The organism is Pseudomonas sp. No.21 (assembly GCF_054558415.1).
The window spans coordinates 625,969-667,994 of record NZ_BAAJNO010000001.1 but is presented as its reverse complement, the minus strand read 5'-3'; the positions used below and the strand labels follow the sequence as shown (position 1 = coordinate 667,994).

Annotated in this window: 21 protein-coding genes; 8 read left to right on the top strand and 13 right to left on the bottom strand. The window is 69.0% G+C overall.

The annotated features are described in order from the left end of the window. Nucleotides 1-198: 198 nt before the first annotated feature. From ACYJSS_RS02775 to gspG, 9 genes are all read right to left on the bottom strand, one after another. Nucleotides 199-12,741, bottom strand: coding sequence for a filamentous haemagglutinin family protein (locus tag ACYJSS_RS02775; RefSeq protein WP_236206497.1), 12,543 nt, complete (start codon nt 12,739-12,741; stop codon nt 199-201). Nucleotides 12,742-12,950: 209 nt separating this feature from the next. Continuing rightward, on the bottom strand, nt 12,951-14,192 hold the full coding sequence (locus tag ACYJSS_RS02770; protein ID WP_111262664.1) for a substrate-binding domain-containing protein: 1,242 nt from the start codon (nt 14,190-14,192) through the stop codon (nt 12,951-12,953). A 1,008-nt stretch (nt 14,193-15,200) separates the two neighbouring features. Beyond that, complete coding sequence (gene gspF / locus ACYJSS_RS02765; RefSeq protein WP_236206496.1) at nt 15,201-16,409, bottom strand: type II secretion system inner membrane protein GspF; 1,209 nt, start codon at nt 16,407-16,409, stop codon at nt 15,201-15,203. Beyond that, nucleotides 16,409-17,827 carry a type II secretion system ATPase GspE gene (gene gspE, locus ACYJSS_RS02760; protein ID WP_111262661.1) on the bottom strand — a complete coding sequence of 473 codons (1,419 nt, stop codon included), beginning with the start codon at nt 17,825-17,827 and terminating at the stop codon, nt 16,409-16,411. Before gspE ends, gspF begins: the two co-directional genes overlap by 1 nt. Beyond that, nucleotides 17,824-20,223: a type II secretion system secretin GspD gene (gspD, locus tag ACYJSS_RS02755; RefSeq protein WP_236206495.1), complete on the bottom strand. Its 2,400-nt coding sequence runs from the start codon at nt 20,221-20,223 to the stop codon at nt 17,824-17,826. Before gspD ends, gspE begins: the two co-directional genes overlap by 4 nt. Beyond that, nucleotides 20,220-20,771, bottom strand: a complete 552-nt coding sequence (gene gspM / locus ACYJSS_RS02750; RefSeq protein ID WP_236206494.1) for a type II secretion system protein GspM — start codon at nt 20,769-20,771, stop codon at nt 20,220-20,222. The genes gspD and gspM overlap by 4 nt, the downstream gene beginning before the upstream one ends. Next, nucleotides 20,764-21,933: a type II secretion system protein GspL gene (gspL, locus tag ACYJSS_RS02745; protein ID WP_236206493.1), complete on the bottom strand. Its 1,170-nt coding sequence runs from the start codon at nt 21,931-21,933 to the stop codon at nt 20,764-20,766. The genes gspM and gspL overlap by 8 nt, the downstream gene beginning before the upstream one ends. After that, nucleotides 21,930-22,871: a type II secretion system minor pseudopilin GspK gene (gene gspK / locus ACYJSS_RS02740; RefSeq protein ID WP_236206499.1), complete on the bottom strand. Its 942-nt coding sequence runs from the start codon at nt 22,869-22,871 to the stop codon at nt 21,930-21,932. Before gspK ends, gspL begins: the two co-directional genes overlap by 4 nt. A 35-nt stretch (nt 22,872-22,906) precedes the next feature. Next, complete coding sequence (gene gspG / locus ACYJSS_RS02735) at nt 22,907-23,356, bottom strand: type II secretion system major pseudopilin GspG (protein ID WP_021217637.1); 450 nt, start codon at nt 23,354-23,356, stop codon at nt 22,907-22,909. Between the two features lie 262 nt (nt 23,357-23,618). On the opposite strand from gspG, the gene gspI reads away from it, so the two are divergent. Continuing rightward, entirely contained in the window at nt 23,619-24,014 is a 396-nt protein-coding gene (gene gspI, locus ACYJSS_RS02730; protein WP_236206492.1) for a type II secretion system minor pseudopilin GspI, read from the top strand. Between the two features lie 2 nt (nt 24,015-24,016). On the opposite strand, the gene ACYJSS_RS02725 is transcribed toward gspI, so the two are convergent. Beyond that, the gene (locus ACYJSS_RS02725) at nt 24,017-24,445 is read right to left on the bottom strand and encodes a type II secretion system protein N (protein ID WP_236206491.1); all 429 of its coding nucleotides are present in this window, start codon (nt 24,443-24,445) and stop codon (nt 24,017-24,019) included. 57 nt (nt 24,446-24,502) lie between these two features. On the opposite strand from ACYJSS_RS02725, the gene gspH reads away from it, so the two are divergent. After that, nucleotides 24,503-24,973 (top strand): type II secretion system minor pseudopilin GspH, encoded by a 471-nt coding sequence (gspH, locus tag ACYJSS_RS02720; protein ID WP_236206490.1) that lies wholly within the window; start codon nt 24,503-24,505, stop codon nt 24,971-24,973. Beyond that, nucleotides 24,973-25,590, top strand: a complete 618-nt coding sequence (locus ACYJSS_RS02715; RefSeq protein WP_236206489.1) for a PulJ/GspJ family protein — start codon at nt 24,973-24,975, stop codon at nt 25,588-25,590. The genes gspH and ACYJSS_RS02715 overlap by 1 nt, the downstream gene beginning before the upstream one ends. Before the next feature lie 421 nt (nt 25,591-26,011). Here ACYJSS_RS02715 and glgB read toward each other — a convergent pair whose 3' ends face one another. Genes glgB through ACYJSS_RS02700 form a run of 3 tightly spaced genes read right to left on the bottom strand, consistent with a single transcriptional unit; the run spans nt 26,012 to nt 33,544 of the window. Next, nucleotides 26,012-28,207: a 1,4-alpha-glucan branching protein GlgB gene (gene glgB, locus ACYJSS_RS02710; RefSeq protein WP_236206488.1), complete on the bottom strand. Its 2,196-nt coding sequence runs from the start codon at nt 28,205-28,207 to the stop codon at nt 26,012-26,014. Next, complete coding sequence (gene treS / locus ACYJSS_RS02705) at nt 28,204-31,524, bottom strand: maltose alpha-D-glucosyltransferase (RefSeq protein ID WP_236206487.1); 3,321 nt, start codon at nt 31,522-31,524, stop codon at nt 28,204-28,206. The genes glgB and treS overlap by 4 nt, the downstream gene beginning before the upstream one ends. A gap of 10 nt (nt 31,525-31,534) precedes the next feature. Then, nucleotides 31,535-33,544 (bottom strand): alpha-1,4-glucan--maltose-1-phosphate maltosyltransferase, encoded by a 2,010-nt coding sequence (locus ACYJSS_RS02700; protein ID WP_111262651.1) that lies wholly within the window; start codon nt 33,542-33,544, stop codon nt 31,535-31,537. A gap of 210 nt (nt 33,545-33,754) precedes the next feature. Between ACYJSS_RS02700 and ACYJSS_RS02695 the strand changes: the two genes are divergently transcribed. From ACYJSS_RS02695 to gcvT, 5 genes are all read left to right on the top strand, one after another. After that, on the top strand, nt 33,755-35,275 hold the full coding sequence (locus ACYJSS_RS02695) for a sigma-54-dependent transcriptional regulator (protein ID WP_111262650.1): 1,521 nt from the start codon (nt 33,755-33,757) through the stop codon (nt 35,273-35,275). A gap of 518 nt (nt 35,276-35,793) precedes the next feature. Continuing rightward, nucleotides 35,794-36,168 carry a glycine cleavage system protein GcvH gene (gene gcvH, locus ACYJSS_RS02690; protein ID WP_111262649.1) on the top strand — a complete coding sequence of 125 codons (375 nt, stop codon included), beginning with the start codon at nt 35,794-35,796 and terminating at the stop codon, nt 36,166-36,168. 11 nt (nt 36,169-36,179) lie between these two features. Continuing rightward, nucleotides 36,180-39,044, top strand: coding sequence for an aminomethyl-transferring glycine dehydrogenase (gene gcvP, locus ACYJSS_RS02685; protein WP_111262648.1), 2,865 nt, complete (start codon nt 36,180-36,182; stop codon nt 39,042-39,044). Nucleotides 39,045-39,226: 182 nt separating this feature from the next. Next, entirely contained in the window at nt 39,227-40,603 is a 1,377-nt protein-coding gene (locus ACYJSS_RS02680; RefSeq protein WP_111262647.1) for an L-serine ammonia-lyase, read from the top strand. A gap of 106 nt (nt 40,604-40,709) precedes the next feature. After that, the gene (gcvT, locus tag ACYJSS_RS02675; protein ID WP_111262646.1) at nt 40,710-41,825 is read left to right on the top strand and encodes a glycine cleavage system aminomethyltransferase GcvT; all 1,116 of its coding nucleotides are present in this window, start codon (nt 40,710-40,712) and stop codon (nt 41,823-41,825) included. Nucleotides 41,826-42,026: the final 201 nt, after the last annotated feature.

The window sequence follows — 42,026 nt, the reverse complement described above, 5'->3', positions numbered from 1 at the left end:
TCCGACCAAATGCGAACCGCTCGTCACTTCGGCCGGCCATGAAGGGCGGCAGATAATAGCCAACTACAAAACCGATGGAGGCCGAGCAGGGCCTACCCGCTCGCTGGGAAATTTCCGAATCGCAGGTAAAAAAAGAGCGGCAGTCGCCTGCCGCCCTCGGGAAAGGGGTGCCGCCCCGAGGGGCGGCCGGGGGTGGGGTCAGAGCGTCAGGTTGCGCTGTTCCTCCGTGGTCAGCTGGTTGCGTGCCTGGTCGTCCAGCTGGCCGGCGCCGAGCACCTGCACGCTGCTGCCGGAGTCGTAGGTCGGGGTGCGGCCGGCGCCTTCGCCGGAGGGCGCCACGCGCTCGTTGCCGAAGCCCAGCACCTGCACGGTGAAGATCGACGGCTGGCGCTGGCGCGAGGCGGCCTGCTGGTCGCGGGCCACGCCTTCGGCGGCGTCGCTGGCGGAGCTGGCCGCCGAGCTGGCCGAGGACAGCGCGCCGGTGTTCACCGCGGCCACCACCGGTATGCCGTTGGACTTGCCCTGCACCTGGATGTTGGCGGCGTTGACCACCTGCAGCGCTGCGATGTTGACGTTGCCGGAGACGCGGATGCCCGCCTCGCCCGCATCGATGGTGCCCAGGGGCGCCAGCAGGTCGATGTCGCCCGGCGGCACCTCGGCGATGGGGGCCAGGGTGGCGATACCGGCGCCGGTGCTGGGCACGGTGGGCGACAGGGTGACGTTGCCCCAGTTGTCGTAGACCCGGCGCGGCGGCGTGTACACCAGGGTGGTCTTGGAGCCACGCCCGGCGTTGATGTCGCCGGCCGCGGACCAGGCCAGGATGTCGCCGCCGAAGGTGGTCATGATGCGGCTCTGGCCCAGCAGCACGCTGCCATTGGCGAACAGCTGGATGTCGCCCGCGCCCTGGGTGATGACCCCGGCGGTGGACGGCGGCGCTTCGCCCTCGATGCCGAACACCTGCTGCCCGCCCGGGGTGAGCATCTGGATGCTGCCACCGAAGTTGGTGTGCACCCCGGCCCCGCCGTACATCGTGATGTCGCCCTGGTAGAGGATCGGGTTGCCGGCCACGTCGTGGGTGGGGAACAGCGCGGCGATGGCGTTGCGGCCCCGCAGGTAGCTGCCGAAGCGCGGGCTCTCCGCATCGTTGTATTCACGGCCACCGGCGCGCAGCTCGGCGAAGTAGATCTCCCGGGCGAAGACCCGCTGCTGCTCCGCCGGCAGCGCGGCGTAGTAGGCGCGTGCCTCTTCGCCGCTGCCACTGAAGCCGAAGCGCTCGGCGAGCCAGGCCGCCAGCTCCACCTCGTAGGTCTTGGCCACGCCGCCACCCGCCAGGCTGCCACCGACTTCGACACGGTTGGCTGGGTCCAGGTAGCGCTGAGCGAAGGCCAGGTAGTCCGGCCCGGCGCCGATGCCGGCCTGCATGACGATATCCGCCCCCGGCCGGTTGTCGCCCGGCACGATGGCGCCGAGGCTGGTCACCGCGGCCTTGTCTTCCATCAGGATGTTGCGCCCGGCGCTGATCTCCAGGGTGCCGGGGCCAGCGACGTTGAAGGTGCTGTAGAGGATGTCGCGGCCTGCCGAGACGATGGAGATGTCGGTGGGGTCGTCGTGGATGAAGAGGTTGCCGGTGCTGGTGGCCAGGCCTGCGAACTGCGGCAGCAAGGTGCCGGTCAGTTGGCCGCTGTTGACGATATCGCGGCCGGCCATGATGCGCGCCGGCCGAGACGCTTCGTACCAGGTCTCGCCCGCCCTCGGTGCACTGGCGAAGGTGATGAGCTCACCGGTACGCAACCCGATGATGTCGCCGTTGAGGGCATAGAAGCGTGCAGGCTCGTCGGCGCCGCGGTAGGCGCTGCTGGCCCCCGTGCCACCGAAGGCGAACAGGCTGCGCCCCAGGCTACCGACACCCGACAAGTCTCCTTGGTTGGCGCCTCTGGAATCGAGGTAGTAGAACGCCGGGTTGAAGGGTGTGGCCAGGCTGGAAACCGGTGCGTTGCTGGGCGTGACGGCATAACCACCGGCATAGATCGAGTCGCCTGCCAGGAATTCCAGCTGCGCTCGGCTGCCGGGTGCCAGCAACAACGAATAGTGGGTGGTGTTCAGGCTGTTGTCCGTCCACAGCGCCGATGGGCCGTAGTAAAGGCTGCCACCTGGAGCTGCTGCACGCAGGATCGATGGGTAGACGAATCGGCCATCGGTGGCGGAGAAGTCCAGGCCACCACGAACGCTGTCGCTGAAGCCGACTGAAAACTCACCGACCTGCGTCGAGGGGGTGAGGTTGCCGCCTGCGGAGAACAGGTCGATGGCCGTGTGGTCGGTCCACAGGCTGAACCATGAACGGCCAATGCTCTTGCCGCCATCGAGATCCACCGGCTGCCAGTTGCGTGCCTGGGTCCGCCCTGCATCGGACGCCGCGCCGAGCACCAGATCACCCCGGGCGTCCAGGCTGATGGTGGCGTCTCCCGGCACCAGTATCAGGCCGCCGGTGGCGCTGGCCATGGTGGCCTTGAAGGGATCGTAGGCACGGCTTTCGCGGGGGTCCTGCAACATCTGCATCGGCCCATTGACCTGCTCGATGCCGCCAAAGGAGCCCGCGCCGGCACGCACGGCGCCACGCAGGTTGGCCAGGCTGCCATTCAAGTCGTGGCGCTGTGCGATTGGACGGCCCCTGTCGTCCACCATCGCGCGCGCTTCCAGGGCCGGGTTAAGACCCCCACCTACCTTCAGATCGAGGTCACCACCCCCGGTGAGAACCAGCTCACCGCCCACCATGCGCCCCGTCGAGCCCACCGCCAGTACCAATCCCTGGCTGCGGGTGGCGATGGTGTTGTCCAGGGTGCCCCGGGCAGCCAGCATGCCGGCGTCACCGCCGACACGTACATCGAGGTTGCCGCCCCCCAGGGTTCCGAACCCGGTGAAACCGGTGAAGGCGACGTTGTCGTTGAAGGACATGTAGGTGCCGAAGTTGATCCACCAGGCGGTGGGCACCTCGCCATTGATTCCACCGCCCTGGCGCCACAGCCAACTGCTGACGCTGGAGCTTTCGGGCTGGTCGAGTCCGCCACTGCCCATCAGCTTGGAGCCGAGGATATCGCCCGTCAGGTCGCCGCCGACGGACAGCAGCAGGTTGCCGCCATGATCCGGGTACCAGGCCCGGTAGAGGCTGCTGGCGCCACCATCGACCAGGGACTCGTAGCTGCCGCCATTCTTGCCCAGCACTGTGGTGTCTAGCGTTGTACGACCGGATATCTGGCTGAGGCTTCGCGGTTGATTGAAAGCGGCTGACGCTGCCAGATCCAGAGAAGAGGTGCCGGCCGTATAGATGCCGTACAGGGACTGCATTTTGAAATCGCCAGCACTGATCAGGTCCAGATCGCCGGTACCGACCCGGAGCACACTGAAGCGACTGGTGCCCAACGCATAGTCGTACTCGATCGGACCTTCGTCGCCCCCCCCCTCACACAGACTTTCCCAGGCGCAGACACCCGCTTCGTCGGTTTGAAATTCCAGCGCGACTTCGGCGACAGGTTTCCCCGCGTGAGTTTCATCACCATAGAAAATCATGGAGCCTTCAGCGGTCAGCACCCGTCCGGTCGCCATGCACAGGCTTTCCCACGCGCAGACACCTGCCTCGTCGGTTTGAAACTCCAGCGCAACCTCACTGACAGGTTTTCCCGCGTGAGTCTCATCACCATAGAAAATCATTGAGCCTTCTACGGTTAGCACTCTGCCGCCGCCCGATGGCTGTCCAGGCTTAGGCGTCGCCAAAAAGCCATAGTGAGTATCAGCCACGCGAAGCTCCCCACGCTCTGCATAGGGGTCCACCATCCGGGTGTCCGCCGCCTGCAGGTCGGCGCCGGCCACGGCGCGCAGCGACCAGGACTGGGTACCCTCGGCCAGCATCTGTGCCACCGCCCAGTTGCGGCCTTTGCCATCGCCGCCGCGCAGGTTGATCTTCTCCACCCCTGCCGCCAGCTTCACATCGGTGCCCGCCGGGATCAGCGCCCCCAACGGCAATATCAAGGCACCCAACTGAGCAACGGTACTGGGGTTGGAAACAGTGATCGTGTTCGCTGGGCGGCTTGGCAACGCCACGCCCTTGGGCCATATCAGCCCGGTCAGGGCCGTGTCGCCAAGCAGCAGCGAGCCGCTGCCAAGAATCATGCCGGGGGCCAGGACGAGGTCGGCGCTCAGGCGGGTCCCGGCAGCATGTGCAACCGTGTGATCCGGGTTGAGGATGTCTCCCGCCAGTACCGTGCCGGCTGGCAGGGAGATCCCCGCTGTCAGCTCACCGGCTACCGGCAGGCGGGTGCCAGCAGCCAGGGTAACCGCCTGCAGAGGCAGGTCGAAATTGAGCGCCACGCCAGAGAGATAGGTAGTGCCATCCTGCAACTCGATACCCCCGCGCGGCACCACTACATCGCCGTTGAACAGCTGTTTGCCGGGCGTCAGCACCCAGCCATCATCGTCCGTCGTCTCCGGCGGCGGCATGAAGCCGTCGTTGACGCTGCCGAACACGGAGAGGTCGCCACCGGCGCGGATCACCAGGTTGCCCACCTCGCCCGAGCCGTAGACGCCATTCAGCTTCTGGGTATTGGGGTTGAGGCTTTCATAGCGATAGCCGGAAAGATCCAGGTCGCCCTGTACCACCAGGTCGCCATCGACGGTCTTGCTGACGATCTCGACGCCCGGGCGCAGGTGGAAGGCGTCGGCATAGGCGCCGTTGTTAAGGCCGGCCAGCTTGCCGTTGACCAGCGCGCCATTGGCCAGGGCGTTGTCGATGAAGGCCAGGCTGTCGGTGTGTTTCTGGTCCAGGTAGTTCTGGTCGATCTGCTGGTATTTGTGCCCGTTGACGGGGTCGGTGATTTCGATGGCGTCGTCGTAGCGCTGCACGCCGTTCACCGCGATCAGCTTGGCGCCCTGGATATCCAGGTTGCCGCTGGCGTCGATGGCGATATCGCCGGCGGTGGCGTCGCCCAGACGCGGGGCGTTCAGTTCCAGGGTGCCGCGGGCCTTGCCGTCATGCCCGCTGGTGGCGGCGGTGCCGTGGCGCAGGTCGATGCGCGCGCCATCGGCCAGGGTCAGCAGGCCGTCGCCGGAGCCCAGCTCAACCATGGCGCGGTTGGGTGAGTCGATGATCTTGCCGTAGCTGTCCACCCGCAGGCGGGTGCCGTGGGCGTCCAGCAACGCATGGCCGCCGATGGTCAGCCCCTGCTTGCCGGCCAGGCGGATGGAACCCACCCGCTCGCCGCTGGCGTCCACGGTGCCGTTGACGGTGAGCGTGCCACCGTCCACCGAGACGTCGATCTGCCCGGCCTTGAGGCCGTCGCCGATCACCAGGTCGCCCTGCTTGAGCTGGAAGCTGCGGGCCCCGAACACCTGGCCCTGGTTGAGCCGCTGGTTGAGGGTGGCGAAGTCGTCGCTGAGGCTGCCATCGCCCAGGTGCTGGGCACGGATATCGACGCTGCCGGCCTTGAACGGCACCAGGGTGCCGCCAGCGTCGTAATAGCCGCTGCTGCCACCGAGGATGCTGCCGCGCAGGTCGACGCTGCCGGCACCCGCTGCCAGGGCGGTGGCCTTGAGGCTGCCGGCCTGGTTGTTCGTGGCCGAGAGGTCGATCACCGAGCCGGCCGCCTGGCGGATGTCGCCGTTGCGGCTTTCCAGGATCAGGTCGCCGCCCCAGCTGTACTTGTTCACGTCGTTGAAGGTGACCTTGCGCCCGGCCAGGTCGATGCGCGCGGCATCGGTGAGGCTCAGTTGCGCCTCGGCCTTGAGGCTCAGCTTGCCGCTGGGCAGCACCACGGCCCCCTCCAGCAGCAGGTTGCGGCCGCTGAGGGACAGCTCGGCACCCAAACCGTCTCCGCCGATGCTGGGCACTGCACTGCCGTTCGGCGCACTGACGCGGATATCGCCGCCGGCGGTGATGCGGTTGACCGAGCCGGCGCCGCCGGTCATCACCGGGGTGCTGATGTTCAGGTTGCCGCCGCTGTACTGGAAGCCCTTGCCGGTGACGTAGCCGTCCTGGCGCTGGTACACCGACAGGCCGCCCTTGTGGTTGGCGGTGATGCGCTCGCTGGCGTTGAGGTTGACGTTGGCGAAGCCCACGGCCAGGCGATCGCGAATTGTCGCGGCGGTGGGTTGCGCGTCCGGCTGGTAGCCGAACTCGATGCGCTCGGCGTCGATCACCAGGTTGCCCGCACCCGTGCCGGCACCGCCGGTGATGATGGAACCGGCCTCGTTGTGGGCGCCGTTCCAGATCAGGTTGGAGGTGTGGATGCGCGCGGTCTCGCCCGCCTCGCCCTTGCCGTAGAGGGCCGGGGTGGTCAGCACCAGTTCCTTGAGCCGCGACTTGCCGTCGGCACCGTAGGTATCCAGGCTGGCGTTGCCGAAGAAGTTGAGCGAGTCGCGAGCGCCCAGCACCAGGGTCTCCAGGGCCGGCGCGCCGGTGCTGGTATCACCGCGCAGCAGGCGGTCGAGCACCTGCTGGTTGAGGGTCAGGCCGCTGGGCAGCAGGTTGCGGGCCGCGAGATCGGCCAGTGCCTCGGCGCTGCCGACATTGATGCCGCCCACTGCCAGGGTCAGGTTGCGGGTGCCGTAGTTGACCGCCTCGCCCAGTTCGAAGGCATTGTCGGTGGCCGTGCCGATGGTGCCCTCGGAGTAGAGCCCGGTGGTGCCGCTGCAGATGCCGTCGCACACACCGATGCGGATGCTGCCCGGGGCCTTCTGCGGCTCCTGCGGGTTGGCAGCGTCCGGGGCCAGCATGTTCAGGTAACCGTTGGAAACCGCCAGCACGCTGTTACGCCCCGGCTTGTAGATATAGCCATCGCGGGAGTCGCGAGGTGCATCGCCCTGGCCCAGGGTGTCGATGCTGGCGCCCTGCTCCACCGTGATGCCACCGGTGGGCCCGGCGGTAACCAGGAAGACCTCCGGGGCCTTGAGGATCGCGCCGCTGCGCAGTACCAGGTTGGCGGTGCGGGCCACACTCCCCCCCGAGCTACTGGCACCGTCGTCGAACTGGATGAAGTTGCCGCCCTGGCCGTAGAAGGAGCGCGCATAGGCGCCGATATTGAGGCTGCCGGCGCCGATGGCGTTGAGGGACTCATCGGTCAGGGTCACGCCGTTGAAACCGGCAGTGGGCCCTCGCCCGGCCTTGACGATCTCCAGGTTGCCCGTGGAGGTCTGGGTGATGCTGGAGGTGCTGCCACGCCCCCCCTCGCCGCGCGCCTTGAGCAGCTCGCCAGCGAAACTGAAGCTGGGCTGGTCGGTGGTGTTGTTCGCGAAGCTAAGGTTGAAGGCCTTGGCATCCCTGGGCATCAACGCGGCGGGAATGCCCAGGCGCGCGGCGTCGGCCAGGAGGAACTGGCTGAAGCTGGTTTCGTTGTACTGGGAGTAGCGGCGCAGCATATCGGCCGAAGTGATGATCACCTGGCTGGCCAGGCTGTCCCGCGCGCCGCTGGCCAGGCCCAGGGTGCCGGCAGTGGACCAGGAGCCATTGCGCATGGCCTGGGTGGTGATGGCACCGCCCTGCCCAGCCAGGCCGTTGACCTCCACGCGGAAGGCCCCCGGCAGCAACGCATAGGTGGATGGCAGCAGCGTATAGGTGCCCGCCGGCAGGCCCGGCACGCCGGCGCCGATGGTGATCTGCTGGCCCACCCTGGGGTCGACCGCGCCGCCCTTGCCCCCTTGGGGCGCGTAGCCGGCCTGCACGCCCGGCACGATGGCGTACACCGGGTTACTGCCAAGGGCCGGCAGCAGGAAGCCATCGGCACCGTACTGCATCAGGGGGCTGAAACGCGCGTCGGTGGAGCCACCACGGCCGGAGACGAAGCCGGCACCCACCAACTCACCGCCGCCGGAAACATCCACGACCGCACCCTGCTCGACATTGATGACCTGCCCAACGAGGTCGACCTTGCCCGGCATCAGGCTCTGCCCTTCCTTGAGCAGGTCGTTGGACAGGGAGACACCGTCGTAGAGCCAGGTCTTGCCGTCCACCGTGCCGCCGTAGGGAATCACCAATCCGGCGCCACTGACCGAAGTCAGGCTGCCCGGTAGCAGGTTGACGGTGCTGGCCGGAGTGGTGGGCGTGCCCGAGTAACCCAGGATCAGGTTACCGAGCGGTGCGCGCAGCACGCCCCCCTGGTTGATGACGTCTGCCTGCAGACGCAGCTCGCCGAAGGCCGAATAAGGAACGGCAGGGGCGTTGGTACCGATACGACCGATATCGATCCTCGATGCCCGGACGGCTCCCTTGACCCCCGTCCCCGGGTAGATCTGCGCAGCGACCAGTCCCAGCGTACCCGGCGTGGATAGCTGTGCCCCGTTATCGCTGCGGGTGCTCAGCAGGCGCATATCGCCATGGCTGCGCAACTGCATATCCGCGAAGCCACGCCGATCGACCGTCCGGATCGATCCGTCAGACATCACCAGATTGCCCCACGCGCCCACCTTGACCAGATCGCGGATGTCCAGCAGGCCATCGGCTGAAAGGTTCAACCGACCAGCTGCCGCCTGTTGCGAGACCCCACCCTGGATCGCCGTACTGGTGGTACCCGTTATCACACCGGTCACTTCGGCCGACGCGGCGAAGCGCACGGAGTTACCGTGCAGGTTGACGGTCGAGTTACCGGCAGCGACCTCAGCCAGGCCATATGCACCCGCATAGAGGTTGAGCGCGTTGGCCATGGTCAGGTCCAGGCTGCCATCGAAGCTCAGCAGCCCGGAGCTCATGAGCGAGAGGTTGTCGAAGCCACCCTGCTCCACCTGGTCCACCGCCAGGCGGGCGTGACCGAATTCCAGCAGCGGAGCACCCTGATCAGGACTGACCCCTGCCGGCAGTTCCGGACCTTGCTTGTGCTGCCCCAGGATCAGCTCGCTTTCCTTGCGCTGGCTGTCCGGGAGCGACGAGTTGTTAGCGTAGACACTGGATCCGAGCGCAACGGACAGACTTCCGCCCGCCGCCCCGGCGCCTCCGGCCGAGGCCTTGAACTGACCATCCAGATAGAGCCCGTTGGCCCCGGAGAAAGCGATGCTGCCACCGTGGCTGGCAACAGGCGTGGCACCCATCCCGACAATATCCAGGACAGCCTGGGTACCCGATGCGTCCAGCCGGGCTCCTTGACTGACCACGACGAACGAACCCGCCCCGGTAGTGTCACCCTTGGCGTGATCGATTTCGCCACCGATAACGATGCTGCCGCCATTACGCACGAAGCCATAGTGGTTACCACGGCTATCCACCGCTGTCGCTGCGCGGGCGGCGGCATCCAGAACGGCGTGGTCGCCGATCCAGATCGGGCGGTAGGTGCCCATCGACATTTGGGCAGCCGCCACGACCCCAGGAGCGACTGAATTGATTGCAATGGAGCCGCCCCAGGCATTCAGCGTGCCGTCTACAGTCACCCGCCCCACGCTCGCCAGCTTGATCGACTGCCCAGGGTCGACGTTGAGTACGGACCCCTTGCCGATCAGCAGTTCCGTGGCGGAAATGTTCGCGGCACTGGTGCGGTCACTGCCCGCCTGCAACGACAGGCTCGCGCCCTGGCGCTGGGTCAGCACACCCTTGGCAGCATCCTCCAGGTAGACGGGGGGCGTCCAGGTTTCCAGGGCATCGCGGGGTGCACCGCCGGTGGCCAGGCTGATCGCCCCATCGCCCTGCCGGTAGACCGGCATGCTCACGTCCACCCGGGTGCCCTCGGCCACTTCCAGGCCGCGGTTGCCCGCCACCTCGTAGGCGGAGAAGCCCTTGTCGAAGAAGTCGCCGCGCAGCAGCAGGGTGCCGGCATCGGCCGAGGTGGCGCTGTCGCTGATCAGCACCTTGCCGGCCTGCAACGCCAGGGTGCCACCACCCTTGGCGCCCTGGCCGCGCAGGTCGCCGCCCAGACTCAATACGCCGCTATCGCCCGTCCCGCTGCCGGCGTTGGCCGCCAGGGTGACATTGCCGCCCTTGCCACCCTGCAGCTTGCCGTTGGCCAGCAAAGCGGCACCGGAGGAGACGTCCACCAGGCTGCCGCTGCCCAGCAGGGTGCTGCCGCTGCTGCGCAGGGAGATGCTGCCGCCATTGAGGTAAGGCAGCGCACGGCTGTCGTTCGGGTCCAGCAGCTGGTTGCTCCACAGGCCGCTGGCATCGAGCTTGACGCCCTCGGCGACCTTGACGGATGCCGCCCCGGCCAGGGTGGTATCGGCCTTGCCGTTGGCGGTGATCTGGTTGAGCACGTTGCCCAGCTGGATGCTGCCGCCATGGGCAGTGATGTCGGCATTCACCTCCACCTTCGGGCCATACAGGGTGACGCTGCCCGCCGGGGCCACCTGCAGGTCGCCATCGACACGGATGCCTTCGCTGGCGGCCACCTTGACCGCCCCGAGGTTGAAACCGTTGAGCTGAGCACTGTCGAGGTAGAGGGTGCCCTGGCGGCCGGCCGGCAGGGCCGAACCCAGGTCCAGCCCATCGGCGATGCGGGTGCCGCCCTCGCCGAGGATCACGTTCTTCAGGGTGTTGGCATCGGCGCCCAGGGTGTATTCCAGGGTGCCGCTGCTCTTCACGTACCAGGGGGTGTAGCTGCCCACCACCAGTTGCGCGCCGCGGGCCACGGCCTTCTGCGACTGGCTGTAGCCGTCGAGCCCGGCCTGGGCGCCACGGGTCTGGCGCTCGCCCTGGTAGGTGTCGCTGGCCAGGGTGCCTTCCAGCACGGCGTTGCGGGTGCCGATCACCAGGGTGCCGGCGTCGCGTCCCACGGTGTAGCCGCCTTCCTTGCGCTCGTTCGGGGCGATCAGCGGGGTGTAGTAGTAGTCGGTCTGCCCCCAGCGCTGGCTGTGGTCTTCGTAGCCCTTGTAGAGGCCGGTGTAGAGGATGTCCCCCGGAGCGCTGGAGAGCTCGTAGAGGCGCCCGTCGGCGCCCTTGAGCCAGGTCTGCTTGATAGTGCCGGCCTGCACATCCAGGGTGCCGCCGGAGAGGTTGATCTGCGAGCCCGCCTGGGTCACCACCTCGTTGCCGGTGAAGCTGACGGTGCCGCCCTGGGCCATCCACTCCGCCACGCTGTGGCCCTGGGTACCCAGGTAGCCGCTGACCTCCAGCAGGCCGCCGGCGGTGTACCAGCGGTCGGTGGCGTAGCCGTTGGTGCCGGCGGGCACGAACACCAGGTCGCGCACATCGACCCAGACATCGTTGTTGTTCAGGCCGCCACCGTCGCGGTTGACCGAGGAATCGCGCTGCTCGTTGCCCTGCAGGTTGACCTTGACGCTGTTGGACTCCATCGCGACCTTGACCCCGGTGGCACCGGAGACGTCGATCACCGCGCCATCGCGCACCAGGCTGCGCTGGCCGGCGTTGACCGCCACCTGGCCACCGGTGGCCAGGGTGATGGAACCCTTCTGGAAGTCCACGGTGCCGCTGCTGTCGATCTGCACCAGGGACAGGTCGCGGCGGAAGGTATCGCCGGGAATCACCTTGCCGTCCAGAGTCACCGCCGGCGCGATCAGCGCATCGCGCTGGCTGTCCAGGGCCGTGGCGCTGGCATCCAGCAAAATGGCTGTGGTGCTGCCCTCGCCCAGGGTCACGCTGCCGTTGGCGCCGGTTGCGGTGAGGTGCACCGTGCCGCGGGCATCGGCCGAAGTGCTGGCCATTGCCGCGCCGTTCTGGCGCACCTGGTTGCCCGCCAGGGTCACGTCGCCGCTGGCAGCGAGGATCACCCCGCTGTTGGTCACCGTACCGGTGCCGCCGACGGTCACCTCGTTGCCACGGGTGGTGGAGGTCGGGCTGCCGTCGGTGCCATAGCCCTTGCGGATGGTGAAGCTGTCGCCCGCCGCCAGCAGCGCCTGGCCCTTGGGCGTGGCGATGGTGCCGGCGTTGTCCACCTCCTTGCCCAGCAGCAGCACGTAGCCGCCACCGGCCGTGGAGGTGGCCGGCGCGGCGGTGTTGAGCTGCGCACCCTGCTCCACGCGGATGGCGCCCTGGGCGTTGGTGAAGGCCGGGTTGCTGCCGCTGTAGAGGCCGCCGGTCTTGAACTGCTCGTCGCTGAAGTCGGTGGCCGCGGCCACCAGGTTGCGCACGTTGACCTGGCTGCTGCCGCTGAACACCACGCCGTTGCCGTTGAGGATCATCACCGTGCCGTCGCCCTTGATCTGGCCCTGGATCTGGCTCGGCGCCGTGCTGTTGTTGACCTTGTTCATCAGGGCCCAGCTGGCGTCCTGCTGGAAGGCCACGGTGGTGTCGCGGCCGACGTTGAAGGTCTCCCAGTTGAGGATGGCCTTGTCGGCGGTCTGCTTGATGGAGACCAGCACCTTGCCGTTGGCGTCGGTCTGCACCGGCCCCTCGGCGTTGACGAACAGCGGCTTGCCGTCCGGGCCGATCACCACATTGAGGCCGTTGCCGCCCAGGCCGTTGTGAATGGTCTGCGGCCCGCTGGAGGCGGCAGCGCGCCCCGCCGCCTGCGCGGCCTGGGCCGCAGCGATGGCGGCCACCGTGTTGTTCATGTTGGCGAAGCTGCGCCCCAGGCGCTCCTGCACCCGTTGCTGCTGGGCCAGGGGCGGCGGCGTGCCCGGCGCCGGGGTGGTCGGCCGCATGGTGCCCGAGGCCTGGGCCGCGCCCTTGGCGGCGAACCAGGCGGCGCTGAAGGCCGGCTCCGCCTGGGCGCCGCCGGCCAGCAGCATCAGAGCGATGGCCTGGGCCAGGGGCTTGAGCGGCAGGAAGCCGTCGTGGCGGGTGGCGGTGCGGGAAGCGGGCTTGCTCGGCTGGGAACGCATCACTACGGATCCTTGTGTTCTCGCGAAAGACGGGCGCATCGCCCTCCCCTGAGGTACGCGCCATGGCTATATCCCAAGGCGGTGCCAGCGGCCTCCGACCGAACTTTTGTCATGCAAAGTTCATCTGCCCGGCAGGCGGCTGAAACAGGAAAACCGGCAAGGGCGCGAGGCCATTGCCGGTTCTGTGGAGCGAGGACCCGGTTAAGGGCTTAGAGCGGACGGCCGATGCCGTTGCAGGCAGTGGTGTTACCCACGGCCAGGGAGCTGGTCGCCAGGGAGAAGGTGTTGCGGATGGCGTTTTTCCAGTCGTTGTTCAGCGGGATCAACTTGGCAGCGATGATGGCTGCGTCGTTGTTGGTGGTGGTGCTGTAGTGACGGGCCAGCAGGGTGCGCACGGCCGAGGTGTCGGTGCTGTCCTTGTAGCACTGGTTGAACACCAGGAAGGTGTAGCCAACAACCTTGTAACCGCTGGACGGGTTAGCCAGTACCTTGGCCCAGTTTTCCGGCTTGGAACGATCTTCTGCAGGCACGCCGGCAGCGTTCGACGGCGGGGCGATGGTGCTCAGAGCGGTGGTGACGTTGCCGACGGTGGGCAGCAGGCCGTTGACCCTGGAGACTACGGCGTTGCTGGTGGCGTTGACATCTTCCGGACCGACGTAGCCGATAGCGCCTTCGGTAGCCAGAACAGTGCTGGCCATGGCGGGGCTGCTGGCAACAGCGACGGAGCCAGCCGGTGCGGTGCCACCTACAGCGGTGAGGAAGGTGCTGCTGGTGGAGAACTTGCTGGAGCACTGGCTGTTCAGGTGACGGGTGAAGATTTCGCTGGTGCCGCTGCTACCGGAACGGTAGTGAACCTTGATGGCGGTGTTCGGGTAGCTGGCGTTGACCTGGTTCCAGGTGGTGATGGTGCCCGAGAAGATGTCGCAGAGCTGGGCGCTGGTCAGGTCCAGGTTGTTGACGGCGGTGCCGTTGGCCAGGGTCAGCTTGTAGGGGAAGGTGACCGAGGTAGCGGCGGACGGAACCTGGATGATCGGGCCCCAGTTGGCGGCGCTGGAAGTGGGAACGGCCGGGGACTGGTGAGCAGCCTGATAGGTGCTGAGTTCGGTAGCGGACAGGATGGAATCGCTGCCTGCGTAGTCGACGCTTACAGCGGGGCTGTAGACCTGGTCCAGAGTGCCGTTGTCATCCAGGTCCCAAACGAAACCGTTGGAGTTGTTGGTCAGGAAAGCAGTCTTGCCAGCGCCGCTGCCCACGCCGATGTAGTTGTTGAAGCCCGGGTAGGGAGACGAGCCATTGAGAATGCCCAGGGGAGCAGGCTTGGCGGGAGTGCTCGGAATACCATACAGGTTCTGCGGCAGAGTGGCGCCGCCACCGACTACGGCAGCCATGGCCTGGGCGGAGCACAGGCCGGCGACGGCCATGGAAACAGCGAGAACATTGCGCTTGAACATGAAGAATCTCCTTTCATCGTGTCTGGACGTTGAGTGGTTCGCTCTTGCATCACGCTGCGGCCTGGCCCCGAGCCACATTCCCCTGCTCGTCGGTGGGCTGGCCACGAGATAGACGTTCTCAACTTCCGGTGACAGAGAAAGGAAAAAACCTCGGGAGCTTGTGCGGATTTTTTCCAGTATTTCTCGGGAGTTAGCGAAACTTTCCTGACATGTCGGCCAGTCCCTCCAGCCATTTTCCACGGGGTGCGGATCGCCCTCTCCCGCCATTGCTGAGCCGGGCCCACGTTGCATGACGGAAGGATGAACCCGAGTGGCGCGAAGACGGGGCTCTGGAGTGAGGGGCAAGGCTGGACGTGGGCGAATTCATTGGCTCTGTCTGCGTTAAGTGTTGCTAGAGGATTTGAGCCCAGCTGATTGCCGAGTTCTGGTGATGCTTCTGGTTTCGCCCCCCCGGGCGAGTCCCTTTTAACAATCGTCGGAATGCCGAACCACTTAAAAGGAACCAAAAGGGCTTGCCCCATCATCCGGCCCCGGCTTCGCCGGGGTTCCCTCACTCCATCGTCCTATCGGGGGCCGGCGCGATGGGCCATCCATGGCCTGGCGCGCCTCTCGCGGCATCCATGCCGCTCGTCCCCCTGCGCAACGACTGCGTTCGGCCTCCTGGAGGGGCGTTGGCGGCTGCTCCAACTTTTTCGGCCAGCGCATCGCCACGTGGTGCGCACGGGCTTTCGTAGGATGGCGTAGAGCGAAGCGAAACCCATGCGGTGGCGGTGGCAGAAATACTTTGGTGCCCGGAAAGCACCGTGCTTGAGCGCTTGCATTAAAACCACAATAGCTAACGCCGACAGCGCCAATTCATTCGCGAATGAATTGGGTACTGTCGGTGATGGCCCGAGGATGAACACCGTGCACACCGCCGCAGAGTGCTTCCGGAAAATCCCAGGTGCGCGCAGCACACCCTACGTCCGGGGCACTTGTGAAACGGTTCTCCCAGGGGAGACGAACGCCCTACTGCACCAACTGGTTGATCTCGATGATGGGCAGCAGCACGGCCATGACGATGGTCAGCACCACGCCGCCCATGACCACGATCATCAGCGGCTCCAGCAGTGCGGTCATGCCCATGGCGCGGCGTTCGATGTCGCGGGACAGGGTCTGCGCGGCGCGGTCGAGCATGGGCGGCAGGGAGCCGGTCTTCTCGCCGCTGGCGATGAGGTGGATGAGGATGGGCGGGAACACGCCACCGGCCTTGAGTGCGCTGGCCAGGCTGATGCCTTCGCGCACGGCGAGGGTGGCGTCGGCCACGCAGGCGGCCAGGCGGTCGTTGGCCAGGGTCTCGCGGGCGGCGTCGAGGGCGCGCAGCAGCGGCACGCCGGCGCTGCCGAGGATCGCCAGGGTGGAGGCGAAGCGCGCGGTGTTCACCCCCAGCACGAAGCGCCCCAGCAGCGGCAGGCGCAGCACCCGGGCGTGCCAGGCCAGGCGCGCGGCGGCGTCGCGCAGGTACAGCCGCCAGCCCCAGAAGGCCCCGGCGATGCCGGCGAAGCAGAGCACCCCCCAGGCCCGTACGAAGTCGCTGGCCTGGAGCATCACCCGGGTCAGCGCCGGCAGGTCCTGGCGCGCCTGGGAGAAGGCGCTGACCACCTGGGGCACGACGAAGCCGAGGAGGAAGACGACGATGCCGATGGACACCAGCCCCACCACCGCCGGGTAGATGAAGGCGGTGAGGATCTTGCCGCGCAGGTTGTTGCGCTCCTCGATGTAGTCGGCCAGGCGCTCCATCACCTGGGCCAGGTTGCCGGATTCCTCGCCGGCGGCGATCAGCGCGCGGTAGATGTCGGGGAAGTCGCGCGGGCGCGCCGCCAGGGCCTCGGCCAGGCGCATGCCGCTGCGCACGTCGGTGCGCACCGCGCCCAGGGTCTCGGCGATATGACGGCGCTCGGCCTGGTCGACGGTGGCCGACAGCGCCGACTCCAGCGGCAGCCCCGCCGCCAGCAGGCTGGCCAGCTGGCGCGTGGCCCAGGCCAGGTCGCCATCGGACAGGCGCGGCGCGAACAGGCCGCCAGCGGCGCTGCCACCGCCCTCCTCCTCGGCCAGCTCCAGGGGCGTCAGGCCACGGGTGCGCAGCAGGCCCATGGCGCTGCGCGGGCTGTCGGCCTCCAGGGTGCCGCTCTCGATGCGCCCGCTGGCATCGGCGGCTTCGAAACGATAGCGGTGCATCAGGCGTCCCTCGTGACGCGGAGGATTTCCTCGGGCGTGGTGAAGCCGCCCTGCACCCAACGCTCGCCGTCCTCGCGCATGCTGGCCATGCCGGCGGCGCGGGCGGCTTCGCGCAGGCTTTGCTCAGCCTCGCCCTGGTGGATCAGGCGACGCATGTCGTCGTCGATCACGAAGAGTTCGTGGATGCCGGTACGGCCGCTGTAGCCGGTGTTGTTGCAGGCCGCACAGCCCACCGCGCGCCATTGCCCGGGGAAGGCCGGGTCGGGTTCGCGGCATTGCATGCAGAGGCGGCGCACCAGGCGCTGGGCGAGCACGCCGAGCATGCTGGAGGCCAGCAGGAAAGGCTCCACGCCCATGTCGGTGAGGCGGGTGACGGCCGAAACCGCATCGTTGGTGTGCAGCGTGGCCAGCACCAGGTGCCCGGTGAGCGAGGCCTGCACGGCGATCTGCGCCGTCTCCAGGTCGCGGATCTCACCGATCATGATGATGTCCGGGTCCTGGCGCAGGATGGCGCGCAGGGCCAGGGCGAAGCTCATGTCGATGCGCGCGTTGACCTGGATCTGGCTGATACCCGGCAGGTCGTACTCCACCGGGTCTTCCACCGTGAGGATGTTGCTGGTGGCGGCGTCCAGCCGCGCCAGGGCGGCGTAGAGGGTGGTGGTCTTGCCGCTGCCGGTGGGCCCGGTGACCAGCACGATGCCGTGGGGCTGGCGGATCAGCCGGTCGAGCCGCTCCAGCAGCGTCGGCGCCATGCCCAGGGTCTCCAGGCGCAGGCGCCCGGCCTGCTTGTCCAGCAGGCGCATCACCACCCGCTCGCCATGGCCGGTGGGCACGGTGGACACGCGCACGTCGATGGGCCGCCCGGCCACGCGCAGGGCGATGCGGCCGTCCTGGGGCAGGCGTTTCTCGGCGATGTCCAGCTGCGCCATGATCTTGATCCGCGACACCAGCGCCGCATGCAGCGCCTTGCGCGGGGCGACCACGTCGCGCAGCGCGCCGTCCACCCGGTAGCGCACCACCGAATGGGTCTCGAAGGGCTCGATGTGGATGTCGCTGGCCTCGTCCCGCGCGGCCTGGGTCAGCAGGGCGTTGATCATGCGGATCACCGGTGCGCCGTCCTCGGTATCGAGCAGGTCGGTGACCTCGGGCATGTCCTGCAGCAGGCGGTCCAGGTCCACCTCGCTCTCGGCGGCGCCGACCACCGCAGCGGCGCTGCCGGTGTCGGCGTAGGCGCTGGCCAGCAGGGTTTCCAGCTCGGCCTCGGTGACCCGCTGGATGGGCGTAGCGCCATGGCGGCGGCGCACCTCGCCTATGGCCCAGCCGGGGGTGCTGGGGCTCACCAGCAGCACCGCGCCCTCCCCCTCGCCCTGCAGCAGCAGGCGCTGGGCGCGGGCCCAGGCGTAGGGCAGCGCGCTCATGGCTGCTCGCCCGGGCGCAGCGGCACGGCGCGCATGGGCCGGGGCTGCGGGGCCGGCAGGGGCGCTGCCGGCTCCGGCGGCATGGCCTGTTCGGCCGGCGGCAGCTGCGGCGCCTGCATGTCGCTGAGGGACCACTTGCGCTCGGGCTGCAACGCGCCCTGGGCACGGCGGATGAAGTCGTAGCGGTTCAGGGTGATGCTGCGGCCCACACCGTCGTCGCGAATGATGTAGGGCCGCAGGAACACCATCAGGTTGGTCTTGGTCCGCGCGCGGCGGTCGCTGCGGAACAGCGCGCCGATGCCGGGCAGGCTGCCGAGCCCGGGCACGGCGTCGCTGCTCTGGACGAAGCTGTCCTGCAGCAGCCCGCCGAGCACCATGATCTGCCCGTCGTCGAGGAGGATGCTGGTGTCGATGGCGCGCTTGTTGGTCACGGTGCCGGCATCGTTGTCGGCGCGCTCGTCGACGCTGCTGACCTCCTGGTAGATGTCCAGCTTCACCGTGCCGCCTTCGGAGATCTGCGGTCGCACGTTGAGGCGCAGGCCCACTTCCTCGCGCTCGATGGTCTGGAAGGGGTTGTTGCTGGTGCCGCCGCCGTTGGTGACGTAGTTGCCGCTGACGAAGGGAATGGTCTGGCCGACGAAGATGCTCGCCGCCTCGTTGTCCAGGGTCAGCAGGTTGGGCGTGGACAGCACGTTGGTGCCGCCCTTGCTCTTCAGCGCGCGGGCCAGGACCTTGAGGTCGAGCACGCGGCCTATGCCGGGGATGTCCACGCCCCCGGACACCTTGCCGATGCTGAGGCCGCCCGGCAGCACGTCGATGCTGTTCTTGGCGGCGGTGTTCAGGCCCGCGCCCCCGAGGTTGGCGCCCCCGATCCAGCCGTTGCCGGCCAGGTTGCCGGCCTGCCACTGGATGCCGAACTCGCTGGTGTCGTCTTCGCTGACTTCGACGATCAGGCTCTCGATCACCACCTGCGCACGGCGCTGGTCGAGCAGGTCGATGACCTCGCGCAGGTTGCGGTACAGCGGGTCGGGCGCGGAGATCAGCAGGGTGTTGGTGGTGGTGTCGGCCTGCACGGTGACGCCGTTGGCGGAGAAGGCCACCGCGCCCTCCTGGCCGCCCTGCCCCTTGGCTGCCGACAGCAGGCCGCCGCCCGACTGCCCGTAGCCACCGGAGCTGCCGCTCTGCCCGTTGCTGCTGGTGGCGGTGCCGGAGCTGGAACCGCTGCTGCCGGTGCCACTCTGCGTGCTGCCCCCCAGGTTGCCGCCATTGAGCTGGGCACGGCTGCTGTCGCCCTGCCCGGCGCTCTCGCCCTCGCCGGTGAGCAGGCCGCGCAGCGCCTGGGCCAGTTTGTTGGCCTGGGCGTTGCGCAGGTACACCACGTGCAGGTTGCTGGGGTTGCCCTGGGCGCTGTCGAGCTTGGCGATCAGCTGGCGGGCCAGCTCGGTGCGTTCGGGGCTGCCGGTGCGCAGGATGATGCTGTTGGAGCGCGGGTCGCCGATCACCGCGACCTTCTGCGTGGCGTCGTTGCCCGGGCTCTCCATCAGCTCGGCGACCATGGCGGCGATGTCGGTGGCGATGCCGTTCTGCACCGGCACCACGTCGGTGTCGATGGAGCCGGGCACATCGATGTTGGCGATGATCGCCGCGACCCGTTCGAGGTTCTCCGCGTAGTCGGTGACCACCACCGTGTTGTTGCCCGGGTAGGCGTTGATCGGGTTGTTCGGCGAGACGATGGGGCGCAGCACCGGGATCAGGTTCACCGCGTTCTCGTACTGCAGGCGGTAGGTACGGGTGACCATGCCGTTGCCCGCCGGACGGTCGGCGTCGCTCACCGGGCCGCCGAGCAGCTTGGCGTCGGCCTCGGGTACCACCTGGCTGACGCCGCCCACCTCCACCACCGAGAAGCCCTGCATGCGCAGCGCCGCCAGGAGCATGTCGTAGGCGGTGCGGGCCGGCACCTCGCCCTCGGAGACCAGGGTCAGCTGGCCCTTGACCCGGGGGTCGGCGAGGAACTGCCGGCCGGTGGCGCGGGACAGCGCACGCAGCACGGCGGGGATGTCGGCCTCGACGAAGTTCAGCTGCACCGGCTGCTCGCCCAGCCCGGCGGTGCGCGTGTCCCGGGGCGGCGTGCCGGGGTGCCGGGCGGCCTGTTGCGCGCGCTGCGCCCGCGCCACCTGCTGCTGGCGCTCGGCCTGGGCCTGGATGCGTTCGCGCTCCGCCAGGGCATCACCCTGCCCCACCTGGGCCATGGGCCGGCCCAGCTCGCTGGCGGCAGGGATCGGCAGCGGCGGCGGCGTGCCCCCGGACTGACTGCAGGCAACGAGCACCGCCGCGAGGGAAATCGCCGCCCCGTGCCGCAGCGTCCGCCGCAGCCCTTGTCCATCGAACCGCTTCATGAGGATTCCTTAGCGCCTGGCGCCTGTTCCATGCCGACGACGCCGGAAAGCCGGGCGTCCGTCCGTTCGCTTTCTGTCCCGCCGTCGCGCCGCAGCCGCACCTGGCGCAGCTCCAGCGGCAGGCTCGGGGTCACGCCCAGCAGCCAGTCCATCACCCCTTGCGCCGGGGCGCCTTGCAGTTCCAGCTGCCAGTGCGGGCCTTCCGCCCGCAACTGGTAGTGCCCGGCCAGGCCGTTGCCATCCAGACCCTGGCGCAGCAACGCTTCCAGGGATGCACCGGGCGCCAGGGCGGCGGGCCCCTGCACCTCGGCCAGCACCGCTTCGAGGGTCTGTGCCTGGGCACGCAGGCGCGGCAACTCGGCCTGCCAGTGCTCGATGCGCGCCAGGGGCGGTTCGATCAAGGCGAACCACAGCAGCATCGGCGGCAGCGCGATGGCCGCCAGGCGCAGGATGCGCCGGTCGCGCGGGCCCAGCCGCTGCCAGCGCTGGCGGGCCTGTGCCGTCTGTTCGCGCCAGGTGCCACGCAGTTTCAGCAGGCGCTCATTCATCGCGGCCGGCCTCGCCGCTGGGGGCGTCGCCCGGTGGCAGCGGCTTCAGGCTCCAGCCGTCCGCGCCGATGGCCGCCTGCAACCCAGCCTGGGCCAGGGTCGCCTGCCAGGCCGGGTCCGCCGGGGGCTTGCGCGCGCCGGCACGGGGCACCAGGCGCAGGGTCTCGCCGTCGTAATCGATGGACTCGATGGCGCCCAGGGCGAAGGGCATGGCGCCAACGGCCTGCTGCACCAGGGCGGCGAAGCGGCCGGGGCCATCCTGGGTGCCGCCGGCAAGGCGCGCGTCGCGCTGCTGGCGGGCTTGCTGCAAGGGGTTGAGCACCACCGGCAGCTGCGGGAAGACCTGTTTCACCCGCTGCGACATCTGCTGCTTGAGTGCCAGCCCCTGGTGGGCCATCTGGGTGGCGTGCAGGTTGAGGCCGAGGGTCCAGACGCCAACGGCCAGGGCGCAACAGGCCAGTGCCCTGCCCCAGCGCCGTGGTCCCCGGGCGGGCCCTTCCAGCCCCTGCAGCAGGTTGCAGGCGGGTGCCGGGCCGGTCCAGCGGCGGCTGGCGGCGACGGCCTCGCCCGGCAGGCCCTCGGGTACATCGCCAGGCCAGCGCGGTGCCTCGCCGCTCTCCAGCAGGCGCGGCAGGCAATCTTCGGGCAAGGGATGCACCCAGCCGCCCTGAACGTTTTCACGCACCAGCAACTGGCCGTCACGCAGTTGCGCGCAGGCGGCCCCAGCGTCGACGTTCAGGAAGAACGGCGCGCCGTAGAGGCCGCGAGGCTCCAGCGCACATTGCCGCAGGCCCTGCAGCAGGCGCTGCAGGCGCTCCCGTTCGAGCCAGGCCAGCTGCACCCGGCCATCGGCCTGGCGCGGGCCGTGCACCAGTTGCAGCCCCTCGCAGCCGCCGAGCACCAGGCCGTCCGCCGCGCAGCGCACGGCATCCCCCAGGCGCGCGGCGGGCAGCGGCGGCAGTTCGAGGCTGGCCAGCAGGCTGTCGTCCGGGTGCAGGGTCAGCTCCACGGCCTTGCCCCGGGCCTGGCGACCCAGTTCGGCGAGGCTGGCCCGGCCCTCGCTGGCGAGGTGGCCCTGGCGATCCAGCCAGGCGTACTCCACCTCGGCCTCGGGGCGCAGCCCGGCCAGGGGTGGCAAGGCGATCCGCAGTGACGCGCTCATGCGCCCACCCGCGTCCAGACGATGCGCGGCTGGCTTTCCTCGGCACGGAACAACAGCGCCTCCACCGGGCTGCGGCGCTCGCCGGCCCGGGCCAGGCCGCGCACCAGGAACCACTCGCTGGTGATGCCGATGCGCACCCGCTCGGTGGTCAGGTCCGGCATGCGCAGGCGGTTGAGCACGTCACCGCTGTTGATAAACCACTGCCCGCGGTCGCGCTCGGCCACTAGGGCGCGGGCGCGCTCCAGGCCAAGGCCGGGCACCCGCGCGGCGATCACCTCGGCGCTGGTGGTGTTGCCGTTGACCCAGGTGGGCACGGGCAGCAGCGTGACGAAGGGTGCCAGGCGCTGCAGGGCATCGGCGGGCACGCCGGGCAGCCCGGCCAGGTCCTCCAGGCGGCGCAGCATGGGGCGCTTGGCTTCGATGGCGCGATCCTGCGCCTCGGGCGAGGTCAGCCGGCCGCTGTCGAAACCGCTGCCCCCGGCCGGCTCGCTGCGGGGCGGCTGGAGGCGGTAGGCATAGCCGTCGATCACCCGGCGGGCGATGCGCGAGGCCGCATCCTGCGGCACGCCGAGCAGCGCGCAGAGGCGTTCGAAGGTGGCCATCTCCAGCGGGTCGAGCTGGTCGTCCTGCACCAGGTTGCGCAGGTTGAAGCGGCCCTGTTCGTCGATGATCGCGCCCTCGAAGGCGGCGCCCTCGCCCAGGTTCAGGTTGCGCAACGGCTGTGCCCAGGCCTGGTCGAGACGGGTAGCCGGCTCGCGCAGGCGCGCCTCCCAGAGCCGCTGGCGGCTCCACTCCAGGGCACCGCGTGCGGCCCAGGCGCCCTGCAGGCGCTGCTGCTCGCTCTCCACGGCGCGGGTGATGCGCGCCTGGCGGGCGATCATGCCGGCGGCGATCACCGCCACGACGGTCGCGATCAGCAAGGCGCTGATCACCGCCATGCCGCGCTGGCTGGCCAGGGGATGCACGGCGCGGCCTACAGCTGCCAGGAGCCGATGTCGGCATTGACGCCCTCGCCCTCGGGCTGGCCGTCGGCCCCCAGGGAGAAGATGTCCACCTCGCCGTTGGCGCCGGGGTTGAGGTAGTTGTAGGGGCGGCCCCAGGGGTCGTTGGGCAGGCGTTCGAGGTAGGAGCGCCAGTTGCTCGAGGTGGCATTCGCCGGGCGTTCCACCAGCACCTTCAGGCCCTCGTTCTGGCTCGGGTAGCGGCCCTGGTCGAGGCGGTAAAGCTTGAGCGCCTGCATCAGCCCGCCGATGTCCTGGCGCGCGGCGGTGGCGCGGGCCTGGTCGGGACGGTCGAGCACCTTGGGCACCACCATGGCGGCGAGGATGCCGAGGATCACCACCACCACCATGATCTCGATGAGGGTGAAGCCCTGCTGGCCATTCCGGCCGCGAACCGGGGAGCTGAACCGCGCGATATCCATCTCGACACTCCTTGGGTCTGCCTCGGCCCGCTTCCATGGAGGCGGGCCTGTCCTGTCGACCCGGATTGTTCCAAGCGCATATGTCACTGGTATTGAAAATCCTCGGGAGGATTTCCCCCGCGTCCGGCCACGACGCCCGTGGCATGGGGGCTGCGGGCCGGCGGGCCAGGGCTTCGGCGCACCGTCCTCCGGTGTTTCCGTCAGCGTTTCGTCAGACGCCGGCGCTAGGCTGGAGCCTTCTTCCCCGCCCCGTGACCCGCTCATGCGCAAGGCCCACGCAACGCCCCGGCCAGCGGCCGGTTTCACCCTGATCGAAGTGCTGGTGGCGCTGGCCATCGTCGCCGTGGCGATGTCGGCGGCGGTGCGTGCCGCCGGGCAGATGACCCAGGCCGACGGCTTGCTGCGCGACCGCTCCATCGCCCTGCTGGCGGCCCAGTCGCGCCTCGCCGAGCTGCGCCTGGAGGGGCTGCCGGGTGTCGGCCGCAAGGTGCTGGAGTGTGATCAGGGGCGCCTGCGGTTGAGTTGCGAGCAGCGCGTCACCCCGCTGGGCGACCTGGTGCAGCTGAGCCTGCGCGTGTACGACCGCGAACGTGGCGGCCCGCCCCTGGCACGCCTGGAAACCCTGGTGGCACGCGACCGCCTGCAGGTGACGCCGTGAACTCAGCGCAGGGACGGCAGCGGCGGTGCCTCGGGCAGGCGGGCGATGGACAGGCGCTGGGTTTCACCCCCCCGGGCGATGATCACCGCATCGCCTTCGATGGCGTCCAGGCGCACGCCTTCGCCCAGGCTCTCGCCCGTGAGGAAGGCGCGTGGCGGTGCATCGTCGATGGCGAGGATCGCCACGGCACCGCGCTCCCCGGCGAACAGCCCGGTGAGGCGCACGTCCAGCTGGCTGGCGCGGCTGGCGAACCATTGCGCCGCCTCCCGGGCGGCGGCAGGCGCCGGCTGCGGGGCCTGGCTGAGCGCCTGGGCCTGCTGGGGCCTGGGGTCGCCCAGCAGCAAGCCCCAGGTGACGAGGCCGGCCAGGGTCGCCGCCAGCGCGGCGCCCTGGACACATGCGGCGGGGTTGAAGCGGCTGACAAGGCGCATGCGACGGTTCTCCGGAAATTCCTGGCGCCGACGCTAGCAGCCGATCTTCACGGTTTTATGTCATCTCCTCCCGAGTGTGCCGCGCACGCGCAACGGGGCTTCACCCTGATCGAGCTGATGGTGGTGCTGGTGATCGTCGGCATCGCCACGGCAGCGGTGAGCCTGAGCATCCGCCCCGACCCGGCGCGCCTGCTGCGCGAGGACGCCAAGCGCCTGGCGCTGCTGTTGCAGAGCGCCCAGGACGAGGCCCGTGCCGACGGCCGCGCCATCGCCTGGCAGCCGGATGAACGCGGCTACCGCTTCCTGCGCCTGGAAGATGGCGGTGCCGATGAGCGGGTGTTCGCCGGCGACCCGCAGCTGCGCCCGCGCACCTGGCAGGTGAGCCCGCTGGAGGTGCGCCTGAGCAGTGGCCGCTGGCTGCTGATCGACGCCGAGTGGATCGGCGAGCCGGCGCGCATCGAGCTGTCGGATGGGCACAACAGCGTCAGGGTCGTGCGCGAGCCCTCCGGCCGCATCGAGGTGCAGTGATGAGGGGGCAGCGCGGTTTCACCCTGATCGAGGTGATGGTGGCGATCCTGCTGATGGCCCTGGTGTCGCTGGTGGCCTGGCGCGGCCTGGACAGCGTGAGCCGCAGCGACGCGCACCTGCAGGCAACGGCCGAACGCAACGATGAACTACTGCGCGCGCTCAACCAGTTGCAGCGCGACCTGGCCCAACGTGCCACCACCGAGCTGCTGGAGCCGTTGCGCCCGGACGCCGACGCGGGCGCGCTGCCGATCCGCTCCGGGCCGCCGGCCCTGGTGCTGCGCGGCGGCGGCAATGGCCCGCCGCGCCTGGAGCTGGTGCGCGTGGCCCCCTCCCGCCCCGGTCGCCTGCTGCGGGTGCGCTGGTGGGTGGAAGGCGACACCCTGTACCGCGCCGCCTCCTCCCCCGGCACGCGCTACCCGCTGCCGGCCCCCGGCAAGGGCGTGGCGGTGATGAGTGGCGTGAGCGACTTCGACCTGCGCACCTGGCGCCCCGGCAAGGGCTGGGCCGCCCTCACCGGCACCCCGGTGGAGAACCCCGGCGGCCTCGAACTCACCCTCACCCGCCAGACAGCGCAAGGCACCGAGCATTACCGCCAGGTGATGGGGCCGTTCGAGTGAACCCCGGGGCACACCCCGTGGGAGCGAGTTCATTGGCGATGGAATGTCCGGTCGCTCGCAGCCTGTTGCCGGTGGCAGGTCGTTCGCGGCTGAAGCCGCTCCCACACATTGGAGCCGTCCTGGCACGGATGTAGGTTGGGTTGAGGCACGAAGCCCAACGCAGCAGAGCCGAACCCCGCACCGTTGGTGCCTCGCTACGCTCGGCGCCAACCTACGGCACCGTGCTTATCCCGGACCACGGTGATAACCGGTGTGTAGGGTGGATGACGCTCCACCCATCCACCATCGCGGCCCCGTGCAACACCGCTGGTGGAGGTAAAGAGCGACCTCCACCCGCAGTCTGTAGCCTGGGCTTTAGCCCGGGGATACCGGCCGCCTCGCTCCCGGGCTGAAGCCCGGGCTAACGTCGACAGGGTCACCTTTACTGCGGTTTGAGGATCAGCGCGCCCAGCGGTGGGAGGTCGAGCACCAGGGAGTGGGGCTGGCCGTGACTGGTCTCGTCCTCGGCGTGCGCTTCGGCGAGGGTGCCGGCGTTGCTGCCGGCGTACCCTTCGGCGTCGCTGTTGAGCAGCACCTGCCAGGTGCCGGGCAGCGGCACGCCGATGCGGTAGCCCGAGCGCGGCACCGGGGTGAAGTTGTGCACCACCAGCAGCGGCGCGCCATCCCGGCCCTTGCGCAGCCAGGCGTAGACGCTGTTGGCCTTGTCGTCGCCGATCAGCCACTGGAAGCCTTCGGCGACGCCGTCCAGCTGGTGCAGGGCGGGCTCGGCGCGGTACAGGGCATTGAGTTCGCGCAGCAGGGTCTGCACGCCCTGGTGCTCGCCGTAGCGCAGCAGGTACCAGTCCAGTTCGCTGTCATGGCTCCACTCGCGCCACTGGCCGAACTCGCAGCCCATGAACAGCAGCTTCTTGCCCGGATGGCTCCACATGAAGCTGAGGTAGAGGCGCAGGTTGGCGAACTTCTGCCAGCGGTCGCCGGGCATCTTGTCCAGCAGCGAGCGCTTGCCGTGCACCACCTCGTCGTGGGAGATGGGCAGGATGAAGTGCTCGGAGAAGGCGTAGAGCAGGCCGAAGGTCAGTTGGTGGTGGTGATGGCTGCGGTTGACCGGGTCCTCGCTGGCGTACTTCAGGCTGTCGTGCATCCAGCCCATGTTCCATTTGTAGGCGAAGCCCAGGCCGCCCTCGCGGGTGGGCCGGCTGACACCGGGCCAGGCGGTGGATTCCTCGGCTATCACCAGCGCGCCCGGCGCCTCGGTGGCGACCACGTCGTTGAGATGGCGGAGGAAGTCGATGGCCTCCAGGTTCTCGCGGCCGCCGTGGCGGTTGGGGATCCACTCGCCGTCCTTGCGCGAGTAGTCGCGGTAGAGCATCGAGGCCACGGCGTCCACGCGCAGCCCGTCGATGTGGTAGGCGCGCAGCCAGTGCAGCGCGGAGGCCAGCATGAAGCCGTGCACCTCGGTGCGGCCGAGGTTGTAGATGTAGGTGTCCCAGTCCTGGTGGAAGCCCTCGAAGGGGTGCTCGTACTCGTACAGCGCGGTGCCGTCGAAGCGGCCCAGGCCGTGGGCGTCGGTGGGGAAATGCGCCGGCACCCAGTCGAGGATGACGCCGATGCCGGCGCGGTGGCAGGCATCGATGAAGGCGGCGAAGTCACGCGGGCTGCCGTAGCGCGAGGTGGGCGCGAACTGCGACAGCGGCTGGTAGCCCCAGGAGCCGCCGAAGGGGTGCTCCATGATCGGCAGCAGCTCGATATGGCTGAAGCCCAGCTCCAGCACGTAGGGAATCAGCTGTTCGGCCAGCTCGTGCCAGTTGAGCACGCGGCCGTCGTTGCCGCCCTCCTTGCGCCAGGAGCCGACGTGCACCTCGTAGATCGACAGCGGGCGGTCGTGGGCCTGGCCGCGCTGGCGGCCGTCCATCCAGTCCTGGTCCTGCCAGTGGAAGTCCAGCGGCGCACTGACCACCGAGCCGGTGGCCGGCGGCAGCTCGGTGGCCAGGGCCACCGGGTCGGCCTTGAGCGGCAGCAGGCCGTGCTGGCCGAGCAGCTCGTACTTGTACACCTCGCCTGCCTGCAGGCGGGGCACGAAGAGTTCCCAGACCCCCGCCGGGTGACGCAGGCGCATGGGGTGGCGGCGCCCGTCCCAACCGTTGAACGCGCCCACCACGGAGACGCGCCGGGCATTGGGCGCCCACAGGGCGAAACGCACGCCGGGCACGCCCTCGTGCTCGGTGAGCTGGGCGCCGAAGACCTTGCCCAGCTCGCGGTGGTTGCCCTCGGCGAACAGGTAGAGGTCGGTCTCGCCCAGCAGCGGGCCGAAGGCGTAGGGGTCCTCGGTTTCCTGCACGCCTTCGCTCCAGTGGATGCGCAGGCGGTAGCGCTGCAGCTGCGCGGGCCGGGCGATGAACAGGCCCGGCGTGGCGGCCTGTTCGAAGGGGCACAGGGTCTGCCCGCTGTCGCCATCCAGCAGCTCGACGCCCAGGGCGCCCGGCAGGTAGGCGCGGACCACCGGGCCCTGGTCGTCGTGGTGCGGGCCGAGGAAGGCGAAGGGGTCGCCGTGCTCGGCACGCACCAGTGCCTCGATCTGGGCCCGGTCGGCGCCCTGCTCCATTGCTACGTCATTCATTTCTTGCTCCCCAGGAGATGGCGACCCAGTTCCACCAGCCCCAGCATCGGCACATCCAGCCAATCGGGGCGGTAGCGGGCTTCGTAAAGGATTTCGTAGGCGGCCTTCTCGATGCTGAACAGCGCCAGGGCGGCGACCTCGCCGTCACGCTCGTGCCAGGCGTGCGGCAGGTTGGCGGCGGCCAGCCGATAGGCTTCATGGAAGGCCGTGCGGGCCTGGCTGCGGTAGGCGCTGGCGATGCGCTGGCGGGCCGCCTGGGCCTCGCTGGAAGCATCGGCGCCCTGGGCGTTGCGCAGCGCCATGGCGGCGGCGTAGTCGAAGGAGCGCAGCATGCCGGCCACGTCTTTCAGCGGGCTGTGGTGGGCGCGGCGCTCCTCCAGGCTGCGGGTCGGCTCGCCTTCGAAGTCGATGATGAAGGCGTCGCCCTGGGCCACCAGCACCTGCCCCAGGTGCAGGTCGCCGTGCACGCGGATGCGGATGCCGCCGGCGCTGCGCCGGGCCAGCCTGTCGACCACCTCCAGCAGCCCGGCCTGGTGGCTGCCCAGCCAGTCGGCCAGCGCCCGGGCGGAATCGGAAAGGCCCTCGCGGGATTCGGCCACCCGCTCCAGGGCCTCGCGCAGCTGCACGCCGACGCTGTGGGCCCAGGCGTCGGTTTCCGGCGTGTCGCTGCCCCGGTAGCCGAAGTCGGGGTTGTCGCTGGGGCGGGCGAGCACCTCGTGCATCTCGCCGAGGCGGCGGCCGAGCATGCGGGCGAAGGCCTCCAGTTCCACCAGCGCGGTGTACTGGCTCTCCAGCCCGGACACGCCACCGGCCAGCTCGTCACGCACGGCGCGTTCCAGGGTGTTCTGCGTCCATTGCCAGGCATCGCCCTGGTTGCTGAGGAAGGCCTGCAGCACCATCAGCGTGTGCGGCGTGCCGGCTTCGTCGACCCGGCGCACCTCGCCCAGCAACGGCGGGATGTTGGCGAAGCCCTGCTCGGTGAGGTAGCCGCCCATCTCGGTTTCCGGGTGGATGCCGGGCAGCACGCGGCGCACCAGCTTGAGCACCATGCTCTCGCCGATCACCGCCGAGCTGTTGGACTGCTCGGCGGAGACGAGGTTGACGTCGCCGTCCAGGGCGCCGATGAAGTCCACCAGGCGCGAGGTCGGGGCGAACTGCAGCTCGCTGCCCTGCCAGCGCAGCACCTGGCCGCGACTCAGCTGGCGCACCACCTGGCGGACGAAGCCCGGCAGGGTGAAGGCGTCGGTGAGCAGGCCGACCTGGCGACCCCGGCGCAGGCGCGCCAGGGCCAGTTGCTCGGGCACGGCACTGCCCCCCTGGTGCTCGGCGACGAACGCCAGGGGCAGCTGGTAGTGCTCGCGGCGCTCGCCGTCGCGGCACTCCACCTCGGCCAGCACGCAGAGCGCGTCCGCCTCGCCGAAGGGCACGGCATAGAGCAGGCGCACCTCGCCCGCGCCGTCGCCGGAGAACCAGCGACGCTTGGGCAGGTAGGCCGGCAGGGATTCCCGCGCCAGGGTGCCGCCGGCGGCGCCGCGCAGCAGCTCCTGCAGGTCGTGCTTGATGACCAGGGTGGGCAGCTCGGGCAGCCGGTCCACGGGGGGTACGTGCCAGGTGGGCATTTGCGCCTCGTCTGCGAGAAGGAACCAGTAGAAGCCGTAGGGCGGCAGGGTCAGCAGGTAGCTGAGCTGGCCGATCGGCGGGAATGGCGAGCCACCGACCATCTCCACCGGCACCTTGCCGTCGTAGGCGGAGAGTTCGAGCTCGGCGGCCTGGGCGGCGCGGGACAGGTTGGCCACGCAGAGGACGATCTCGTGGCGACCGTCGGGCCCGGTGTACTCGCGCAGGTAGGCGAGGATGCGGCGGTTGGCCGGTGACAGCATCTTCAGGCTGCCGCGCCCGAAGGCCTTCTGCTGCTTGCGCACGGCGAGCATGCGCCGGGTCCAGTTGAGCAGCGAGTGCGGGTCGCGGGCCTGGGCCTCGACGTTGATGGTCTGGAAGCCGTAGAGCGGGTCCATGATCGGCGGCAGCACCAGGCTCGCGGGGTCGGCGCGGGAGAAGCCGCCGTTGCGGTCGATGGACCACTGCATGGGCGTGCGCACGCCGTCGCGATCGCCGAGGAAGATGTTGTCGCCCATGCCGATCTCGTCGCCGTAGTAGAGGGTCGGCGTGCCGGGCATGGACAGCAGCAGGCTGTTGAGCAGCTCGATGCGCCGGCGGTCGCGCTCCACCAGGGGCGCCAGGCGCCGGCGGATCCCCAGGTTGATGCGCGCACGGCGGTCGGCGGCGTAGTAGTCCCAGAGGTAGTCGCGCTCCTGGTCGGTGACCATCTCCAGGGTCAGCTCATCGTGGTTGCGCAGGAAGATGGCCCACTGGCAGTTGGCGGGGATGTCCGGGGTCTGCCGCAGGATGTCGGTGATGGGGAAGCGGTCTTCCTGGGCGATGGCCATGTACATGCGCGGCATCAGCGGGAAGTGGAAGGCCATGTGGCATTCGTCGCCCTCGCCGCTCTCGTTGCCGCCGAAGTACAGCTGGGTGTCCTCGGGCCACTGGTTGGCCTCGGCCAGGAGCATGCGGTCGGGGTACTTGGCGTCCAGCTCGGCGCGGATGCGCTTGAGCACCTGGTGGGTCTCGGGCAGGTTCTCGTTATGGGTGCCGTCGCGCTCGATCAGGTACGGGATGGCGTCCAGGCGCAGGCCGTCGACGCCCAGGTCGAGCCAGAAGCGCATCACCCCGAGCACTTCGCGCATCACCTGGGGGTTGTCGAAGTTGAGGTCGGGCTGGTGGGAGTAGAAGCGATGCCAGAAGTACTGGCCGGCCACCGGGTCCCAGGTCCAGTTGGACTTCTCGGTGTCGAGGAAGATGATCCGCGTGCCCAGGTAGTGCTGGTCGGTGTCGGACCAGACGTAGTAGTCACGCGCCCTGGAGCCCTTCTTCGCCTCGCGGGCACGCTTGAACCAGGGGTGCTGGTCGGAGGTGTGGTTGATGACCAGCTCGGTGATCACCCGCAGGCCGCGCCGGTGGGCTTCGGCGATGAAGCGACGGGCGTCGGCCATGCTGCCGTAGTCGGGGTGCACGCCGCGGTATTCGGCGATGTCGTAGCCGTCGTCGCGCCGTGGCGAGGGGTAGAACGGCAGCAGCCAGATGGTGTTCACGCCCAGCTCGGCGATGTAGTCGAGCTTGTCGATCAGGCCGGGGAAGTCGCCGATGCCGTCGTTGTTGGAGTCGAAGAACGACTTCACGTGCACCTGGTAGATCACCGCGTCCTTGTACCAGAGCGGGTCGTTGAGGAAGGCGGCGGGCCGCTGTCTCTTGGCCATGGCGCTGATCTCAGGTCGCGGCGCGGATGCGCCAGATGCCGAAGGGCTGGTGCCAGGGCTCGATGCGCATCCACTGGGTCTTGCCGTACCAGGTCCAGGTGTGGCCGTTCATCAGGTCCTCGCCCTGGGTGGCGGCGTCCTCGGGCAGGCCCAGCTCCCACAGCGGCAGCTCGAAATGCGCCTCCTGGGCGTTGTGCGGATCGAGGCTGATGGCGATGAGGATGAAGTTGGAGCGGTCGGCGGTGCGCTTGCCGAAGTACAGGATGTTGTCGTTCCAGGCGTTGTAGACCTGCAGCCCCAGGTGGGTCTGCAAGGCCGGGTTGGCGCGGCGGATGCGGTTGAGCTGGGCGATCTCGCTGACGATGTTGCCGGGGGCGCGGTAGTCGCGCTGGCGCAGCTGGTACTTCTCCGAATCCAGGTATTCCTCCTTGCCCGGCACCGGTGCCGACTCGCAGATCTCGAAGCCCGAGTACATGCCCCAGAGGCCGGAGCCCATGGTGGCCAGTGCGGCGCGGATGAGGAAGGCGGCGCGGCCCTGGCCGTGCAGCGGGAAGGGGTTGATGTCCGGCGTGTTGACGAAGAAGTTCGGCCGGTAGCAGTCGCACAGGGGCGGCTGGTTGAGCTCGGTGAAGTACTGCGCGAGCTCCTCCTTGGTGTTGCGCCAGGTGAAGTAGGTGTAGCTCTGGGTGAAGCCGACCTTGCCCAGGCGCGCCATCACCGCCGGCCGGGTGAAGGCCTCGGCGAGGAAGATCACCTCGGGGTGGGCGGCGCGGATGTCGGCGATCAGCCATTCCCAGAACGGCAGCGGCTTGGTGTGCGGGTTGTCGACGCGGAACAGGGTCACGCCCTGCTCCACCCAGCCCTTGACCACGTCGCGCAGGGCCAGCCACAGGTCGGGCTGGGCGTCACGGGCGTAGAAGTCGACGTTGACGATGTCCTCGTACTTCTTCGGCGGGTTCTCGGCGTGGCGGATGCTGCCGTCGGGGCGCCAGCTGAACCAGCCGGGGTGCTGGGCCAGCCAGGGGTGGTCGGGGGAGCACTGGATGGCGAAGTCGAGGGCGATCTCCAGGCCGTGCTCGCGGGCGGCCCGGACCAGGGCCTGGAAGTCCTCGCGGCTGCCCAGCTGCGGGTGGATGGCCTCGTGGCCGCCCTCGGCGCTGCCGATGGCGTAGGGGCTGCCGGGGTCGTCCGGGCCGGCCTTCAATGAGTTGTTCGGCCCCTTGCGGTGGGTGCGGCCGATGGGGTGGATGGGCGGGAAGTAGAGCACGTCGAAGCCCATGGCCTGGATCTCCGGCAGCCGCGCGATGACGTCGCGGAAGGTGCCGTGGCGCTTGCCGTCGTTGGCCGCCGAGCGTGGGAACAGCTCGTACCAGCTGGCGAATTCGGCCTGCTTGCGTTCCACGTCCAGCGGGTACAGCGGGCTGCGCACGCGATGGGGATGGGCCTCGACCCGGGTCACGGCGGCCACGGTCTCGGGCGCCAGCAGCAGGGCCACGCGCGCGTCGATGGACGGGGTCTCTTCCAGGCGTGCGAGCAGCGCCTGCAGCTCGTCCACCAGGCCCGCCGGGGCCTGTTCCAGGGCCTGGCGCAGCAACAGCTCGCCTTCCTGCAGCTCCAGCTTGATGGGCACGCCGGCACCGTGCTTCTTCGACAGCTCGTAGCAGTAGCTGCCGTAGAGGTCCCACCAGGCTTCCACGGCGAACACCACGCGGCCCACGCGTGGCGGCACGAAGCTGGCCTGCCAGTGGTCGTTGCCGAGGAACTCCAGGGGCACGCGCTGCCACTCGGGGTCCTCGACCAGGCGCCAGAGCACCTGGCCGGCGAGCTTGTCGTGGCCGTCGGCGAAGATCACCGCGGTGACGGTGCGGGCCTCGCCCTCGATGGCCTTGGCGGCGAAGCGACCGCCCTCCAGCTGGGGCTCGACGGACTCGATGGCGATACGCGGGAAGGCCAGGGCCTCATCCAGTTGCAGCGCCCCGGAAAGGCGCGCGGCGGACTCGGCTGGGGTGTTCAGGGACATCGGGCTGGCTCCTTCTGACCGGCGCATGGAGGCCGGCTGGGGCCGCGCCGGGTTGCGGAAGTGGTGTGCTAGTTCCGAGCCCGGGGGGCGGGCAAAAGTTCGAACTTTCGTGTGCGGATCGACAATCCCCTGCGCCCGGGCACTGGCCATGGCCCCACACCGTCCGGAGCGGGCATAATCCACGGCTTTCATCCAGCGGCTCCGCCTTCCATGCGCATTCACGTCACCTTCATCGATCGCGTCGGCATCACCCAGGAAGTCCTCGCCCTGCTCGGCGGGCGCAACCTCAACCTGGACGCGGTGGAAATGGTCCCGCCGAACGTCTACATCGACGCGCCCACCCTCAGCGCCGAGGTGCTGGACGAGCTGCGCGGCGCGCTGCACAAGGTCCACGGCGTGCAGGAGGTGACGGTGGTGGACATCCTCCCCGGCCAGCGCCACCGGCTGCAGCTGGATGCGCTGCTGGCGGCCATGACCGACCCGGTGCTGGCGGTGGACCAGGACGGCCGCGTGCTGCTGGCCAACCCGGCGCTGCTGGCCCTGCATGGCGGCGAACTGGAAGGCGCGACGCTGGCCCAGCTGTTCGCCGACGACAGCCTGCACAACGTGCTGCGCGAGCAGGGTTTCCGCCTGCCGCTGCGCGAGGTGACGCTCAAGGGCCAGGCGCTGATGCTCGACGCCGTGCCCATCACCGAAGGCGAGCACCTGGCCGGTGCGCTGCTCACCCTCTATCTGCCCAACCGCATCGGCGAACGCCTCTCGGCCCTGCACCACGATCACGCCGAAGGCTTCGACGCGTTGCTGGGCGACTCCCAGCCCATCCGCACCCTCAAGGCCCGCGCCCTGCGCGTGGCGGCCCTGGATGCGCCCCTGCTGATCAACGGCGAGACCGGCACCGGCAAGGAGCTGGTGGCGCGGGCCTGCCATGCCGTCAGCGCGCGACACAACCAGCCGTTCCTGGCGCTGAACTGCGCGGCCCTGCCGGAGAACCTCGCCGAAAGCGAGCTGTTCGGCTATGCCCCGGGGGCCTTCACCGGTGCCCAGCGCGGCGGCAAGCCGGGGCTGCTGGAGCTGGCCAACCAGGGCACGGTGTTCCTCGACGAGATCGGCGAGATGTCGCCCTACCTGCAGGCCAAGCTGCTGCGCTTTCTCAGCGATGGCTGCTTCCGCCGGGTGGGCGGCGACCGCGAGGTGAAGGTGGACGTGCGCATCCTCAGCGCCACCCACCGCGACCTGGAGAAGATGGTGGCCGAGGGCAGCTTCCGCGAGGACCTGTTCTACCGCCTCAACGTGCTCAACCTGGACGTGCCGCCGCTGCGCGAACGCGGGCAGGACATCCTCCTGCTGGCGCGCTTCTTCATGCAGCAGGCCTGCACCCAGATCCAGCGCCCGCCCTGCCGCCTGGCGCCGGGCACCTATCCGGCGCTGCTGGGCAACCGCTGGCCCGGCAACGTGCGCCAGTTGCAGAACGTGATCTTCCGCGCCGCGGCCATCTGCGAGAGCAGCATCGTCGAGATAGGCGACCTGGACATCGCCGGCACCGCCGTCGCCCGGCAGAACGACGGCGAGGTGAACAGCCTGGAGGAGGCCGTGGAGAACTTCGAGCGCGCGCTGCTGGAAAAGCTCTTCACCAGCTACCCCTCCACCCGCCAGTTGGCGGCACGGCTGCAGACCTCGCACACCGCCATCGCCCACCGTTTGCGCAAGTACGGGATACCCGGCAAGAGTTGATACAGCACCTCAATAATTATGTATATCCATCTGTTTTCATTCATTTTTTATTAAAACCACCACGTAGGATGGGTAGAGCAACGCGAAACCCATCGTGAATGTGCTGGAACACAGCATGGGTTTCGCTTCGCTCTACCCATCCTACGGCGCATAACCTCATCTAATTTCTATAAAAACAACCCAATATATTGATTTATAAATAATTAAATCATGACTCGAACTGATCCGTAGCGAATTCGCTACAGCGTAACGACTCCGTAACATCCGGCCCTGCACCCCGTCGTTCCTGCCGTTTCCCTTGCATCCCGCCCAAAAGCCCCACTTTCTGTAGCGTTTTCGCTACACCCCTCTTCGCGCAAGACCTCGCGAATCACGCCCAAGCCCTTGTTTTATCTGGCCATGACCATCCTGGCACCACCCTTGCTAACTAGCCGACCAGACAGCACGGGACGTCGTCCCGTGCGGGGGTCCATAGAGCGCCCGGCAAAGAACCGGGCCAAAGCATCGAGGAGTTCCGAATGAGCGAGTTGCGTTTCACCGCCGAACACGAATGGCTGCGCCTGGAGGCCGATGGCCAGGTGACCGTGGGCATCACCGAGTACGCCCAGGAGGCGCTGGGCGACGTGGTCTTCGTGCAGCTCCCGGAGCTCCAGGCCTATGCGCAGGGCGCGGAAGTCGCGGTGCTGGAATCGGTCAAGGCCGCCAGCAACATCGTCATGCCGCTGGACGGCGACGTGCTCGAAATCAACGAGGCCCTCAACGACAGCCCCGAACTGGTCAACGAAGACCCGCTCGGCAAGGGCTGGTTCTTCCGCATGCGCCTGGCCGACAACGCCGTGCTGGCCGACCTGATGGACCGCGCCGCGTACGAAGCCCTGATCAAGAACGCCTGAGGAGCCCGACCATGCCCATCCAGACCAACGCCCTCGGCACCGCCAACGAATTCATCGCCCGCCACATCGGCCCGCGCGACGCCGACACCCAGGCCATGCTCGACCAGCTCGGCTACGCCGACCTGGAAGCCCTGAGCACCAGCGTCATCCCGGACAGCATCAAGGGCACCAGCGTGCTCGACATGGGCCCGGGCCAGAGCGAAGCCGACGCCCTGGCCGCGATCAAGGCCATCGCCGGCAAGAACCAGCTGTTCACCAGCTACATCGGCCAGGGCTACTACGGCACCCACACGCCCTCGCCCATCCTGCGCAACCTGCTGGAAAACCCCGCCTGGTACACCGCCTACACCCCGTACCAGCCGGAAATCTCCCAGGGCCGCCTGGAATCGCTGCTCAATTTCCAGACCCTGATCAGCGACCTCACCGGCCTGCCGATCTCCAACGCCTCGCTGCTGGACGAAGGCACCGCCGCCGCCGAGGCCATGACCTTCTGCAAGCGCCTGTCGAAGAACAAGGCCAGCAACGCCTTCTTCGCCTCCCGCCACTGCCACCCGCAGACCCTCGACGTGCTGCGCACCCGCGCCGAGCCCCTGGACATCGAAGTGGTGGTGGGTGACGAGCGCGAGCTGACCGACGCCGCGCCCTACTTCGGCGCGCTGCTGCAATACCCGGCCAGCAATGGCGACCTGTTCGACAACGCCGAGCTGGTGGAGCGCTTCCACGCCGCCGGCGCCCTGGTGGCCGTGGCCGCGGACCTGCTGGCCCTGACCCTGCTCAAGGCCCCGGGCGAGTTCGGCGCCGACGTGGCCCTGGGCAGCGCCCAGCGCTTCGGCGTGCCGCTGGGCTTCGGTGGCCCGCACGCGGCCTACTTCGCCACCCGCGATGCGTTCAAGCGCGACATGCCGGGCCGCCTCGTCGGCGTCTCCATCGACCGCCACGGCAAGCCGGCCCTGCGCCTGGCCATGCAGACCCGCGAGCAGCACATCCGCCGCGAGAAGGCCACCAGCAACATCTGCACCGCGCAGGTGCTGCTGGCCAACATCGCCAGCATGTACGCCGTCTACCACGGCCCGCAGGGGCTGACCCGCATCGCCAAGCGCGTGCACCAGCTCACCGCCATCCTCGCCCAGGGCCTGGCCAAGCTGGGCGTCACCGTCGAGCAGCAGAGCTTCTTCGACACCCTGACCCTGGCCACCGGCGCGCGCACCGCCGAGATCCACGCCAAGGCCCGCGAGCACCGCATCAACCTGCGCGTGGTCGACGACCAGCGCCTGGGCCTTTCCCTCGACGAGACCACCACCCAGGCCAGCGTCGAAGCGCTGTGGGCGATCTTCGCCGACGGCCAGGCCCTGCCCGCCTTCGCCGAGCTGGCCGCGACCATCCCCAGCCGCCTGCCCACCGCACTGCTGCGCGAGTCGGCGATCCTCGCCCACCCGGTATTCAACCGCTACCACTCGGAAACCGAGCTGATGCGCTACATGCGCAAGCTGGCCGACAAGGACCTGGCGCTGGACCGCAGCATGATCCCGCTGGGCTCCTGCACCATGAAGCTGAACGCCGCCAGCGAGATGATCCCGGTCACCTGGGCCGAGTTCGGCAACCTGCACCCCTTCGCCCCGGCCGAGCAGTCCGAGGGCTACCAGCAGCTGACCTGCGAGCTGGAAGCCATGCTCTGCGCCGCCACCGGCTATGACGCCGTGTCGCTGCAGCCCAACGCCGGCTCCCAGGGCGAGTACGCCGGCCTGCTGGCCATCCGCGCCTACCACCTGAGCCGTGGCGACGACCAGCGCGACATCTGCCTGATCCCGCAATCGGCCCACGGCACCAACCCGGCGACCGCCAACATGGTCGGCATGCGCGTGGTGGTGACCGCCTGCGACGCCCGCGGCAACGTCGACATCGCCGACCTCAAGGCCAAGGCCGAGGAACACCGCGACCGCCTCGCCGCGATCATGATCACCTACCCCTCCACCCATGGCGTATTCGAGGAAGGCATCCGCGAAATCTGCGAGATCATCCACGCCAACGGCGGCCAGGTGTACATCGACGGCGCCAACATGAACGCCATGGTCGGCCTCTGCGCCCCGGGCCAGTTCGGCGGCGACGTGTCCCACCTGAACCTGCACAAGACCTTCTGCATCCCCCACGGCGGCGGCGGCCCGGGCGTCGGCCCGATCGGCGTCAAGGCCCACCTGGCGCCCTTCCTGCCCGGCCACGGCCATCTGGCACGCAAGGAAGGCGCGGTGAGCGCCGCGCCCTTCGGCAGCGCCAGCATCCTGCCCATCACCTGGATGTACATCCGCATGATGGGCGGCGCCGGCCTGCGTCGCGCCTCGCAGATGGCGATCCTCAACGCCAACTACATCGCCCGTCGCCTGGAAGAGCACTACCCGGTGCTCTACACCGGCACCAACGGCCTGGTGGCCCACGAGTGCATCCTCGACCTGCGCCCGCTCAAGGACAGCAGCGGCATCAGCGTCGACGACGTGGCCAAGCGCCTGATCGACTTCGGCTTCCACGCCCCCACCATGTCCTTCCCGGTGGCCGGCACGCTGATGATCGAGCCGACCGAGAGCGAGTCCAAGGAAGAACTGGACCGCTTCTGCGACGCCATGATCCGCATCCGCAACGAGATCCGCGCGGTGGAGACCGGCGCCCTGGACGCCAACGACAACCCGCTGAAGAACGCCCCGCACACCGCGGCGGAGCTGGTCGGCGAGTGGGCCCACCCCTACAGCCGCGAACAGGCCGTGTACCCGACCGCCAGCCTGGTGGACGGCAAGTACTGGCCGCCGGTGGGCCGCGTCGACAACGTCTTCGGCGACCGCAACCTGGTCTGCGCCTGCCCGTCCATCGAGGCGTACCAGGACGCCTGACCCACACGGTGGGCTCCCGCCTGCGCGGGAATGACGATGCACGGGGCGCCTGGCGGGCGCCCCGTCACCCCCCGCGAACGCGGGGGCCCACCGAACAGCCGTCGGGCCGCGAGGCCCGATATCCCCCAGTGTCTACGCTGACCCAATAACAACGAGCGCGATCCAGGCTCAGGAGCGACACCATGTCCCTCAGCGTCTTCGACCTGTTCAAGATCGGCATCGGCCCTTCCAGCTCCCACACGGTCGGCCCGATGCGGGCGGCCGCGCGCTTCGTCGACGGCCTGCGCCGCGAAGGCCTGCTGGCCGCCACGGAAGTCCTCCGCGTGGAGCTCTACGGCTCCCTCGGCGCCACCGGCAAGGGCCACGGCAGCGACAAGGCCGTGCTGCTCGGCCTGGAAGGCGAGCAGCCCGACACCGTGGACACCGAGCACATCGACACGCGCCTGGCGCGCATGCGCAAGGACGGCGAGCTGCGCCTGGGTGGCGAGAAGACCATCCGCTTCGTCGAGAAGGACCACCTGGCGATGATCCGCCGGCCCTTGCCCTACCACCCCAACGGCATGATCTTCCGCGCCTTCGATGCCGCCGGGTTGCAGTTGCGCTCGCGCGAGTACTACTCGGTGGGCGGCGGTTTCGTGGTGGACGAGGAAGCCGCCGGGCACGACCGCATCGTCGAAGACCAGACGCCGCTCGCCTACCCCTTCAGGACCGGCAAGGAGCTGCTCGCCCACTGCGCCGCCAGCGGCCTCTCCATCAGTGCGCTGATGCGCGAGAACGAGAAGGCCTGGCGCAGCCCCGAGGAGACCAGCGCCGGGCTGCAGCGCATCTGGCAGGTGATGCAGGACTGCGTGAAGGCCGGCTGCCGCAAGGAAGGCATCATGCCCGGCGGGCTCAAGGTCAAGCGCCGCGCCGCCGCCCTGTTCCGCCAGCTCAGCGAGCGCCCGGAAGCGGCCCTGCGCGACAGCCTGACGGTGCTCGACTGGGTCAACCTCTACGCCCTGGCGGTGAACGAGGAGAACGCCACGGGCGGCCGCGTGGTCACCGCGCCCACCAACGGCGCGGCCGGCATCGTCCCGGCGGTGCTGCACTACTACGCACGCTTCGTCCCCGGCGCCAATGACGAGGGCGTGGAGCGCTTCCTGCTCACCGCCGCCGCCATCGGCATCCTCTACAAGGAGAACGCCTCCATCTCCGGCGCCGAAGTGGGCTGCCAGGGCGAAGTCGGCGTGGCCTGCTCCATGGCCGCCGGCGCGCTCTGCGAAGTCATGGGCGGCAGCGTGCAGCAGGTGGAGAACGCCGCCGAGATCGGCATGGAACACAACCTGGGGCTGACCTGCGACCCGGTCGGCGGCCTGGTCCAGGTGCCCTGCATCGAGCGCAACGCCATGGGCTCGGTGAAGGCCATCAACGCCGCCCGCATGGCCCTGCGCGGCGACGGCCAGCACTTCATCTCCCTCGACAAGGTCATCCGCACCATGCGCCAGACCGGGGCCGACATGAAGAGCAAGTACAAGGAAACCGCTCGCGGCGGTCTTGCCGTGAACATCATTGAATGTTGAGAGCAGCGGCAAGCTTCAAGCCGCAAGCTTCAAGTGAAAACACCGTTTTGCTGCCACCTGCTTGCGGCTTGCCGCTTGTGGCTTGCAGCTTCCGAAGGAGATTTACATGACCCTCGCAAAGACCCCCCTGCACGCCCTGCACCTCGAACTGGGCGCCAAGATGGTTCCCTTCGCCGGCTACGACATGCCGGTGCAGTACCCGCTGGGCGTGATGAAGGAGCACCTGCACACCCGTGAACAGGCCGGGCTGTTCGACGTGTCCCACATGGGGCAGATCCGCCTGCGTGGCAGCGACGCCGCCAAGGCCCTGGAGAGCCTGGTGCCGGTGGACATCATCGACCTGCCGGTGGGCCTGCAGCGCTACGCCGTGTTCACCGACGCCAACGGCGGCATCCTCGATGACCTGATGGTGGCGCGCCTGGGTGCGGACGAGCTGTTCCTGGTGGTCAACGCCGCCTGCAAGGACCAGGACCTGGCCCACCTGCGCGCGCACATAGGCGAGCGCTGCGAGATCGAGCCACTGTTCGAGGAGCGCGCCCTGCTCGCCCTGCAGGGCCCGGCAGCGGTCACCGTGCTGGCACGCCTGGCGCCCGAGGTGGCGAAGATGACCTTCATGCAGTTCGGCAGCGCCCGCCTGCTGGGCGTCGAGTGCTACGTCAGCCGCTCCGGCTACACCGGTGAGGACGGCTACGAGATCTCCGTGCCTGCCGACAAGGCCGAGGCCCTGGCCCGCGCCCTGCTGGCCGAACCGGAAGTCCAGGCCATCGGCCTCGGTGCCCGCGACTCGCTGCGCCTGGAAGCCGGCCTGTGCCTCTACGGCCACGACATGGACACTGCCACCACCCCCATCGACGCCAGCCTGGCCTGGGCCATCTCCAAGGTGCGCCGCGCCGATGGCGAGCGTGCCGGTGGCTTCCCGGGCGCCGAGCGTATCTTCGCCCAGCAGCGCGAGGGCGTCGCCGCCAAGCGCGTCGGCCTGCTGCCCCAGGAGCGCGTACCGGTGCGTGAAGGCGCCGAGATCGTCGACGCCGACGGCACCGTCATCGGCCGCGTCAGCAGCGGCGGCTTCGGCCCCACCCTGGGCGGCCCGGTGGCCATGGGCTACGTCAATGCCGCCCATGCCGCCCTCGACAGCGAGATCTGGGCCGTGGTGCGCGGCAAGCGCGTGGCGATGAAGGTCGCCAAGACCCCCTTCGTGCCGCAGCGCTACTACCGCGGCTGACCCTTTACCCTCGATGCCCCGCAGGCTCCCCCAGCCGAACGGGCCCTCAAGGCGACGGTGCGAACCGTCGCCTTTTCTTTTTCCGGCACTCCACCCAAGGCAGGGCCTATCCCGGGATGCAGGGTGGAGGTCGGCCTTTACCTCCACCGGCGATGCCCGGTGCCACAACCCAATTCCGAGCCGTGGCACACCGCCGTGGGT

Bases quoted from the DNA above. Each gene is read 5' to 3' on its own strand.
- gcvT (WP_111262646.1), top strand. From the start codon at position 40,710: ATGACCCTCGCAAAGACCCCCCTGCACGCCCTGCACCTCGAACTGGGC.
- glgB (WP_236206488.1), bottom strand. From the start codon at position 28,207: ATGAATGACGTAGCAATGGAGCAGGGCGCCGACCGGGCCCAGATCGAG.
- ACYJSS_RS02715 (WP_236206489.1), top strand. From the start codon at position 24,973: ATGAGGGGGCAGCGCGGTTTCACCCTGATCGAGGTGATGGTGGCGATC.
- gspE (WP_111262661.1), bottom strand. From the start codon at position 17,827: ATGAGCGCGCTGCCCTACGCCTGGGCCCGCGCCCAGCGCCTGCTGCTG.
- gspF (WP_236206496.1), bottom strand. From the start codon at position 16,409: ATGCACCGCTATCGTTTCGAAGCCGCCGATGCCAGCGGGCGCATCGAG.
- ACYJSS_RS02700 (WP_111262651.1), bottom strand. From the start codon at position 33,544: ATGTCCCTGAACACCCCAGCCGAGTCCGCCGCGCGCCTTTCCGGGGCG.
- ACYJSS_RS02725 (WP_236206491.1), bottom strand. From the start codon at position 24,445: ATGCGCCTTGTCAGCCGCTTCAACCCCGCCGCATGTGTCCAGGGCGCC.
- gspK (WP_236206499.1), bottom strand. From the start codon at position 22,871: ATGGCGGTGATCAGCGCCTTGCTGATCGCGACCGTCGTGGCGGTGATC.
- gspG (WP_021217637.1), bottom strand. From the start codon at position 23,356: ATGGATATCGCGCGGTTCAGCTCCCCGGTTCGCGGCCGGAATGGCCAG.
- ACYJSS_RS02695 (WP_111262650.1), top strand. From the start codon at position 33,755: ATGCGCATTCACGTCACCTTCATCGATCGCGTCGGCATCACCCAGGAA.
- gcvP (WP_111262648.1), top strand. From the start codon at position 36,180: ATGCCCATCCAGACCAACGCCCTCGGCACCGCCAACGAATTCATCGCC.
- gcvH (WP_111262649.1), top strand. From the start codon at position 35,794: ATGAGCGAGTTGCGTTTCACCGCCGAACACGAATGGCTGCGCCTGGAG.
- gspL (WP_236206493.1), bottom strand. From the start codon at position 21,933: ATGAGCGCGTCACTGCGGATCGCCTTGCCACCCCTGGCCGGGCTGCGC.
- gspD (WP_236206495.1), bottom strand. From the start codon at position 20,223: ATGAAGCGGTTCGATGGACAAGGGCTGCGGCGGACGCTGCGGCACGGG.
- ACYJSS_RS02680 (WP_111262647.1), top strand. From the start codon at position 39,227: ATGTCCCTCAGCGTCTTCGACCTGTTCAAGATCGGCATCGGCCCTTCC.
- gspI (WP_236206492.1), top strand. From the start codon at position 23,619: ATGCGCAAGGCCCACGCAACGCCCCGGCCAGCGGCCGGTTTCACCCTG.
- ACYJSS_RS02775 (WP_236206497.1), bottom strand. From the start codon at position 12,741: ATGCGTTCCCAGCCGAGCAAGCCCGCTTCCCGCACCGCCACCCGCCAC.
- treS (WP_236206487.1), bottom strand. From the start codon at position 31,524: ATGGCCAAGAGACAGCGGCCCGCCGCCTTCCTCAACGACCCGCTCTGG.
- gspH (WP_236206490.1), top strand. From the start codon at position 24,503: ATGTCATCTCCTCCCGAGTGTGCCGCGCACGCGCAACGGGGCTTCACC.
- ACYJSS_RS02770 (WP_111262664.1), bottom strand. From the start codon at position 14,192: ATGTTCAAGCGCAATGTTCTCGCTGTTTCCATGGCCGTCGCCGGCCTG.
- gspM (WP_236206494.1), bottom strand. From the start codon at position 20,771: ATGAATGAGCGCCTGCTGAAACTGCGTGGCACCTGGCGCGAACAGACG.